General features: G+C 35.1%; 48 protein-coding genes (1 of these 48 only partly in view). 15 read left to right on the forward strand and 33 right to left on the reverse strand.

Annotated features, from left to right (window positions below; genetic code table 11):
- The 3 genes from J2772_RS18720 to J2772_RS18730 form a co-directional block, all read right to left on the reverse strand.
- Positions 1–211: the start of a SulP family inorganic anion transporter gene (locus J2772_RS18720; RefSeq protein WP_209919394.1), read on the reverse strand. Its footprint begins 1,382 nt before the window's first position; the window shows 211 of its 1,593 coding nt (coding positions 1–211); it begins with the start codon at positions 209–211; its stop codon lies off the left edge, out of view.
- A gap of 146 nt (positions 212–357) precedes the next feature.
- Positions 358–657 (reverse strand): hypothetical protein, encoded by a 300-nt coding sequence (locus tag J2772_RS18725; protein WP_045491478.1) that lies wholly within the window; start codon positions 655–657, stop codon positions 358–360.
- Positions 658–679: 22 nt separating this feature from the next.
- Positions 680–1,348 carry a carbonic anhydrase gene (locus J2772_RS18730; protein WP_209919396.1) on the reverse strand — a complete coding sequence of 223 codons (669 nt, stop codon included), beginning with the start codon at positions 1,346–1,348 and terminating at the stop codon, positions 680–682.
- A 387-nt stretch (positions 1,349–1,735) separates the two neighbouring features.
- On the opposite strand from J2772_RS18730, the gene J2772_RS18735 reads away from it, so the two are divergent.
- Together J2772_RS18735 and J2772_RS18740 are read left to right on the forward strand one after the other, a co-directional pair.
- Positions 1,736–2,836: a helix-turn-helix domain-containing protein gene (locus J2772_RS18735; protein WP_209919397.1), complete on the forward strand. Its 1,101-nt coding sequence runs from the start codon at positions 1,736–1,738 to the stop codon at positions 2,834–2,836.
- Between the two features lie 100 nt (positions 2,837–2,936).
- On the forward strand, positions 2,937–3,545 hold the full coding sequence (locus tag J2772_RS18740) for a DUF2306 domain-containing protein (RefSeq protein WP_209919399.1): 609 nt from the start codon (positions 2,937–2,939) through the stop codon (positions 3,543–3,545).
- Here the strand turns inward: J2772_RS18740 and J2772_RS18745 are convergent.
- The 3 genes from J2772_RS18745 to J2772_RS18755 are packed head-to-tail and all read right to left on the reverse strand — an operon-like array spanning position 3,542 to position 5,826.
- A complete protein-coding gene (locus tag J2772_RS18745) occupies positions 3,542–4,099 on the reverse strand; it encodes a serine acetyltransferase (RefSeq protein WP_209919401.1) in 558 nt (185 codons plus the stop codon). The two genes, J2772_RS18740 and J2772_RS18745, sit on opposite strands and share 4 nt — an antisense overlap.
- Positions 4,100–4,110: 11 nt before the next feature.
- Positions 4,111–5,262, reverse strand: coding sequence for a glycosyltransferase (locus J2772_RS18750; RefSeq protein ID WP_209919403.1), 1,152 nt, complete (start codon positions 5,260–5,262; stop codon positions 4,111–4,113).
- Complete coding sequence (locus J2772_RS18755; RefSeq protein ID WP_209919405.1) at positions 5,263–5,826, reverse strand: acyltransferase; 564 nt, start codon at positions 5,824–5,826, stop codon at positions 5,263–5,265. It abuts the gene before it with no gap.
- A 41-nt stretch (positions 5,827–5,867) separates the two neighbouring features.
- Here J2772_RS18755 and J2772_RS18760 point away from each other — a divergent pair, with 41 nt between their 5' ends.
- Positions 5,868–6,842, forward strand: a complete 975-nt coding sequence (locus tag J2772_RS18760; RefSeq protein WP_209919407.1) for a 3-oxoacyl-ACP synthase III family protein — start codon at positions 5,868–5,870, stop codon at positions 6,840–6,842.
- 26 nt (positions 6,843–6,868) lie between these two features.
- Positions 6,869–7,105: a phosphopantetheine-binding protein gene (locus J2772_RS18765; RefSeq protein ID WP_209919408.1), complete on the forward strand. Its 237-nt coding sequence runs from the start codon at positions 6,869–6,871 to the stop codon at positions 7,103–7,105.
- A gap of 17 nt (positions 7,106–7,122) precedes the next feature.
- On the opposite strand, the gene J2772_RS18770 is transcribed toward J2772_RS18765, so the two are convergent.
- A complete protein-coding gene (locus J2772_RS18770) occupies positions 7,123–8,295 on the reverse strand; it encodes a glycosyltransferase (protein ID WP_209919411.1) in 1,173 nt (390 codons plus the stop codon).
- Positions 8,295–9,134 (reverse strand): glycosyltransferase family 2 protein, encoded by an 840-nt coding sequence (locus J2772_RS18775; RefSeq protein ID WP_209919413.1) that lies wholly within the window; start codon positions 9,132–9,134, stop codon positions 8,295–8,297. Before J2772_RS18775 ends, J2772_RS18770 begins: the two co-directional genes overlap by 1 nt.
- 268 nt (positions 9,135–9,402) lie before the next feature.
- Here J2772_RS18775 and J2772_RS18780 point away from each other — a divergent pair, with 268 nt between their 5' ends.
- The 8 genes from J2772_RS18780 (at position 9,403) to J2772_RS18815 (ending at position 18,603) form a co-directional block, all read left to right on the forward strand.
- Positions 9,403–10,173 carry a class I SAM-dependent methyltransferase gene (locus J2772_RS18780; RefSeq protein WP_209919415.1) on the forward strand — a complete coding sequence of 257 codons (771 nt, stop codon included), beginning with the start codon at positions 9,403–9,405 and terminating at the stop codon, positions 10,171–10,173.
- Positions 10,174–10,315: 142 nt separating this feature from the next.
- Positions 10,316–11,344 carry an acyltransferase family protein gene (locus tag J2772_RS18785; RefSeq protein WP_209919417.1) on the forward strand — a complete coding sequence of 343 codons (1,029 nt, stop codon included), beginning with the start codon at positions 10,316–10,318 and terminating at the stop codon, positions 11,342–11,344.
- Positions 11,345–11,515: 171 nt separating this feature from the next.
- Positions 11,516–13,243: an HAD-IIIC family phosphatase gene (locus J2772_RS18790; protein ID WP_209919418.1), complete on the forward strand. Its 1,728-nt coding sequence runs from the start codon at positions 11,516–11,518 to the stop codon at positions 13,241–13,243.
- A 15-nt stretch (positions 13,244–13,258) separates the two neighbouring features.
- Positions 13,259–13,495: an acyl carrier protein gene (locus J2772_RS18795; protein WP_045491434.1), complete on the forward strand. Its 237-nt coding sequence runs from the start codon at positions 13,259–13,261 to the stop codon at positions 13,493–13,495.
- A 10-nt stretch (positions 13,496–13,505) separates the two neighbouring features.
- On the forward strand, positions 13,506–14,942 hold the full coding sequence (locus tag J2772_RS18800; RefSeq protein ID WP_209919420.1) for an MBOAT family O-acyltransferase: 1,437 nt from the start codon (positions 13,506–13,508) through the stop codon (positions 14,940–14,942).
- Between the two features lie 54 nt (positions 14,943–14,996).
- Positions 14,997–15,935, forward strand: a complete 939-nt coding sequence (locus J2772_RS18805; protein ID WP_209919422.1) for a hypothetical protein — start codon at positions 14,997–14,999, stop codon at positions 15,933–15,935.
- Positions 15,936–16,250: 315 nt separating this feature from the next.
- A complete protein-coding gene (locus tag J2772_RS18810) occupies positions 16,251–17,684 on the forward strand; it encodes an MBOAT family O-acyltransferase (protein ID WP_209919424.1) in 1,434 nt (477 codons plus the stop codon).
- Position 17,685: 1 nt separating this feature from the next.
- Positions 17,686–18,603 carry a hypothetical protein gene (locus J2772_RS18815; RefSeq protein WP_245365269.1) on the forward strand — a complete coding sequence of 306 codons (918 nt, stop codon included), beginning with the start codon at positions 17,686–17,688 and terminating at the stop codon, positions 18,601–18,603.
- A 7-nt stretch (positions 18,604–18,610) separates the two neighbouring features.
- On the opposite strand, the gene J2772_RS18820 is transcribed toward J2772_RS18815, so the two are convergent.
- The 25 genes from J2772_RS18820 to J2772_RS18940 all read right to left on the reverse strand — a co-directional run bounded on the left by J2772_RS18820 (position 18,611) and on the right by J2772_RS18940 (position 43,165).
- Positions 18,611–19,552 carry a glycosyltransferase family 2 protein gene (locus J2772_RS18820; RefSeq protein WP_209919427.1) on the reverse strand — a complete coding sequence of 314 codons (942 nt, stop codon included), beginning with the start codon at positions 19,550–19,552 and terminating at the stop codon, positions 18,611–18,613.
- A gap of 238 nt (positions 19,553–19,790) precedes the next feature.
- Positions 19,791–20,735 (reverse strand): glycosyltransferase family 2 protein, encoded by a 945-nt coding sequence (locus tag J2772_RS18825; RefSeq protein ID WP_209919429.1) that lies wholly within the window; start codon positions 20,733–20,735, stop codon positions 19,791–19,793.
- 274 nt (positions 20,736–21,009) lie between these two features.
- Complete coding sequence (locus J2772_RS18830; protein WP_209919430.1) at positions 21,010–21,942, reverse strand: glycosyltransferase family 2 protein; 933 nt, start codon at positions 21,940–21,942, stop codon at positions 21,010–21,012.
- 4 nt (positions 21,943–21,946) lie between these two features.
- The gene (locus J2772_RS18835) at positions 21,947–22,765 is read right to left on the reverse strand and encodes an FkbM family methyltransferase (RefSeq protein WP_209919431.1); all 819 of its coding nucleotides are present in this window, start codon (positions 22,763–22,765) and stop codon (positions 21,947–21,949) included.
- 41 nt (positions 22,766–22,806) lie between these two features.
- Entirely contained in the window at positions 22,807–24,603 is a 1,797-nt protein-coding gene (gene asnB, locus J2772_RS18840; RefSeq protein WP_209919432.1) for an asparagine synthase (glutamine-hydrolyzing), read from the reverse strand.
- Between the two features lie 47 nt (positions 24,604–24,650).
- Complete coding sequence (locus tag J2772_RS18845; protein ID WP_209919433.1) at positions 24,651–25,574, reverse strand: glycosyltransferase family 2 protein; 924 nt, start codon at positions 25,572–25,574, stop codon at positions 24,651–24,653.
- Between the two features lie 46 nt (positions 25,575–25,620).
- On the reverse strand, positions 25,621–26,754 hold the full coding sequence (locus tag J2772_RS18850) for a hypothetical protein (protein ID WP_209919434.1): 1,134 nt from the start codon (positions 26,752–26,754) through the stop codon (positions 25,621–25,623).
- A 34-nt stretch (positions 26,755–26,788) separates the two neighbouring features.
- Positions 26,789–27,913 carry a hypothetical protein gene (locus tag J2772_RS18855; protein ID WP_209919436.1) on the reverse strand — a complete coding sequence of 375 codons (1,125 nt, stop codon included), beginning with the start codon at positions 27,911–27,913 and terminating at the stop codon, positions 26,789–26,791.
- A 53-nt stretch (positions 27,914–27,966) separates the two neighbouring features.
- Complete coding sequence (locus J2772_RS18860) at positions 27,967–28,929, reverse strand: hypothetical protein (RefSeq protein WP_209919437.1); 963 nt, start codon at positions 28,927–28,929, stop codon at positions 27,967–27,969.
- 10 nt (positions 28,930–28,939) lie between these two features.
- Complete coding sequence (locus tag J2772_RS18865) at positions 28,940–29,728, reverse strand: glycosyltransferase family 2 protein (RefSeq protein WP_209919439.1); 789 nt, start codon at positions 29,726–29,728, stop codon at positions 28,940–28,942.
- Between the two features lie 12 nt (positions 29,729–29,740).
- Complete coding sequence (locus tag J2772_RS18870; protein WP_209919442.1) at positions 29,741–30,691, reverse strand: glycosyltransferase family 2 protein; 951 nt, start codon at positions 30,689–30,691, stop codon at positions 29,741–29,743.
- A gap of 1 nt (position 30,692) precedes the next feature.
- Positions 30,693–31,361, reverse strand: coding sequence for a hypothetical protein (locus J2772_RS18875; protein ID WP_209919444.1), 669 nt, complete (start codon positions 31,359–31,361; stop codon positions 30,693–30,695).
- A 67-nt stretch (positions 31,362–31,428) separates the two neighbouring features.
- On the reverse strand, positions 31,429–32,355 hold the full coding sequence (locus J2772_RS18880) for a glycosyltransferase (RefSeq protein WP_209919446.1): 927 nt from the start codon (positions 32,353–32,355) through the stop codon (positions 31,429–31,431).
- Positions 32,356–32,615: 260 nt separating this feature from the next.
- The gene (locus J2772_RS18885) at positions 32,616–33,485 is read right to left on the reverse strand and encodes a glycosyltransferase family 2 protein (RefSeq protein WP_209919449.1); all 870 of its coding nucleotides are present in this window, start codon (positions 33,483–33,485) and stop codon (positions 32,616–32,618) included.
- 2 nt (positions 33,486–33,487) lie between these two features.
- Complete coding sequence (locus J2772_RS18890) at positions 33,488–34,708, reverse strand: glycosyltransferase (RefSeq protein WP_209919450.1); 1,221 nt, start codon at positions 34,706–34,708, stop codon at positions 33,488–33,490.
- Positions 34,709–35,809: a DegT/DnrJ/EryC1/StrS family aminotransferase gene (locus J2772_RS18895; RefSeq protein ID WP_209919452.1), complete on the reverse strand. Its 1,101-nt coding sequence runs from the start codon at positions 35,807–35,809 to the stop codon at positions 34,709–34,711.
- Positions 35,802–36,302: an acyltransferase gene (locus tag J2772_RS18900; RefSeq protein ID WP_209919455.1), complete on the reverse strand. Its 501-nt coding sequence runs from the start codon at positions 36,300–36,302 to the stop codon at positions 35,802–35,804. Before J2772_RS18900 ends, J2772_RS18895 begins: the two co-directional genes overlap by 8 nt.
- Positions 36,292–36,714 carry a sugar 3,4-ketoisomerase gene (locus J2772_RS18905; RefSeq protein WP_209919457.1) on the reverse strand — a complete coding sequence of 141 codons (423 nt, stop codon included), beginning with the start codon at positions 36,712–36,714 and terminating at the stop codon, positions 36,292–36,294. Before J2772_RS18905 ends, J2772_RS18900 begins: the two co-directional genes overlap by 11 nt.
- Positions 36,704–37,105: a sugar 3,4-ketoisomerase gene (locus J2772_RS18910; protein WP_066691531.1), complete on the reverse strand. Its 402-nt coding sequence runs from the start codon at positions 37,103–37,105 to the stop codon at positions 36,704–36,706. Before J2772_RS18910 ends, J2772_RS18905 begins: the two co-directional genes overlap by 11 nt.
- A complete protein-coding gene (locus J2772_RS18915; RefSeq protein ID WP_209919458.1) occupies positions 37,102–38,361 on the reverse strand; it encodes an ABC transporter ATP-binding protein in 1,260 nt (419 codons plus the stop codon). Before J2772_RS18915 ends, J2772_RS18910 begins: the two co-directional genes overlap by 4 nt.
- A 43-nt stretch (positions 38,362–38,404) precedes the next feature.
- Positions 38,405–39,253, reverse strand: coding sequence for an ABC transporter permease (locus J2772_RS18920; RefSeq protein WP_209919460.1), 849 nt, complete (start codon positions 39,251–39,253; stop codon positions 38,405–38,407).
- 172 nt (positions 39,254–39,425) lie between these two features.
- Positions 39,426–40,289 (reverse strand): glucose-1-phosphate thymidylyltransferase RfbA, encoded by an 864-nt coding sequence (gene rfbA / locus J2772_RS18925; RefSeq protein ID WP_209919462.1) that lies wholly within the window; start codon positions 40,287–40,289, stop codon positions 39,426–39,428.
- 9 nt (positions 40,290–40,298) lie between these two features.
- On the reverse strand, positions 40,299–40,748 hold the full coding sequence (locus J2772_RS18930; RefSeq protein WP_209919464.1) for a hypothetical protein: 450 nt from the start codon (positions 40,746–40,748) through the stop codon (positions 40,299–40,301).
- Between the two features lie 4 nt (positions 40,749–40,752).
- The gene (gene rfbB, locus J2772_RS18935; RefSeq protein ID WP_209919466.1) at positions 40,753–41,832 is read right to left on the reverse strand and encodes a dTDP-glucose 4,6-dehydratase; all 1,080 of its coding nucleotides are present in this window, start codon (positions 41,830–41,832) and stop codon (positions 40,753–40,755) included.
- 19 nt (positions 41,833–41,851) lie between these two features.
- Positions 41,852–43,165 (reverse strand): UDP-glucose dehydrogenase family protein, encoded by a 1,314-nt coding sequence (locus J2772_RS18940; protein WP_209919468.1) that lies wholly within the window; start codon positions 43,163–43,165, stop codon positions 41,852–41,854.
- 216 nt (positions 43,166–43,381) lie between these two features.
- Between J2772_RS18940 and rimP the strand changes: the two genes are divergently transcribed.
- The 3 genes from rimP to infB all read left to right on the forward strand — a co-directional run bounded on the left by rimP (position 43,382) and on the right by infB (position 48,138).
- Complete coding sequence (gene rimP / locus J2772_RS18945; protein ID WP_209919470.1) at positions 43,382–43,849, forward strand: ribosome assembly cofactor RimP; 468 nt, start codon at positions 43,382–43,384, stop codon at positions 43,847–43,849.
- Between the two features lie 17 nt (positions 43,850–43,866).
- Positions 43,867–45,102, forward strand: coding sequence for a transcription termination factor NusA (gene nusA / locus J2772_RS18950; RefSeq protein ID WP_209919471.1), 1,236 nt, complete (start codon positions 43,867–43,869; stop codon positions 45,100–45,102).
- Positions 45,103–45,180: 78 nt separating this feature from the next.
- On the forward strand, positions 45,181–48,138 hold the full coding sequence (infB, locus tag J2772_RS18955; protein WP_209919473.1) for a translation initiation factor IF-2: 2,958 nt from the start codon (positions 45,181–45,183) through the stop codon (positions 48,136–48,138).
- Positions 48,139–48,289: the final 151 nt, after the last annotated feature.

Below are 48,289 nucleotides of genomic sequence, written 5' to 3' on the forward strand. Positions count from 1 at the left end.
TAAGACCTGCCGCAGGCCCGGAAACCGATATGTTTGAATTACTAAGAAATCCTACAACAAGACCACCTACAATTCCGGAAATCACCCCGGATAATGGTGGTGCTCCAGATGCTAAAGCGATTCCTAAGCACAATGGAAGTGCTACTAAGAATACAACGAGTCCGGAAGGGAAATTCTCCTTGATTCCTCCTAATAATGATGTTTTTTTCATGATATTTTTGAAAATATTATAACCGATTGATTTATTCTTAAATAATCAATTATAAAAGATTGGAAAATTAATTTTAAAGCATAAACAGCTTATCCACTACCTGAAAGGGCATGAATAACTATAAAAATCTAACTACTACTTTAAAATTAAGCTTCCGGAGGCGGAGAAAATATACTAAGTAAAGGAGATAGATGAAAGGAATCATCTACCAGTACAAAAGACATAGACTGAGGTGCAGGCTCAGAAAACTTCAGATAGTCGAAAACATCTAAAGGTTTTGGAAGCGTCTTTTCGTAAACAATAAAAGAAGAGGGGTGAGAATGTGGTTCTTCTTCATTTACTATTATATTCGTTCTAAGAATGTCCCAGCCCGCTACCGCAGCAATGCTTGGTAGCGCTGTAAAATTCAGAAAAAACGTTAATACAATAATACTCCAGAATTTCATTTTACATTCTTCTTTAGAAAAACTATTTAGTTTTTTTGCTCATTACCCAATCAGAGCTGGTAAGGTTGTAGATCTTTTGGATGTCTTTTAAGGTTTTCTCAAAATCAATCTCAAGATCAATAATTTTACCCGTTCTAAGGTCAAATACCCAGCCGTGTACAACAGGTTGTTCTTCTAAAATATACCTTTCCTGTACGCAGGCCATTTTGATGACGTTGATACATTGTTCCTGAACATTCAGTTCAACCAATCTGTCATAACGTTTATCTTCATCTTCGATAGAATCAAGTTCTGCCTGGTGTAATCTGTAAACATCACGAATATTTCTCAACCAAGGATTCAATAATCCTAAATCCTGAGGAGTCATCGCAGCTTTTACACCACCACAGTTGTAATGTCCACATACGATAATATGTTTTACCTTAAGATGTTCTACAGCATATTGAATAACTGCAGTAGAGCTCATATCTAAAGTATTTACAACATTAGCGATGTTTCTGTGAACAAAAACTTCTCCGGGTTTTGCGCCCATCAGTTCTTCCGCTGTAGCTCTACTGTCTGAACATCCTATATAAAGATAATCAGGGTGTTGAGTTTTTGCCAGCTCTTTGAAGAAGTTTGGATCATCTGAAACCTTAGATTCTACCCATTTCTTATTGTTCTCAAAAATAACTTCGTACGATTGTGACATAATTTTAAATTTTAAAAGGCTTATAATTATTTATTTCGTTTAAATTATTTTCGAAATCAATAGACCGAATCAATAATTATGCAAAAATATACTTTTTGCAGAAAAACTATCCACTTTTAACAAAGTTTAATATTAAAATATGCTTAAAATCATGTCTAATATTCCGATATACTTTGCCTTACCGTGAATAAGGGTTCTTCCATAATCCAAACGTTTAAAAACTAAGATAAAATTACAAAGTATAAATCATAAAATAAAATCTGAAGATTAAAATATTTTAATTTTTTAGATTTTTAAACGAAACTGGATATACCTATTGAAAATAAATAGTCATTTACTGTAGAAAAATGAATAAATTCAAACTTTGATTTTAACCCTATAGTTTTAATGGCAGATTTTGATCTGGAAATATTGTATTGGGCAGGGATTTTTATCGCCTGTTTTTCATCTTTACTCATTTTGGGAAAGAAGAAAAAGAAGACACAGGATTTTCTTTTGGCCATCTGGTTTTTGATAATCGGTGTTCATCTTGTTTTTTTCATATTATTACGTTCAGAAAGTTATTTAAAATACCCCTACCTCCTCGGATACGAACTGCTTTTGCCCTTTATGCATGGGCCTATGCTGTATTTGTATATTTTATCTGTAACGGGCAGGAATCCAGGTAAAAAGGCGTGGCTATTGAATTGGGTTCCTGTTCTGATAATTTATCTGATTTTGCTTCAATTCTTGATGCTGTCTCCTGATGATAGAATGAAGGTTTATCAGAATAAAGGAAAAGGATATGAAGGATTGAGCGATGCTATTAAAGTTTTAATGAATTTTTCTGGAGTAGTTTATGTCAGCTTAAGCCTTCTTGCAGTAAGGAAATATAAGAAACTAATTTCCAATCAATATTCCAATACCGAAAAAATTAACCTGAATTGGTCATACTACCTTATTACGGGAATTGCGCTGATATGGATGGCCGTTATCATAAGAAATGATATTCTTATTTTTTCAATGGTGGTTCTGTTTATTCTGGTAGCGGCTTATTTTGGAATCAGCCGTGTTGGTATTTTGGATTTACCTGCTGCTGAAAGATCCGATGAAAAAGAGTTGGTAAAGTATAAAAAAAACTCTCCTGGAGATACCATTATACAGAATGTTTATGAAAAACTGATAGCGCAAATGGCGCAAGAAAAACTGTATAAAGATCCTGACCTTAACCTTAATTATGTGGCGCAATTGCTGGATGTTCACCCCAATATATTATCCCAGGTAATTAATTCAGTGGAGAACAAAAACTTTTATGACTATATCAACCGTCACCGAATTGAGGAATTTAAAAGAATAGCATGCCTTCCTGAAAATCAAAAATACACGATTTTGTCACTAGCCTTTGAAAGTGGTTTCAACTCAAAGACATCTTTTAACCGAAATTTTAAGAAATACATGAATTGTTCTCCCAGAGAGTTTCTAAAAAGCCAAAATCTCACTCTGGAATAGTAAGTATCACATAATGAGTGATGTAATATAGGTTTCATCTTTCATTTTGGAACAATTGAACCTTTATTTATGTCCAATTTTGCAGAAAAAATCAATGGTCATGAGGAAACTCTTATTTATTATCATCTGTATTTTAGCATTGCTGATTGGTGCCTATCCTTTAATTTATGCTTTTGTTGAACCTAAAAATACTTTTCTGGGATCCAAATCTCTGGAAATTCTCCAAAGCCAAATCTGGAAATTTGCATTTTTTGCCCATATTATTTTTGGAGGAATCTCTCTTTTCATTGGCTGGCGTCAGTTTGGCAGCAAGTTTCGAAATAAGCATCTGCACCTTCACAGGATAATTGGGAAATCCTATGTTGTCTCTGTATTGATAAGTTCTGTTTCTGGGATCTATATGGGAATATATGCCAATGGAGGAATGATATCCTCTGTCGGATTTATTTTTTTGGGATTGGTATGGCTCATGACTACGCTTGCAGGAGTTGTTCAGATCCGAAAAGGCAACGTGATGAAACACAGAGAGTGTATGGTTTACAGCTATGCATGTACCTTTGCCGCAGTAACATTAAGATTTTGGTATCCTTTGCTGCAAAGTATTACCCATGATCCTCATAACTCCTATCTTGCCGTAGCATGGCTATGCTGGCTTCCCAATTTGCTGGTAGCCTATTATATTAATAAAAAGAATCTTGAAGCGAATTAAAATATCTTATTATTGATATATCCTTGGGTGGCATTTTCTGCCGCATAAATCTTGCCGGGATTTCCCATAACCATAGAATTTTCAGGAACATCAAAATTTACGTACGCATTGGGTGCAATCAAAACATTGTTGCCTATGCTCACATTGCCGACAATAACGGCATTTGGACCTATCCAGACTTCGTTACCAATAACAGGATAGCCTTCATTTTTTCCTCTGTTCTGCTGTCCGATCGTGACGCCCTGGGCAATATTACAGTTTTTACCGATTTTCGCTTTAGGGTTGATAACAAGTGCGCCCCAATGCCCTAAATACAAACCCTCTCCGATTTGTGTTTCAGGATAAATCTGGAATCCGTACTTGATCTGGTAATGCCTTAAAACAAATCTCCAGAATAAGCCGGAAACAGATTTTTTCTGATGTTTCTGAGCTTTTCTGAGGATATAGAGGTAATGAAGATTAGGATTAATACACTTTTTCCAAATCCCAAAGGTGGAAAGCCATTTACCACTTTCCCTGTAAAAATCTTTCTGTATGGCTGTATACTCTGGCATAACGAAATATTTTATACATTATCAATGATTTCCTGAAGATGTGCCACTGATTTTTCAAGCACAAACGGAAGATCTGTATGAGCTATTTCCCTTTCATATTGTTTGGAAAGCTCACTGTTAGTTAAGAACTGTTTCATTCCTTCATAAATTCCGTCCTCAGAATTAGGAGTAATGAGACCTAGTTTTCCATCCTGAAGCAGGTCTTTGATTCCCGAAACATCTGTGGAAACTACAGGTTTATTCAGGATAAGAGCCTCTGCAATAATGGTGGGGAATCCTTCATGTCGGGATGACATTACATAAAAATCCGATTTTTTAAGATAGGGATAAGGGTTACTTCTGAAGCCAAGCATTTTTACCGTCTCCTGAAGTCCCAATTGATTAAGTTTTGCCTGGATATTTTCAAAGTCAAATCCATCACCAATAATGATAATCTGGTGTTTCAATCCTTCATCCATTAATTTTTTATGAACATCCAAAAGCCTGTCATATCCTTTTTGAGGGTATACTGTACCTATGGTTACAAAAGTTGGAAGATCATTGGAAAAAGGGTAGTCATTAATTTCCACTTCAGCTTTCTGGAGAGTATCCTGAGAATCAATGGGGTTAAATATCTTAATAACAGCCTGTTTTTCTTTTTCATTATGAGCCAGCTTCTGCATTTCCTCTTTAAGTTTGTTGGAAATGACCAGGATTCTGTCAAATTTAAAAAACTGTCTGATTACGTCAGGTGTATATTCTTTCAGATTAAAGATGTCATTCTGGACCCATACAATCTTTTTGGAATCCTTTTGCGGGCTGGATAATACTTCTTTGTACATCCCATGGATAGCCGCTATTTCTACATCGTATTTTTTATTCTTTAGTATAAATGTATAGAGAAGGGAAGGGAACATCAGGAACATTTTCTGATACAATACCCTGAATGCCTTTACCGGAATTTCATGAGGTCTGTTGGTGGTAATCATTTCCCCTTTCAAGAGATAATGCAATTTTACCCAAGACGGAACTTCCTGGATGTACATTCCTGTATAGAGGTTAATCAAAAGGTCAACTTCATATTTATCTTTGGGAAGGTTTTTAAGAAAGTTGACTAGAACTTTTTCTGCACCACCATGGCGAAGGGAACCGATTCTAATGAGAATTTTCTTTTTTTCAGACATTTATTTTTTTATAGGTTTATAAGTATGAGGAAGGTGGTCACTTACATAAGCTTCAAGTTTAGGTCTGTCTGCTTCGAGCTCTCTTGGATACATGACATTGTTTTTTAATGCTTTGTCTCCATATTCTTCAATAGTGCAAATAAATTTTGCAGGAACTCCTGCATAAACCGTTCCGTTCGGCATAGAGGAAGTTAAAATGGAACCTGCTCCCAATACACAGTTATCACCTATTTCTGATCCTAGCATGATGATGGTATCTGCGCCAATAAAGCACTGTTTTCCAATTTTTATGCGCCCGAAAGCTCTTACATCCTTATATTTTTCGAAAAAATGTAAGGCATTATAACCGCCGTCATGATTAATGAATCTAACATTATTAGAAAGTGTTGTTTCGTCACCTATTTCAATTAAAAAAGGTTCTGTCCCTAATTCGGGAACTTCTACAAAACGAACATTTTTTCCTACCTTTAATCCTTTAGCAATACAAATTTTGAGATAAATTCTCTTGATAAGGTACTGATAAGTGGTATGAATTTTTAATATGATACGATATATAAATATCATTATTCTAAATTTGTTTTTCTCATACAAAGAAAAGAATTTATATGATAAGAATTTCTAAAATAGAATATTATTTGCCTGAATTGGTTCTTACTAATATGGATTTGGAAAAGGAGTTCCCAGAATGGAGTTCCGAAAGAATCCGGGAAAAAGTAGGGATCGTGCAGCGTCATATTTCTGCAGAAAATGAAACGGTGCTGGATCTGGCTATACAATCATCAGAAAAGGTTTTTGAGAACTATGATAGAAGTAAAATAGACTTTATTCTTTTCTGTACCCAAAGTCCAGATTATTTCCTTCCAACCACTGCCTGTATTTTACAGGATAAGCTTGGGCTGAAAAAAAATATTGGAGCAACAGATTTCAATTTGGGGTGTTCCGGGTTTGTGTATGGATTGGCTTTTGCTAAAGGGTTAATTGCCTCAGGAATTGCTAACAGTATTTTGTTAATTACTGCAGAAACCTATACCAAACATATTCATCCAAAAGATAAAGGCAACCGTTGCCTGTTCGGAGATGCCTCCGCTTCGGTAATTATTGAGAAAGATACCCATGTAGGCAATTATCAGTTTTGTTTGGGAACTGATGGCAGTGGAGCTGAAAATCTAATTGTAAAAAAAGGAGGTTTCAGGACAGATTTTATAGTAAACCCAAATCATGAATTCGATCCTGAGAATCTTTATATGAACGGACCTGAGATTTTTAATTTTACCATAGAAAAGATCCCGGGATTGATTAAAGAAACTATGGATAAAAACGGGCTTACCATGGATGATATTGATTATTTCGTTTTTCATCAGGCTAATTCTTTTATGCTGAATTATTTGAGACGAAAAACGAAGATCCCCACCGAAAAATTCTACATTGATATGGAGACAACGGGAAATACTGTTTCTGCAACCATTCCAATTGCTCTGAAAAATATGCTGGATAAAGGCCTGTTGAAAAGAGGAAATAAGATTTTATTGGCTGGTTTTGGAGTAGGGTATTCCTGGGGAGCCACTATAATAGACTTTTAATTTTCAAATCACAAAATTTAAAATATATGAAAACTTCCGTCTTTTTAGAAAAGCTGCAAGAAGAACTAGAAGAAAAACAAATGCTGAACCGGGATACTAAGCTAAAGGAGCTGGAAAACTATGATTCCATAAGTTTACTCTCCGTCATTGCTTTTGTAGATGAAAACTTTAATCAACAGCTTGATCCGGATCAGTTTAAAAATATGGAAACGGTTTCCGATCTGATGAGTATTATTGGGCTGGAAAATTTTGAAGATGAGTGATGATAATTAAATAATCATCATTCACCTTGTTTTTGTTGATAAAGATTCTCAAGGATCTGCTCAACGGCATTGAATATTTTTTGATTATCAAACTGATCTTCGATGGTAAGAAGGTTCTTTCTGATGTTGGAGATTAATTCCGGATCAGAAAGGAACTTTTTCATGGCTTCATACATTTCGTTAATTTCATATTTGATGAGATATCCTGTTTCGCGGTCTTTAATCATGATTCCAACATCGCCGGTATCCGTTGCAATAATCGGTTTTTGAAGAATCAATGCTTCAGCAATTACAAGTGGCCATGCTTCAGATTCGGAAGGAAGAATAAAATAATCTGCCTTTTTAATGTAAGGATATGGATTCATTTTATTGCCACATAAAATAAATGTATTCTGAACGTTATTGGTATTGATTTGTTCTTTCAGATTTTCCATTTCTTCTCCGTTTCCAAGGATTAAAATGCTGTGATGGAAGCCTTCGTCTATCAATCTTTTGTGAGCATCAATAAGTTTGTGATACCCTTTTCTGTGATGAAGTCTGCCTACGGAAACAAAAACGGGTCCCTGAGGGAAGTCTTCTAATTTTTCTTCTGCCTTTTTCTTAATCTCTTCAATAGGGATAGCGTTGATGACTACACTTTCTGCAGGATATTTTAAATCCGGATAATACAGATGCATCATTTCTTTGATCCTTTGTGAGCAATAGATCATATGGTCAAACTTTTGAAAGTTGTCTATGATCTCCGGAACTGCAGGCTGTAAGGCAGGTAAATTGATCTCGGAGTGAAACCAGCCTATTTTTTTTGAATATTTATTGCTGGAATTGTTTACAGAGGAGAATGTAGCATAAGAGGGGGAAATCTCTACATCAAACTTTTTATTTCCTAAGATACGGTCAGCAATTCTTGGATTTTTTAATATTTGCATCAGTTTTAGCCTTCTGCGGACCAGCTGAAGTTTATTGATGAAAGGATTTTTGGAAAAACTCTCTTTGCCTTCAGTAAGGTAGACCTTTTTTACATGGCTCGGGATTTCATTTCGAAGCTCTCCCTGATTCATATTCAGGCATATGGTTAATTCAAATTTATCAGGATTCAGATTGTTGAGCATGCTTAATACCACTTTTTCCACCCCTCCCATTTCCATAGAGCGGTGCCTGAAAAGAACCTGTATTTTCTTGTTTTCTGACATTATCTGAAAAGTTTTTGTAAAGTAATGGCTATATTTTTTTTTATCCTGTACCAAATTCCATGCTGATATTCTAAAAGAGCAAAGATTTCCTGATGATTGGTATATTTTTCCGGGATCTTTTTTCCGTTGATGCTGGTAAGATTTCTTCTTTTCATGGTTGCTAAGACGACCTGAGCAAAATAGTCATAAGACTTACCCTTATTATTATTCTGGGAAATACCTCCTGCATGGGCTCTGTAAAGATAATTGGTGTCATCTATGAAATAAACATCTCCTTTTTCATACATTTTTAAATACAGGTCCTGATCCTCTGCAATTCTTAATTCAGTATTCATTTTTTCTGTCTGTTCATAAACATCCTTTCTGAATGTGACAAAATGATTGATCTGATTGGGATAATTGAAGAAATAAGGATCACCGTTCTTCACCTGCATTGCGGATTTAAAAGGGGCAATAGGGTGTAGATCTTTATCACATCCCATAAAGCGGGAATAGGTGAGTACTACTTTCTTGTTGTCTTTAAAAACCTGAATGGCTTTTTCAATAGCTTTGGGAAGTAGGGCATCATCAGGATCTACAAAACCACAAATTTCCCCGGTAGCCAGGTCTATCAATCTGCTTTTTGTAACGCCTACACCACTGTTCTTTTCATTTTCAAAAAACTTAAATCTTTCATCGCCTGCAATGATGGCTTTTACCAGCTCTTTTTCATCTTCTGAAGAAGCATCATCCACAATAACGGCTTCCCAATCGGGATGGGTTTGCTTCAGTAGAGAATCGTAGCAATCTCTGAATAATGTGGCATTATTGTAATGAGCAATAAGTATGGAAAACTTCATATTGATTTATAAAGAATGTTGACAATTAGCTCCTGTATGGTCATCATGACTAAAGGACCTGGTATTTTTATCAGTTGTTGCTGACGGATATTTCAGGAAATAAACTGAAAGAAAACTGTTCATTGAAAAATGAAATCGTGATGATAAACTGGCATTTTTCATAATTGGGATAGGGTAATGCTTTTTTCACTTGCGTTACACAAATATAATTTGTTTTTATATAAATGAAAAAAAAAACTTTATTTTTGCTTTAATTAAAGAAAACACAGTGGGTGAAATAACAAGAGTTCTCAAAACATTTATCGGATATCTGAAAAGACCCGATCTTTATCCGGAATTGGGCCGGAAAATTATTAAAAATACAGTCAACAGAGGTAATGCCTTTAAGGGAAAAGAAAAGACTAATTCCTGGGCAGCCGAAAGGGCAGTCTCACAGAAAGAAGCAGTTTCAAAGCTTTTTGGGCTTGAAATAGATGCTTTTCGTAAAGATTATCAGGAAATTTTAGCTAATGCAGCTCAGAAAGAAAAGGAATGTCCTGTGAAAATGGGTGGCCCTGGCGCTTTGGAATTGATTTACTATGCATGTGAGTTTGCGAATGCTCAGCATGTTGTGGAAACAGGAGTTGCCTACGGATGGTCTTCATTGGCTTCCCTTTTATCATTGGTAAAAAGAAACGGAACGCTATACAGTTCAGATATGCCTTATCTGGCTCAGGATGGAGATCAGTATGTAGGATATGTGGTTCCTGAAAATCTTAGAGGTAATTGGAAGTTATTCCGCTTTGCAGACAGGGAGTCATTGCCCAAGATCTTTGCTGAAAATGCTGCATTTGATGTTCTTCACTATGATTCTGATAAGAGCTATAATGGAAGGACGTGGGCGTATGGGGAGCTTTACAATCATTTGAAAAAAGGAGGTGTTTTCATCAGTGATGATATTGGTGATAATTCTTCATATCAGGATTTTTGTGAAAAAAATAATATTGAAACTACCATAGTAGAGTACGAAGGAAAATACATTGGTGTTTTTGTCAAATAATTCCAGGCAGGGCTATTTTTATTAAAAGATAGAATCCCCTTTTGTTAAATGATTTGATAAGAAATACTATGAATCCTATAGATAAGATTTCTGGATAAAAATGTGTTTATAAATTTATGATACAGCTGTTTAGACGGTTTTTATGAAGATAAGTCAGATTACATTTACCAGATTTCTTGCGGCTATGGCTATTGTCATTTCCCATTTCAATAAAGATCTGTTTTTATATAAAATCGATTATATTTCAAATATATTCCTGAACGCCAATGTAGGAGTAAGTTACTTTTTCATTCTTTCAGGTTTTATTATGATTGTGGCTTACCACAAAAAAGATAAGATTGAATATTTTGATTATTATAAAAATCGGTTTGCGAGGATTTATCCCTTGTATGTACTGGGGCTTCTGCTGTATTTGGTGACAAGATATTCCAGCTTCAGTATCTATAAAGGATTTTTATATTTGTTTGGGTTCCAGAGCTGGATTCCGGGTGAGGCAATGATTCTGAATTTTCCAGGTTGGTCTATTTCTGTAGAGTTTCTTTTTTACCTGTTGTTTCCTTTGTTGTATAATCATTTTTATTCTAAAGGAAATAAAAGTATTTGGGTAGTAACAGTTATTATTTGGATCATAACACAGGTATTTTGCAACCTTTATTCAGGTTCATCTTATTATAAAGGGCCACATACGGAGAGCCACGAGCTTCTGTATTATTTTCCACTGATGCATATCAATGAATTTCTGATGGGAAATCTTGCAGGATTATATTTCGTGAAAAACTCAGGTCAGAAGAATTATGATGTACCGGTAGTTATTATTTTCGGACTCTTATTATTGTCCTTAATTTTTGTTCCGCTGTTCTACCATAATGGACTGATGGCAATCCTCTTTATCCCTCTTATTATTTTGATATCCAAAAATAATGGGGCACTAACGAGGATATTTTCATTGAAACCTCTGGAATATTTAGGGGAAGCAAGCTATGCTGTTTATATTACCCATATCCCTGTTCTTTATATCCTGAGGGAGGTGTTAAAGTGGGGCAATTATAATTTTTCCATTGATATTGTATTTGGAATTTATATCGTAGTTCTTATTATAACCTGTATTCTGTTTTATCAATTTATTGAAAAGCCATTAAGAGATTATCTGAAAAGGTTGAAGATCAGATAAAAATCTTTATTTTTGTAACAAAGCAACACAATTATGGAAATGAGAAAAGTTCCCGATATCTATATTCCAGATGAAAATCTGGTATTGCAATCCATCTGCAAAAAAAATAATAAAACAGTGCTGCCAGCACCGGAAGAGTATCCATTGATGTTTTAACAAAAAAGAATATTTATGTATAAAACATTTTCGGAGCTTAAAAAAGAACTTCGTAAAGATTCTAAGGGATTAAAGAATGTAAAAGTCGCCTTACTAGGGGATACCGCCACTCAGTTTTTGAATGTTGCTTTAAAAGGAACTGCTATTTCTGAAGGGATTAATCTTGAAATCTTTGAAGCCGATTTCGGACAGATATCCCGCCAGATTCTGGATCCTTCTTCAGAATACTACGAATTTAATGCAGATTATACTATTATTTTTGAATCCTCTCACAAATTGCTGGGTCAGTACTATAAATCGTATAATTCGGAGTCTGTTTTTGCTGAAAATAAGATCAGTTATATTGATGAACTTTATCGTACTATCCAAAGCAGGATAAAAAGCAGAGTAATTTATTGTAATTTTCCGGGAATTAATAACCAGGTTTTTGGAAATTTCTCCAGTAAAGTAGAATCTTCTTTTGTTTTTCAGCAAAATAAATTAAACTATCTTCTTTCAGCAGAATTAGCCATTAAGAATGATGATTTTTTTATTGCTGATCTACTTTCCATTCAAAATAAATGGGGTCGGGATTTTATGTTTTCTCCCAATATCTATATCAATACGGAAATGGTTCTTTCTCTAGATGTGCTTCCTGTTATTGCTCATCATATGGTAAGTATTATCTCTTCTTTGGAAGGAAAATTTAAGAAATGCCTTATTTTGGATCTTGATAATACAACCTGGGGTGGAATTATTGGTGATGATGGTCTTGAAAAAATACAAATCGGAAGCCTGGGAATTGGAAAAGCATTTACAGAGTTTCAATATTGGGTAAAAGCACTTCAAAAAAGAGGGATTATTCTGGCTGTTTGTAGTAAGAATGATGAAGATAAAGCAAAAGAACCCTTTGAAAAACATCCGGATATGGTTCTTAAGTTGGACGATATAGCGGTATTTGTAGCTAATTGGGAGAATAAAGCAGATAATATCAGAAAAATCCAGCAGATTTTAAATATAGGATTTGATTCAATGGTTTTCCTGGATGATAATCCGTTTGAAAGAAACCTTGTGAGAGAAAATCTTCCGGAAGTCTGTGTACCTGAGCTTCCAGAAGATCCAGCCGAATATCTGGAATATTTATACAGTTTAAATCTTTTTGAGACTGCCAGTTTTTCAGAGAATGATACTGAAAGAACAAAACAATATCAGGTAGAAGCACAGCGTACCATTGCTTTGGAAAGTTTCACCAATGTGGAAGATTTTCTTGAAAGCATGAATATGGTCTCTGATGTGCAGCCTTTCAACAATTTTTCAAAACCAAGAGTTTCTCAGCTAACGCAGCGTTCGAATCAATTTAATCTGAGAACAATACGATATACAGAGCAGGATGTAGACCATTTAATAAACTCCGAAAATCACTTTACAATGTCCTTTACATTAGAAGATAAATATGGTGATAATGGGCTTATCTGCGTTATTGTTATGGAAAGAAAAGATACTGAAACACTCTTCATTGATACATGGCTGATGAGCTGCCGTGTCCTGAAAAGAGGAATGGAAGATTTTACCCTGAATACCATTGTAGAAGCCGCCAGAAATAACGGATACAAATATGTGGTAGGAGAATATATTCCTACAGCTAAAAATCAAATGGTTGCAGATCACTATGAAAGGCTTGGGTTTACCATGCAGAATGATAGATGGATATTAGCCGTAGATGATTACAAATATAAAAACGTATATATTAATAACAAATTATAAACATATTGAAACATTATGAATAAAGATGAAATTCTAAGTAAACTGACTGGTATCTTTCGTGAAGAACTGGATAATGATGAAATTGTACTGACTCCTGAAACCACAGCGGAAGATGTTGAAGAATGGGATTCGCTTTCTCATATTCAGTTAATTGTAGCTGTGGAAAAAGCCTTTGGAATACGTTTTACTTCATCGGAAATCAGAAGCTGGAATGATGTAGGAGAAATGATAGACTCTATAACTTCAAAATAAGATAGATTGGATGCTGCTTAATTCATACAGTTTTATATTTTTCTTTATTGCGCTCTATTTTATATATTATCTCTGCGGAAAAACCTCGAAGATTCAAAATATAATTCTGCTCATAGGAAGCTATGTTTTTTACTGCAGCTGGAGTTGGGAATTTTTATCATTGCTGGTTGTTACTACAGGGGTTACTTATTTTATTGGGAATAAAATAAAATCTGCTCAAAAGGAGAAATCTAAGGTGTTGTGGCTAAGATCGGGTGTTTTTATTGTCCTGATTCAGCTTCTGTATTTTAAGTATTTTAATTTCTTCATTGAGAATTTTAATGATTTCCTGCATCTTTTTGGAGTGAAGGATCAATTAGGATTGCTGAAGATTATTTTCCCGATAGGAATCAGTTTCTATTCGTTCAGAATGATAAGCTATTTATTGGATATCAGGAATAATAAATTGAAGGAAATTCCATCTTTGCTGGATTATGCCGTTTTTATTGCCTTTTTTCCATGTATCATTGCCGGACCTATTGACAGAGCCACACCGTTTTTGAAAAACCTGAAAATAAAAAGAGAATTTTCTTCATCTCAATTTACAGACGGATTAAAGCAGATTTTATGGGGTCTTTTCAAAAAATTGGTGGTAGCAGATAATATTGCAGGGATTACTTCTCAGCTATTTGAGTCCTATCATACCTTAAATGGAAGCGCTTTATTTATCGGAGCTGTATTGTATTTTATCCAGTTATATTCAGATTTCTCAGGATATACAGATATGGCTATTGGGATTTCTAAGCTGCTGGGTATTAAAATTCAGCCGAACTTTAATTATCCGCTGTTTGCACAGAATGTTGCCGACTACTGGAGAAGGTGGCATATTTCTTTAACCTCGTGGCTTACTGAGTATGTTTTTACCCCCCTATCTATTCACTTCAGGGATTATGATAAGTATGGATTGATTATGGCCATTATCATTAACTTTTTGGTGGTAGGTTTCTGGCATGGCGCCGAATGGCATTATATTGTTCATGGATTGGTAAGTGGTGTTATGTTTATTCCATTGATTCTGAATGGAAAAATGAATAAAAAGATTAAGGCATCTAACAACTTCATTCCAACAAAGGATGAAGTGAAGAACATTCCTGTAACATTTATTCTTTTCGCTTTATTGATGATCCTTTTCTTTTCAAAAGATATGGAAATGGCTACGAAATATTATCAGGGAATTTTCTCACTATCATTTTTCCAGTTACCCAATTTCCCAATCCAGAAAGAAATTATAATAGTCACCTTATTTATGTTATTGTTAGAATGGGGGAATCGGGATAAAGAATATGCTATTAAGGAAATTCTTGTAGAAAAAAATATCGTTTTGCGATGGGGCTTTTATTATGTTCTGGTGTTTTTGGTCTTTCTGTTTTATATTGCTCCTAAAGGGTTTATATATGCCATGTTTTAATATGCTATCAGAAACTATAGACAAAATTCAGCAAGCTCAAGTATAATTTGAATTATGAAAAGATCACTTTTAAAATTGATACTATTTTCTGTACTGCCTTTATTGGTATTAGGATATGCTGTCTGTTTTTTAGCAAAAAATTCGGATGATTTTTATAGAAGATTTACCTCTCCTCAGCAAAACTCTTTTATATTGGGGAGTTCCAGGGCTGCGGTGATGGATCCTGTTATTCTTGACAGTATTCTACACCAAAAATTTCTAAATACACGTATCTATAATTATTCCTTTACTTGGGCACATTCTCCCTATGGGCCTAAATATCTGGAGTCAATTGAGAAAAAAATAAAACCGGAAACCAAGGATGGTGTTTTTATTGTTACCGTAGAACCAACAGCTTTAATGGTAGATAAAAAGAAACCGGATAGCCCGGAATTTTATATTGAAAATGATAAAAGTGTTGCAAAGACTTCAATGGTTGCTATAAACCCAAATATTGAATATTTGTTTGAAAGCTATGAACCTTCCATTACCCATGAACTTAACAAAAAAATAGTACCCCCTAAAAATATAGTTGGAGTTCCTGTTATTTTGGATAACGGAAGATATTATCTGAAAATTATAAAAAAGACTGCTCCGGAAAAACAGAAGATGTCCAACAAAAAAAATATGAGGTTGCTTCAGGAAAGAATAGATGGTTTGAAAACATCTGAAAACAGGATTCTGTATCTTGAAAAAACAATTGAGTTTCTTAGTAAACACGGGAAGGTGATTATAGTAAGAATGCCTGTGAATAAAGAACCTTACTCAATAGAAAATAAAGCGTTCCCGGATTTTGATAGTCGTATGAAGGCTGTTGCTTCTAAAACAAAGGTTTCCTACATCAATTACAATACATTGGAGAATCAGTATCAATGGCTGGATGAGGTGCATTTGGATGAAAAATCAGTGGAAGCATTTTCAGCAGTAGTAGCCAGAGATATTTTATCACATTGATGGTGAAAATTTTCTGAGATTCCTTTTAATATTGAAAAAACAGAATATGTAGAGTTTTCGTTAAAAGAATTGTAAATTTATTAACTTAAATCCTTTGTTTTTATTTCTTGAAATGTCCATGAAAATTAAAATAAGGAAAAATATGTAATTCAAAGCACTCCCAATGATTGAAATAATAAATAATCCCTCAAAAATGAAGCGTATTTTCTCAGTAAATAACTCAGAATTTACATTGGTTTATAACAGGTATAACATTGAAGCTGAAGTCACAAAGCCGCAGGGAAGTATAATGTCATTAACTTCTAAAAACAGAATATGTTATTCAATTCAATAGGATTTCTTATTTTTTTACCAATAGTATTTTGTCTCTATTGGTTTGTTTTCAACAGGAAATTTCAGGAACAGAACAGGTTGCTGCTATTGGCCAGTTTTTATTTTTATGCCTGTTGGGATTGGAGATTCCTTTTTTTACTTATGTTTTCCATTGGACTGGATTACGTTTCAGGAATTAAAATAGAGAACAGCAAGACAAACAGGGAAGCTAAATTCTGGCTTACTCTGAGTATTGTTATTAATCTTGGTTTTCTAGGTTTCTTCAAATATTATAATTTTTTTGTTGAGAGTTTTGCAGACCTTATTGTTGGTTTCGGTTTCAAAGTAAATGTCTGGTTGCTCAATATTATACTTCCGGTAGGAATTTCGTTTTACACATTTCACGGACTGTCTTATGTGATTGATGTCTATAAAAAAAGAATAAAAGCTGAAAGAAGCTTCACAGACTATGCTGTCTTTGTAAGTTATTTTCCTCTTCTTGTGGCTGGTCCCATAGAAAGAGCCACCCATCTATTGCCTCAGATACAACGGCAGAGAGTGTTTAACTATGAGCAGGCAGTAGATGGGATGCGGCAAATCCTGTGGGGATTTTTCAAAAAGATGGTAATTGCTGATAACTGTGCACCGCTAGTGAATGAAATATTTAACAATTATCAAACAGAAAGTCCCGGAACTCTTGTGATAGGAGCTGTTTTGTTTGCTTTTCAGATCTATGGGGATTTTTCCGGATACTCTGATATTGCATTAGGTGTTTCCAGGTTATTCGGAATAGAATTGCTGAAAAACTTTGCGTTTCCTTATTTCTCCAGAGATATTGCTGAATTCTGGCGAAGATGGCATATTTCACTTTCTTCGTGGTTCAGAGACTATCTGTATATTCCATTAGGGGGAAGTAAAGGTGGACTTTCGATGAAGATCAGAAACACATTTATTATTTTCCTGGTGTCAGGGTTCTGGCATGGGGCAAACTGGACGTTTATGATCTGGGGTGGCCTCAACGCTCTGTACTTTATGCCTTTGCTTATTATGAATAAAAACCGTCAGAATATGGAAGTAGCGGCTCAGGGTAAGTTTCTGCCATCCTTTAGAGAATGTTTTCAAATTCTGATTACCTTTCTGATTACCTGTATTGCATGGATCTTTTTCAGAGCTGAATCTGTAAGTCAGGCGATTCACTATATAGGCAGGATTTTTAACCGTGAATTGCTTTCCATTCCACACCCGTTACCGGTAAAAGTATTGGTCCTGACAGGATTTATGATGATGGTAGAATGGATTAACAGAGAAAAATTCCACGGATTGGAAATTAAAAGATTCAACCCTTGGATAAGACGTATTTTCTATCTTGTTGTTATTTATATTATTCTCCGTTATGCCAACTTCGGGAATAATGAATTTATCTATTTTCAGTTTTAGCATGAAGAAGTTTTTAATTAAAATAGTGCCCTACTTTGTTGCAGTACTTATTGTATTCGCAATTCTTGGATTTTATGCAGATGGTAATACGGATGATAACTATATGCATTTTGCGGTTAAAAAACCACAGAATATTATTCTTGGGGATTCCCGTGGCTCTCAGGGAGTGGTTCCCGAAATTTTAAAAAATAAGCTTTCTGCCAATTTTGATAACTTTTCTTTGAATATTGTGCAGTCTCCCTATGGTCAGGTTTATTTTAAAGCCTTAAAAAGGAAATTAGATCCTGAAACCAAAAATGGTATTTTTATTTTAACAGTTGGCCCGTGGAATCTTTCATTGAATAAGAATATTAAAAGCGAAAAAGATTTTCCTGAAGAGCATTCTCCTCTGAATGATATGCATTTTTACGACAGGTCTCCCAATTATGAATATCTGTTGAAACACTATACGAGAAGCTGGTTTAAAATTTATACTGAAAGAGCTGAGGCGGGAAGATCAAATAGTTTTCTTCATGACGATGGCTGGATGGAAATCAGTATAGATATGAATGCAGATTCTGTTGCTGCAAGAACCCGTGTAAAGGAAATGGATTATAAGATTCTGGCGAATGCGGTAGAACTGTCGCCGGCTCGTTTAAAAGCTTTTAATGAAATTATTAATTATTTAAGAACAAAAGGTTCTGTCTATATTGTTCGTATACCAACATCCAAAACACTCACAGCCATTGAGGATAAAAAATATCCTCATTTCAGTAAATTATTGAAAGATATAGCCCATAAGCAGAATGTTAAGGTGTTTGATTTTTCAAAAAATTATGCGGATTATGATTATACCGATGGAAATCATATGTATAAAGAATCTAGTAAGAAGCTTACTGCGCAGATTGCAGACTCTATTATGGCGAACAGAGGAAAATAGGATAAGATTAGAATAAATTATTCCTGAAGTTAATGTTATAGATCCCAGACCGGATGCTTTTATAGTCTGTTAGAAGGTACTTCAGGATCATTCCCCATTTTTTGGAATTAGAAGAATTAGCAATCTGAAAGCTGCGATACATTCTTTTGATGTGAAGCTTTATATGTTCGGGAAGCGTTGTTTCATTTTCAGCCCATGCATCCACTTCTTTCCATAATAGAACGCGGGTAGTTGCCGGATTTACCTTTTTAGAATCTACCAGTGTAATTCTGTTGTCTTCGTGTACACCTCTTACTGCAATAGCTTTATCTAAAATTCCGGGGTAAAGATTAAGATAATAAGACAGTCTGAATAAAAATTCTGTATCCTGATGCAGTCTTAGACTGGATTTAAATAAAAAATCCATTTTTTTCATTAAAGAATCCCTACGTATTGTTAAAGCATCAATACTAAAGAGTCCAAAGCTTCCAAGCATATAGATTTGCCCTGGGAACACGTCTTTAGGCTCATGTCTTTTATAAACGGTGGTTAATCGGTCTTCAAATAAAGAATAATATTGTTCTTTTGCTTTTTCAGTGTAATAATGTACCCCAAGCGCTCCATAAACGCCTTCTACTTCAGGTCTTTTGAAAAGTTCTTTTTCAGCATCAAATCTGTTAGGAAGAAAATAATCATCCGCATCTAGGAATGAAATAAAATCCCCGCTGGATTTTTCTATTCCCAAATTTCTTGTAGGACCTGCACCATGATTCCCTTTATCCGGATGCTGATAAAGTTTTACCCTGTCATATTTTTCGGCAAGCTGTTTACATACCTCTAATGCGTTATCCGGCGATTTGTCTTCCACCAGAATGATTTCACAAACTTCATCAAACTGCAGAGCAGATTCCACCGCTTGGGAAACATATTTTTCGGCATTGTAAACGGGAATAATTACTGAAATTTTCATTTTTTGTTTACTTAACTTTTTATATCATTTGTGCGTGCAAAAGCGTTGCAAGATAGTTAATTATAAAGACTTATGTCTGAATTTTTTCGTATTAAAAAATAGATGTATTCTTTATTAAAATTCTGATTCAAAAAGTCTGCCGAACAAAGTGTTTTCAGATGACTTTAACAAAGAATCTGCAAAGATTTTTTTTGAATTTGCGTTTTAATTTAAATTTCGAAAGTCTATGGTTATTGTTTTAAGATATCAATGAATGCCGGAAATTGATATTGTATAAGCCGGACCTTATGCTTTTATAATCGGTAAAGAAATATTTAATAATCATTCCCCATTTTTTGGGGAATGGAGCTTTTGCAATTTCAAAACTTCTGTGCATCCTTTTGATGTGAATTTTTACCTCTTCAGAAATCTCGCTTTCAGTCTGAGACCAAAGACCAACCTCTTTCCAAAGCATGGCCCTGGAGACAGAAGGATCTATGACCCGCAGGTCTACTTTTGTAATTCTGTTGTCTTCATGTACACCTCTTATCGCGATAGCTTTGTCCAGAATTCCAGGATAAAGATCGAGATAATAAGAAAGGCGGAACAGAAATTCTGTATCCTCATGAAGTCTTAAATGGGGTTTAAATAGAGGTTTTACTTTGCTCATTAAAGCCTCTCTGCGTATCGTTAAAGTATCAATACTGAAGAGCCCAAAAGGTCCCAGCATATGAAGTTGACCAGGAAAAACATCTTTAGGATCATGTTTTTTATAAACAGTTGTGAGTCTGTCTCCAAATAGCTGATAATATTGTTCTTTTGCTTTTTCGGAATAATAATGTACTCCAAGAGCTCCGTAAACTCCTTCTACTTTTGGGTCTTTAAATAATTCTTTTTCAGCATCGAATCTATTGGGTAGAAAATAGTCGTCTGCATCAAGAAAGGCAACGAAGTCACCGGTGGATTTTTCAATTCCCAAATTCCTACTTGGGCCTGCTCCATGGTTTTTCTTATCTGGGTGCTGATAAAGCTTTATTTTTTCATATTTTTCGGCTAGTTGCTGACATATCTGTAATGCGTTGTCCGGGGATTTGTCTTCAATCAGAATAATCTCGTGCACTTCATCAAACTGAAGAACAGAGTTTACTGCCTGAGAAACATACTTTTCTGCATTATAAACGGGAATAACTACTGAGATCCTCATTTCTTCTCCTTTTTACAATAAATTTAGAATTACAATTGCGTTTTATTAGTACCTTTTGAATTCGAAATTTAAGCTTTTAATTTTATTTTAAGCTATTAAGATCTTCTTTTTTTCTATAAAATGATAGTAAACATCATAGACGTAACCAGAGTGATGATTTTTAATAATAAATTCTTTTTTAGGGTGGAAAAAAATATAAAACTCTCCTTTATGGGAAATTATTATTCCATTTTTTTTACCTGATTTTGGAAGGAAAGGAGCTTGATGTAAGCTATTAATGAAAATAAGTAAATCTATATTTTGTCCTCAGGATATTGGGATTTTTTATAATAGCAGCCAATAATCCCATTGCTTTTGAAACTCCTTTTTTGGAGGCCAGTTCAAATGCTTTGTTTTGAAGATAAATATGGCTGGAAGCATCAGTTTCCAGCGAGGAAACTTGAGACCACTCGTAAAGTGAGTTCCAGTAAATCGCCTGTCTTTGGTTATATTGTGGAGAGTATCTTACAATTTTTGAGATCCTGTTATCATCATGCACGCCTCTTATCGCAACAGGCTTGTCTATGATCCCTGATTTTAAATAGCAGTGATGGGAAAGTTTTATAATAAAGTCAGAATCCTGGTGTAAACGGAGATTTACGTTAAACCTTAATTTCTTTGCTTCAAGGGATGATCTTCTGATAGTAAGGGCATTAAGATGGAAAAAAGAACCGAATCTTTTAGGGGTAAGCCCCAGTAATCCTCTGAACACTTCATTTCCTTCTGCCGGATAACTAACCGTCAGGATCTCATTATCATTAACGTTGGAAAGAAACTGTTCTTTTCCTTTTTCAGTCAGGTATTCGGTGCCAATAGCATTAAATACACCTTCTACCTTCGGATCTTTGAAAAGTTCCTTTTCAGCATCAAATCGATTGGGTAGATAATAATCGTCTGCATCCAAAAATGCAATAAAATCGCCGGTTGCTTTTTCAATTCCCAGATTTCTGCTGGCTCCAGCACCATGATTTCCCTGATCCGGATGTTGAAAAAGTTTTACCCTACTGTTTTTTTGTGTCAGTTCATGACATACCTGAAGGGCATTATCTGGTGATTGGTCTTCTACTAAAACTATTTCATAAACTTCATCAAGCTGTAAAGCCGATTCTACAGCTTTCGAAATATATTTTTCTGCATTGTATACGGGAATAATTACTGAGATCTTCATAAACCTAAAAGGGTGTAATAATTAAGTTATCATTAACGAATAGTTCCTGGCTGATGGCAAAGAATTCTTTTTCATGTATTCTACTGTATACTTTAAAATTATTATCAAAAAAGAACTGAAGCAGGTCCTTAGAGGTATGATCTCCCTGCTCATCAATCGCAGCCGGGCAAAATTCCATAAAGAAAATTGGCCTGTTTTTTAAGAAAATATCTTTGTTTTCCAGAATAACAACGGCTTCATACCCTTCAACATCCATTTTCACAACATCAAACTTTACATCGGATATCATTTTCTTCAAAGGCTCTATTTGCACATTAATCAGTTTTTTTCCAGGATTCTTGGTTTCGATAAACGAACTCATTCCTGCATGCCCGGCAACATAGTTAAATGGCTTTACGGCAGAGGAACCTCCAATAGCTATGTTGAAAAGCTTGATGTTCTGGTAATTATTTTTTTTAATGCTCTCGTTAAACTCATGATATACATCGGGAATAGGTTCAAATGAATAAACCTGTTGGCAGTAAGGTGCTAAAAGCAAGCTGTGTTGCCCAATATTGGCTCCTATATCCAGCAATACCTTGTCTTTGGTAAGAACAGATCTTATGTCATCAATGATATACTTTTCATAAATACCATTCTCAAAAATATAGAAATCAACAAAACCAAACTTTTTATTAAGATAAATCTTGGTCTTTCTATTATTATAATGAATGGTAAAGAGCTTACGATTATCAAGATACGAAATATTCAGCTTTCTTTTGAGGAAGCGGATAGGTGTTTCTTTAAATAATATACTTTGAAGGGACTTTAAGTAATTGGGCATAGGAATTTTTTTGGGCTTTGTGTTTAAAAATAATTATTGCTTTATAAATAGGATTGATTATTATCTGCCCATAATGCAAGCTGTAAAAGGTTCCAGTGCCTTTCATCCTTGTTGAGGAAATTCTGAGCTGCTTTAAAATCAATAAAATTAAATACCTTATGGTTCGGGTTTTTTAGCAGATCATTTGAAAAATTCATCAGGTTTTCTTCTGCAAACCAGCTCTTTACTCCAAGTCCAAATCCTTGTTTATGGCGTTTTCTGATGGTTTCTGTCCAATAAGAACCCATTGCTTCGCGAAGAATGATTTTATCATTATTGTTATTCAGTTTCAGCTGATCCGGTAATTGAATACAAAATTCTGCAAAATCCAGATCGAGGAATGGCGTTCTCACTTCCAGGGAATTTGCCATAGCCATTCTGTCAGATTTCACCATCATATTGGCAGGAACATAGTTTTCCAGATCTACTCTCATAATATCGTTAAGGGAGTCAGGATTAGGATTAAAACTATAAGTCTGCAGATAATCTGCAGAAACCCCAAGGAGATCACGTTCTTTCTTGTTAAATGCATTTCTTACATCATTCAGATGGAAATCCATAATAGATGAAAACTCTCCGTTTTTCCGGCTAAGGAACGAAGTTGGTTTTATTTGCTGGTATAACTTTAATCCAAATTGGGCAATGATATTTTTATAGCTGAAATGCTGCTTTAATTTATTTTCAACGGTATAGAAATGATACCCTCCGAATAATTCATCTCCTACATCTCCGGATAATACAACTGTAAGATTTTTTCTGGCTGCTCTGCATATTTCATAGTGAGGGATAAAGGAAGCGTCAGCAAAAGGCTCATCAAAAAATGGAGATATTTTTAGTAAAGAAGTGACAAGGTCAGATTTCTTCTCATGGACTTCAATATGATTGGTTTTGTACTTATCGGCAATTTCTTTTGCATATTTCAACTCATTGTCTTTGTGATCGTATCCGAAGCTGATAGTGGTCTGATGAGGTAAAAATTCATCTACCAGAGCTACAACAGAGGAAGAGTCTAAACCTCCGCTCAGGAAGCTTCCTACTTCTACATCCGCAATAAGCTGTTTCTTTACTGCATTCTTCAACAGATGCAGAAATTCTTCCTTAGCATCTGAAAGGCTTATTACCCTGTCTTTGGCGGGTAAGCTATAATAACGGGAAACTGTAAATTTTCCGTCTTTCCATATCAGTTGGTGTGCAGGTGGAAGTGTATAAATATTGCTATAAATACTCTGATAAGAACTTACATATCCATATTGAAGATAGTGGGAGAGTGCCTGGGAACTTACTTTAGGCTGGATAAGCCCAGAAGCTAAAATGGCTTTAATTTCTGAGGCAAATATAAATTCATTGTTCTTCCCAATGGCATAGTAAAAAGGTTTTTCACCAAAACGGTCTCTGGCACAGAATAACTGTTGCTTTTGTTCGTCCCAAATAGCAAATGCAAACATTCCCGGAAGATCATGGATGAGCTTTTCCTGTTTTCTCTGATACATGGCAAGAATAACCTCCGTATCAGAACCTCCATGATAGGGATACTCTGCGTATTGTCTTTTGATGTCCTGATAACCGTAGATTTCCCCATTGAGTACAATACATTCATTTTTAGTATTGGAGAACATGGGCTGCTTTCCATTGTCAGACAAGTCTATAATGGAAAGTCGGCGGTGGCCTAGTGCGGCATTTTCATAAAATTCATAGTGCGAAGAATCCGGACCACGATGAACTAATGAATCTGTCATCTTTCGGATTTCCTCCTGGTAATTTCTGGCATTACTGCTTATAATTCCCGCTATTCCACACATAATATATTATTTTTCATCATTAATTTTTCAATTATTGTACAGCTAATTTACGACAGATTCAGAAAACTAGGGCCTGATTGAATCAATTGATTTCGTAAGTTGCTTAATTTTTCGCTGTCTTTAGATATTTTATTATATTTTCTGGACAGCTCTTTATACCTGTTGATATTACCTGTCATCAGGTTTTTGACCATACTTTGTTTGAGATGTTTTTTTTCTTGCTGCAAAGCATTGGGAAGAACCGGATTCATGATATTGGTTTCAATACGGAGGTCCTCATATTTATTTAAATCTATTTTATGAATAGACTGTACGCCATCATGTACCACTTTACTGCCGGGAACAAGGAGTACTTTTTTTTGATGGAAATGAATCCTATTGGTATATTCATCATCTTCTCCATAATGGAAAAAATAAGGATTGAAGCCTCCAATGGTTTCTATGGTTTTTTTCGGTAACAGCCAGTGAGCGGCATTTACAAAATGAATCTCGTAATAAGGTTTTAAAGTCTGAAAATACAGATCAGAGATCATTCTTGTCTTTTCATAATTCTTGGCGATATACTGATCCAGAAAGATGTCAAGATACTTTTCTGAACCATCGATGTGAATAGGGCTTATAATACCAATTTCGTCCTTGTTGGGATGGCTGTTATATACTTCCAGCATCTTTGCCATACTGTCTTCATAGAGCCATGCATCCTGATTCATCAGATAGAAGAAATCAGCACCATCTTTATAAGCTTTTTCAATGCCTATATTATTGGCTTTTCCAAATCCAAGATTAGATTCAGACTGAGTGAGATCTACTTCCGGGAAATGCATTTTTATGTATTCCTGGGTTCCATCTGTAGATCCGTTGTCTATTACAAAGCATTTTACAGGAACAGATGATTTCCTTAAACTGGTAAAGCACCGTTCTGCCCATTTCATGGCGTTATAGGTAACAATAATAATATGAATATCAGGCATTTTTTTTTAATATTTTTTGTTCTGGACTAATGAATAGTCGGTAACCTTACAACAAATTCGTGATTCTAAAATACAAAAAATAGTAGATTTGTTTAAGAAAGGCATCAAACTTAGGGAAAGTTAAGAATCCTTGTGTGAGGAGCATCATTCTCCAGGAAAGATTAAATAAAATTAATACGACCACAATAATTTCTTGTTTTCTGCTTAATATAGCTCTTGGTTCAGTAGCAATAAATATTGTTAAAAGCGAGAAGAAAATATTCACCCATCTTCCCCAGTCTACTGCTAAGTAGAACAATGGAATTAAAAATAGAACCTGTATGATCAGGAACCAGGTATTGATTTTAATTTTATTGAATTTACAGTATATATAAACTGTTAATGCCCCCAACAATATGCTTATTCCATAGGTTTGATAATCATAAAGATGAGATTTGTAAATATCAATGACATTATAATTGGGATCGTAATCAAAAATTCCCATTTCTTCAAGAATAAGTCCGTGATCTTTAAAGAAAGCTATTGTATTTTCTGTTCTTAAGCTGATCCCGTATTTATAAAGAAGGAGCATCATGACAGTTGCAGGGAGAAGCTGATAAAGTACTATTTTTTTGAGTTTATCAAATGGTAAACCCTCATTTTTCATAAAATAGGCTAATCCAACAAATGGCAAATAAAAGAATGCTGCTTCATGTGTTAAAAGAGCAATGATGATAAAAATAGTAATGGTAATATCCTTAATAATAATCTTTGAACGCAGACATAAGATGTAGACAAGGTACAGGAAGAAGAACAACATTTCTTTTCTTGTAGCAATATTAGGATCTTTTATGATCATTCCAAAACCTACCGGAAGCAGAAGTAAGGCTATGACCAGAATATTGTTCTTTTCATTCCAAAAGAGTTTAATTAAAAGATAAAAAATGGCGGTATATAGTAAAAATACAAATGCAAATACAATATATTCAAGTTTAATATGAGTAAGTTCATTAATGCCTATAAATAAGGTTCCAAAAAGACCTCTCCGTTTGAATCCTCCATCCTGATAATTGATAATCCAGTCACCAAAACACCAGCCACCTTTTTTAACTATGATAAGGGTATAAGAGGTTGTAATACAGACATAGTAGTATATGATAAAGATTAAGCCAATCAGGTAATTAATTATTTTTGTTTTCATATTTGTTCTCTAAACAAGGAGTGTGTTTTTTATTTTAAAATAGCTTAAAATAAATAAAGTAATAGAGCTTTTTTATAATGGAATCAATAGCCGGGAAGGTAAGAAAGCCTGCTGTAAAAAGCAGCATTTTCCATAATGAATTAAATGCAATCAATATGGCAGCTGTACTATCTTTTTTAAGGGTAGTTGTTAATTGCTGCTCACCGGCAATGAAGATGGTTAACAATGTAAAGAAAATATTGATCCATCTTCCCCAATCATATGCAATATAAAATAGAGGAATAAGGAAAATTACCTGTACCGCGAGAAACTTTTTGCTGATGCAGATTTTGTTTGACCTGCAATAGATGTAAAATGTAACGGATGCTAAAAATAAACTAATAAAGTATGTCAGATAACCATATGCATGAGCTTTATAGAAGTTCAGAACATTATAATTGGGATCATATCCATAAATACCTTTAAGTACTAACGTTAACCCATGTTCCTGCAGAAACTGAATAGAGTTGGAGGTACTTATACTATATCCAAACTGATAAAGCAGCAGCATGACAATAGTTGCAGGGGCTAAATGATAGAATATTATTTTCTTAATTTTAGTAAAAGAAGAGGTGTTGTTCTTCAGAAAGTAGGTGAAACTTACAAAGGGAATATAAAAAAATGCTGCTTCATGATTCAGTATCGCGATAATAATAAAGAAGGTAACGACAATATCTTTTACTGCTTTTTGAGATTCAAGTCGTAAGAAATAGAACAGATATAATAGGAAAATCAGGATTTCCTTTTTTGCAATAATGGTAGGATCTTTTAATACCATTCCCATTCCTGCCGGAAGAAGTAAAATACTTACAGTGAGCAGTGTATTTTTCTTCTGCATGAACAGTTGGATCAACAGAGTGAAAAAAACAGCATAGACTATCACTACAAATGCAAATACAATAAATTCGAGTTTGATATGGGTAAGCTCATTGAGAAAAATAAACAGACTTCCGAAAAGCCCCCTGCGTTTGAATCCTCCATCCTGATAATTAATAAGCCATTCACCAAGATACCAGCCGTTTTTATGAAATACAAGCTGAAGATAGCTGTTGTAAATACAGATACAATAGTAAATGAGAAATATCAAACCTATGATATAGTTGACTATTTTCGTTTTCATTGGTATTTGTTATCGGATTTTAAAAAAGGAATAAGCTGTCTTTTGTAGCATTTTTAATCAATGAAAACTTTTTTAAAAGTATCCATCACCGGATGAGGGAGAAATTTTTCATAAAGTTCTTTTGCTGATAACGTGAGGTCTGCATCCAGAATAATATCCTGCAGCTCCTTACTGTCGTTATAATAATAAGCCTGGTCTTGTAAATGAGTGATGTGGGCTTTTTCAGGAGGGTTGGCAAAAGCAATCACTGGTTTTCCCATAATAGCAAATTCAGCAACGGTAATTCCGAAGGTCTCTCCTCTTTCCCGTGCATGAAGTAAGCCGTTACAGGTATTGATGAACTTCTGCTTCATGATAATATCTGAGCTTGGCGGAAGAAATATAATGTTAGAAGGGGAAGATTTCCACCATTTCTTTTTGATGAATGGATCTACCCCCATAAAAATGAAATAGATGTCTTTATATTTTGACGCTATTTTTTCAATGGTTTTTTGAGCAAACAGAATATTAAAGCTGATATGACCGCCATAATATCCAAATACTTTTGCCTTTGGAGGAATATTGAGTTCTGCTCTCAGGTCCTCATGGGTTTGGGAATCAAAATTGACCATGTGAGGGACATAAGGATATTTTGAACCGGTCATTTCCTGGCTCAGCCATTCAGAAACATAGGCATATACGTCTCCATGAGGTTCAAAATGTTTAAAAACACTGTGGATTACGGATTTACATTCCCTGGTGTCTATACCATCTATATTTCCATTTTTAATAGCATAAAAAAGGTCTATATTATCCTCACGGATAATTTGATCCACTTCACTGAAGTCTGAATAACCATGTACACGGAATCTTTTTTCAAATTTTTCAATACCTAATGGATGATTGGTCTTTGAATTTTTATTGTATATAATTATAGATTCGTTGCCCAGATATCTCTCATTGAAATCTGCGTAATCATATACAGCTATGGAAGTTCCTCTGTAGTTGAGCTCATCCTCATGGAAAACAATTTTCATCTTTGGTGTGTTATTTAAATATATTTTTCAGTCTTCCTATGACCTTCTGAATAATGGTTTTCTTCGGATACTTGGTAAGGTCATTGTGTTTAAAAAGCCCTTCTCCCTGTGCAATCCCGAAATTTTGTTTTACCCACCAGGCGGCAATATTTCTTTCCAGAGAAGCTGTTTCTCCTGAGAAAGGAATAATGGCCTCCAGCAAAAAACTTTTTCTGACAAGGTAAGGATTATTGGTCCAGTTGGCCCAACGTGAGGTGGTAATAAAGTATTCCCCTTGCTTTTGTATTTTATCAGGGAATTCTACTGCAGGATCAAGCCAGTGCAAGGATTCCAGGAGATGAGGTGAGGTACACTCATGCCAGTCATCATAATAATTCAGTTCATTTCCTTTATGTCTGATGGAAATAAGAGGATAGCCTGGTGTATTTCTGCTTCGGTAGCGGACTACATCAAAACCATTGTCAAGCATTTTCAATCCGCTTTTGAGACGGGAAAATACGGTTTTCTGATCTTCAACAAGCTCAAAGTCATGCTCCAGGAAAAGAATATTTTCGCAAGCAGCATTTTCTGCCAGCATTTTCATCCCTTTTCCGATTCCGATATTCTCTTTTAGCCCTATATATCTGATGTTATACTGATCTGCCAACTTTTTATCCGACTCACTTACTTCCTGAAAAAGAATTACAATATCATCCATCATATTCAGAAGGCCATACTTCCTATACGATTTCAATGTATTTCTCAGTGTTTTACCTGTTTTCCAGGACAGAATGCAGATGCTTATGGGGAGTTTTTCCATATTCATTCTTATTTAAATATTCAGGAACGGATGTTGAGCCGTCATTGCTGTTTTTCTGGCTGTTTCAATTTCATTAAACTTTCCGGAGAAATATTTATATTGCTCCATATAGAATTTATACTCACTCCTATTTCCCTTAGCTCCCATTTTTAAGGCAAAAGAAAAGAGTGCTTTTTTCTCTCTTTTGCTGTCATAATGGTAATTCGGGTCAAGATATTTTGTTTCCCGCTGCATAATCATGGAAAGTCTCTTATTCTTTAGCAGCTCTTCTTTGTCCTTAGGTTCTTGTTTGTAAAAGGACTGTATAGTGTCATGTGTCACTTTACTTTGGGAACATACCACTATTTTAAGTCCGAAATAAGTTATCCGGTTTACATATTCATAATCTTCAGCGCCATGGAAAAAATAGGGATTGAAACCACCTACTTTTTCGATGATACCTCTGGGAATACACCAGTGTGCGGCATTGACAAAACCAATTTCGTAGTAGGCTTTTGTTTCACCAAAATAAATGTCTGAAAGCATTCTGTTATTTCTCAGGTCTTTGGCAAGGTAGTTTTCAAAATGGAGATCAAGTTTTTTCTCGCTTCCGTCAAGGTGCATTGGGCTTAGTATCCCAATCTGCTTCTTGTCCGGATATTGTTGATAAACATCTAAAATCTGTTGAAAGCTATCCGGATAGATCCATGCATCCTGATTCATTAGGTAAAAGAAATCAGCGCCTTGTTTATAGGCTTTTTCAATTCCTAAATTGTTGGCTCTTCCAAATCCAAGATTTTCAGGAGACTGTATAAAATCTACTTCTGGGAAATGGGTGGTTATGTATTCCTGTGTTCCATCAGTAGAACCATTATCTATAGTGATGCATTTCACCGGAACAGAAGAGTGTCTTAAGCTGGTAAAACATCTTTCTGCCCATTTCATGGCATTATAAGTGACAATAATAACATAAATATTAGCCATCTTAAATATACTTTCTTGTTAAGGTTTCTAAATATCCTGCCGGGGTTTTCTCAGAGAAAAAAGTTACAATATCTTCGTCAAAATCTACTTTGTAGAAATCACCTTCATTGGCTTCTTTATAAAGTCCCTTTTTATCGGTTTCTTTTTCAATAGCATTAATGATCTCCTTTAAATCATAATAATAGGGAAAGGAGAAATTGATGGTTTTATTATGAGCTTGAAGGCCTTGAGATTCAATAAACCTGCAAATATCTTCAATGTCTAAAAGAAGCCTTCTGGCCTTAAGGTGCAGGGTAAACTCATTGTTGTTGTTAATCTGTGCTTTAAGAAAATTAAAAAGAGTGTTTGGATTTCCACCTTTTCCTACAATATTACCAATTCTCAGGATGAGGTAATGGTCAATATTATTTTCTATATAATTTTCAATTTCTTTTTTATGAATGACATAGGGACTCTTTTGCTTGGATTGGTCATGTATACTCAGCGTAGAAAAATAGATCAGTTTCTTTTTTCTGTGGTCTTCATGCACTGTTTTTAAAAGAGAAAGTTCTCTTTCAAATTCAGATACTCTTGTCTCCAGGGAGTTTGAAACTCCTGATGCAAAAAAAATAATGTCTTCTCTGTCATAAGATTTTATAGCATTTGCTATAATACCGTTGCCAATAATCATATGTTAGTTGTTTCATTAATTGTGCTATAGAGGGAATAATAATTCATATCTGAAAAATATGAATTATTTATTTTAGGTAATCAAATATATGAAAATAGTATTTCATTTTGAGCTTGGTTATTTTCTGTTCCAAAAAAGGAATGTTTTTGAGATAATTTTTATATTGTTCAAGGCAATATATTGAGTGCTCTTTTTCAAGATCGGTATTTAAGCTGAGATCTTTAATTGTTTTCTTTACAAATGGATGTCTCTGAAATACAGTAAATAAGGTTTCTCGTGAGATTATTTGTTTTTCAGAAGATTTAAAATGGGAAAATGTTTTGTAGCCGATACTTTGCTTTGGGTGTATTCGGTATTCTCCTAAAATTTGCTCTTCCATCCAAACGGCATCTTTATTGGCAGCAAGTAACAAAAGCTCATAATCGTGAATGATAACCGGATTGATTTTTTTCAGGGGAAGATGTTCCTTCAGAAAAATATTGCGGATGGCCATACTCATTCCGGGAAATATATTACCCTGGTATAAAATTCTTTTGATGATATCTTGTGGCTGTGTAAATGCACTTGGGCTGGTAGAATCCAAATCCCAATAGGTAATTGCTTCTGAAGGATTGATGGCTTCACCGAAAAGTTTAATGTTATGACATACAATGTCAATATTGGGATGTTTTTCAAAAATCTCAACAATTGCAGAGGTTTTATTTGTAAACCATCGGTCGTCCTGGTCACAAAGGAAGACAATATCTCCGGTACACAAGCTCATCGCTTTTTCAAAATTGCCTACATAACCCAGGTTTTCCGGATTCTGATATACTTTGATAATGTCCGGAAACTGATTTTCATAATTAGAAATAATCCTTAAAGTATCATCGGTAGAGCCATCATCACAGATGATGATTTCATATACAGGTTGCTTTTGGGTGAGAATACTTTCCAGCTGTTCTGCTATATATTTTTCACCGTTATAGGTACAGAGGGACACGGATATTTTCATCGGTTGAAGGTATTAAAATTTTATCTATCAGAAGAGAAATTTTGCAGGTTAAAACTTTTTTGAAATTTTATACAGTAGAAGTAGGAAGGTTCTTTTTTATTGCAAAGTTTAGTTTTTTTAATAAAATGGATAATTACGATATACATTAAAGTATTCTTCCGGAAGTTCTTTCCCTGCCATGTAAAATTTCTGAGTAGTGTGGTTGATGCTTCCCTAATTCCTTTTTATCAAACATCATCTTAAGCAAAGCTGCTTCAATCTCAATGTCTGCTTTTTTTTTGAAAAAGTTTATAATAATATTTTTTGAAATTCAGATAGCCGGATATAAATCTGCCACCTGTTATTTTATTAAATTCAGATCTCATTTCAATAAATTGAGAGGAACGTACATCAATGATGTGGTAAGCTAACCGATCATGAACATCATCACCATATAATTTTTTTAAAATAGGGAGGATCTTTATTCTTTGATGAAGAATTTTGTATAGATCTGAAGACATACTGTTATTATTGTCTTCTTTACGGTAATGGGCCAGTGGTTCATCTACCAGAAGAATCTTTGGATTATCTTTTGTGACGTAAATCCACATCAGCCAATCTTCACAGCTTTTTAAGGAGGTGTCAAAAAGGAATCCTTTAAGTAATTCTTTAGATATCAGTGAACAGTGAATCGGTATACTGAATTTTAAATCCCATCCGAATACGATCCCTTCAAAAGACAGGTATTCCTTTTCAACACGGTTATAACCGGGATCATGGGTATGGTTTCTGTAAATGGTAAATTGACTTACCATTAATGGGTATTCTGAATGATGATTCAGACTTTTTGAGAATTTTTCGCGATGAATCATGTCATCACTATCTAAAAACTGGATGTAATCTCCCTGTGCTTTTTCAAGTCCTGCATTTCTTGCAGAGGATAGCCCCCCATTTTCTTTATAAACATAACTGAAGCGAGGGTCTTTTGCAGCCCATTTTTTTGCTGTCTCTTCTGTGTTATCTGTAGAGCCATCATTCACAATAATACACTCCCAGTTTTGATGTGTCTGATCAAGGACAGATTGAAGGCATTCATCAAGATATTGGGCCTGATTGTAACAAGGTACGATAACAGATACTTTGGCAGTCATAATTATTGAATTTTTGCTTCTTGGTTTTTCAGTGTGTTTAATAGGTACTGTTCATAATGGCTTATATTCTTCTCAAGATCATGTTGAGATAAGAATTTATCAGTTTCCAACTGTTGTAACTCTTCTAACTTGTTGTTGGATAGAATATAATGAGTATGTTTTGCTAATTCTGAAGGGGTGTAAAAATAAGGCGGAATAGATGTTTCATTATCAATAGGCTTTATCGAATTATTTCCATCAATATTGTCCAGAATAATAGGAATGTTGTTCATGCATAATTCAGTGGCTGCATAGCCTACGTATTCATAGATAGAAACAATCCAGGCAAGGGAAACATTCTTTTCTTTAATGCTTTCCAACATGTTTTCAGCATGGCCTTCAAATGAGATATGATTAATAAGTCCTTTATTTTTGATAATTTCCATTAATTCTTCATGATACTCAGGATCTTGGATGTGACCAAAGATCTTAAGTTTTACCTCAGAATTAAAATTTTTTAAAACCTCAAAAGCTTCCAGGATTTTATCAATAGGTTTAATTCTGTTGATTCTTGTAAAGACCCCAATATTAAGTTCTTTCTTTTCTATAATCTTGTGGTATTCTACAGGAGTTAAATCATGAACATTAATGGATAACGGGAATCCAAAGGTGTTTTTTATTCTTACTTCCTGAGCCTCTATTTCTTTTAATTGATATTCATCAGCGTATACAAAATTATATGCGGTTGAATTTTTGTCATAGGCCTCATAGATTTTGAAATCATGATTAAATTGGGCCTGATGGCACATCAAATGGGTTTCAAAATAAATGTTAGGATTAAGATTATTTTTTATATGATGAAAGAATAAAGCATCCACCAGAATTACAGCGTCAAAGGAACTAAGAAGTTTATTGAGCCTTTTATGATACCGGCTGCTTCTTCTATATCTGTTAATTCTGAACAGGATATAGTTTGAAATTTTTTTGAAAGGAAGACGATTCATGAAATTCGCTTGAATTTCTCCCGGTCTATAAAGGTTGGTATGGATCTTTATCCCTAATTTTTTTAGTTCAAAATAATAAATGTGCGGAAATTTTTTATTTATATGAACATCAGCAGTGGTTAATACCTCCACATCAAACAGCGATTTGTCTATATGCTTTACGATTTCAAAAGTATATTTTTCAGATCCTGCTTTTTGTAATGAATTGGTTACAAATAAAATTTTTTTCCTTTTTATCATTTAAAACTTGTTTATAACTTTAATGATGGTAGATAGGTCTTTCTCCTCCATTACCGAAGAGATAGGGAGACTTAAAACTTCCTGATGTATTTTTTCACTGATAGGGAATGAAAGGTTTTCCCATTCTTTATAGGCTTCCTGTTGGTGAGGCGGAATAGGGTAGTGAATCAGGGTTTGAACTCCATTTTCTGTAAGATATGCCTGAAGTTCATCTCTTCTTGATGATCTGATGACAAATACATGCCATACATGTTCCTTTTCATTTTCAGGATATTCAGGAAGAATGATGTCAGGATGTGTAATTTCATTGATGAAACGTTGGGCAATAATTCTTCTGCTCTCATTTTCACGATCAATATATTTCAATTTTATATCTAAAACCGCAGCCTGAATTTCATCCAATCTTGAATTTAATCCTTTGTAGATATTGACATACTTCTGATTGGAGCCATAGTTAGCTAATGCTCTGATCGTTTTAGCCAAATCATCATCGTTAGTTGTAACAGCACCGGCATCTCCTAGAGCACCTAAGTTTTTACCTGGGTAGAAGCTGAATCCGGCAGCATCTCCAAGGTTTCCGGATTTTATATCATTCCACTCAGCACCAATGGCTTGGGCATTATCTTCAATGATTTTAAGATGATGCTGGTGAGCAAGCTCTTTAAGCTGATCCGAAAAGACAACTCTTCCCTGTAAATGTACAAGCAGGATTCCTTTCGTTTTAGGAGTAATCTTTTCTTGAATTTTGGAAATGTCGATATTGTAAGTATTGATTTCCGGTTCTACCAAAACGGGGATTAATCCATTATCCGAAATGGCAAGAATGGAAGCAATATAGGTATTGGATGGAACAATGATTTCATCACCGGGACTCATCACACCCAACTCAATATAACCTCGAAGAATAAGGCGAAGGGCATCTAATCCATTGGCTACTCCAATGGTATGCTTTGCACCGATATAATTGGCAAGATTAGCTTCAAAACCAAATAGCTCCTTACCCATCAAATACCATCCGGAACGGAAGACATCAATAAGTTTAGCCTCTATTTCCTGCTGGTATTCTAAATTAATTTTCTGAAGATCTAAGAACTTAATCATTAGCGTTTGTATATAGTATTTCTCCGTTATTATTAATGGTTCCTCTTTGTTTTGCAGGATTTCCAAACCAAACTGTATTGGCCGGAACATCTTTTGTTATAACACTTCCTGCGCCAATTAGAGCATTTTCTCCAATGGTATTTCCTGCAATGATCGTTGCATTAGCTCCAATAGAAGCCCCTTTTTTTACGAGCGTTTTGCTAAATTCTATTGGATATTGTTTAGAACGTGGAACCAGGTCATTGGTAAAGGTTACATTAGGACCAATAAAAACATTATCCTCAAGAGTAATTCCATCCCATACCTGAACTCCCGGCTTTATGGTAACATTATCCCCAATTACAACATCATTCTCTATGAAAACATTACAGTTGATATTACAATTGCCGCCAATTTTAGCATTTTTTAAAATGACACAAAACTGCCAGATCATTGTATCTGCGCCAATATTTTCAGTCTGGACATCTGCCAGAGAGTGTTTTTTATAATTCATTTTGTATTTTTAAAAAAGTATCATAGTCTCTCACATAATCCTTTTCATTATAATGATGAGATGCTAAAACCAAACAAATAGCCCCTGAAGAAAAATTCATTTCCGAAGCCCAAATTCCCGGAGGAATGTGTAGACCCAGATCGGGGCGGTTAAGAAATACCTGTCTTTTAAACTTTCCGTCATCCAAAGAGACTTCAAAGCTTCCACTTGCGGCAATCAAAAACTGATGACACTCTTGATGGGAATGTGCTCCACGGCTTTCTCCTCCTGCAATATCATACAGATAAAAGACTCTTTTTACATCAAAAGGGAAGTGGGAATCATTTTCAACAACTGTTAGATTACCCTCATCAAAACCAACTTTACCCAAATCGATTACACTGCAATCAAAAACTGAAACTTTATCTTTCATCTGTAAGTTGTTTAAATATTTCAAAATCCCTTATGTAGTCATTCTCATCATAAGATTTATCAGAAACAATGAGCGCCAGAGAATTGGTGGAAAAATTTTCCAGCCTTCTCCAATACATTTTAGGAATGTATAATCCGTAATAAGAACGGTTGAGTGAATAGACTTTCTCTTCCTTTCCATCATGTATGACAACATCAAGACTTCCCGATAAAGCAATGATAACTTCCTGTTGTTCTTTAAAAGCATGGCTGCCCCTCAGTTCTCCTCCCGGAACATCATAGATCCAATAGGTTCTGGCAATTTCAAAAGGAAGCTGATTAGGGTGTTCTAGAAATGAAAGATTCCCCCGCTTATCATATATTTTTGGAAACTGTATTATCTGAGGTATCATGGCGTTTTTACATTATATTCAAAATTAGGTCTTGTAATCCCAGGGTATATATGCATTTTGCTTCCCACTTTTACATTCTCAACTTCAAAACCAACAGAATTATCAAGAATAAACAAGGCTTCAGTCTGGTCCTTTCCAAAAAATAGTTTGAAGTAGTAATTTCCGGCATTTAATAATCCTGCAGGAATATCGAACTCAATAGAGTATTCTCCAGTCTGAGAATCCTGATTTTTGGTAAGGATTTTTCCCACGTGGAAAACAATAAGTTCTTCATAATTTCTTAATTCAAATGTTGCATCAAGATTGATATTGGGACGGTAATTATGGAAAACCAGTTTAACTCTTATCCCGGAATTAATATCAATAAGTTTACCTTGCTGGGCAGATACTGAAAATTCCTTTATCCTGATGTTCTCATTTCCTATGGCCTCATCAAGATTTCCATTATATTGATAATGAGAGGTAGACGCACTGTTTTTTTGATATTCTATAATGGTACTCAGCATATCTCCTTCATACTCTAGAGATCCCTGAGTGAGAAGGATGCCTTTGTTGCAAAGCTCTTTTACAGCGGTCATATTATGACTTACAAAAAGGATTGTTCTTCCTTCTCCTTTTGCAACATCATTCATTTTTCCTAAACATTTTTTCTGAAAATCTGCGTCTCCTACAGCAAGAACTTCGTCTACAATTAAAATTTCAGATTCCAGATGAGCTGCTACTGCAAATGCAAGACGTACATACATTCCCGAAGAATATCTTTTAACAGGAGTGTCAATATACCTTTCAACTCCTGAAAAATCTACGATTTCATCAAATTTACGTTTGATTTCTTTTCGGGTCATGCCCAGAATAGCACCATTTAGAAATACATTTTCGCGACCGGTCATTTCGGGGTGAAATCCGGTTCCTACCTCTAATAGAGATGCTATTCTACCGTTTGTATAGATCTTGCCTGTGGTAGGTTTGGTTACTTTACTTAAAAGTTTTAGCAAGGTAGATTTTCCAGCACCATTTCTCCCTATTATTCCTATAGCATCTCCTTGCTCAATTTCAAAGTTGATATCACGGAGTGACCATACGTAGTCAGAATTTCCTTTTGAGGTCCTGTCATTGGCTTCGCCAATCTTTAAATAGGGGTCTTCTTTGCCTCTTACTTTATGCCAAAGTCTGTTGAGGTCATGAGAAAGAGTTCCTGTTCCCACTTCTCCCAGGCGATATTGTTTTGATATGTTTTCTGCCTTTAAAGCTAGCATTTTTTTCAGTTTTAAATTTTTATTCTAGTGTTTTTATCTTCAACTATACCGTATCCATGAAGGTTTTCTCTACTTTGTTAAAGGTAATAACTCCTATTACAAGAAGAATCAGAATGATAACAGTACTGGCCACCAGCATTACCGGAGAAAAATCTCCCACTCCTAGCCAACCATATTTGAAACATTCAAAAATACCCGTTAATGGATTGAATTTTGCTAGCTTTTTGAAATACCCCGGAAGCATAGATACCGGATAAATTACCGGAGTAGCATACATATATAAGCTTATACCGAATGTCAAAAGCATACTTAAATCCTTATATTTTGTAGTAAGTGCTGAAAATATCATTCCAACCCCCAGGGCAAAAAGAGCCATAAGGATGAGTAAAAAAGGAGTTGCTAAGACCCACCAGTTCGGAGAAATTTCATTGTTGATAAAATAATATCCCCATACAATCAGGAATAAGATAAACTGAACGCTTAAACGCATCAGGTTTGAAATAACAATTGAAATGGGTGTTACCAATCTTGGGAAATATACTTTACCAAAGATATTGGCGTTTCCTGTAAAGGTTGCTGTAGTGCCCAGCAGTGCTCCGGAAAAATAATTCCATAAAGTGACCCCGGAAAGATAAAATATGATACCGGGAGCTCCATCTGTAGGTAACTTCGCAAATCTTCCAAAAATAATCAGGTAAGTGATCGTTGTAAAGATGGGATTGATAAAAAACCAGATTGGTCCCAAAATGGTTTGCTTGAAGCTTGATATGAAGTCTCTCTTTACAAACATGTAAATAAGATCCTTATATCGCCATACTTCCTTGAGTTTTAAGTCAAATAAAGAATGATTCGCTTCAATGGTTTCTGTCCACTTTTGCTGTGGTTCATTCATCTGTGTAAGTTTTTACAAATTTATAATAATTAATTCTTACCGGATTTCCTAGTTTGTAAATTCTTGTTTACATAAAACTAAAAAATAACAACTAATATATTGATATTTGTTATTATGAACAAAAACTATTGACTATAAAGCCAATAGTTTGTAAGATTTATAAATGATATGGTTATTGACCAACGAGTTGTTTCAAATACTGACCGTAGCCACTTTTTCCATATTTTACTGCTGTTTCCAGTAATTTTTCTTCGTTGATGAATTTATTTCTGAAAGCAATCTCTTCAATACATCCAATCTTGAAGCCTTGTCTTTTTTCAATAACACTTACAAATTCAGAAGCATCGTGAAGAGAGTCAAAAGTTCCTGTGTCCAGCCATGCTGTCCCTCTATCTAGAACACCTACCTCAAGTTTTTCATTTTTCAGATAAACATTATTGATATCGGTGACTTCTAGTTCTCCTCTTTCAGATGGTTTTATATTTTTAGCGATTTCCACTACATTGTTATCGTAAAAATATAATCCTGGGACTGCGTAGTTAGATTTAGGCTTTAAAGGTTTTTCTTCAATAGAAACAGCTTTGAAATTATCATCAAATTCTACAACCCCATACCTTTCAGGGTCTGCAACGTGATAAGCAAAAACAACACCTCCATCCGGATTGGTTTTGTTTTTTAATAAAGTCCCCATTTCAGAACCGTAGAAGATATTGTCTCCTAAAACAAGTGCTGCAGGATCATTACCTATAAATTTGTCACCCAGAATAAAGGCTTGTGCCAGTCCATCCGGGCTTGGCTGTACAACATATTCTATATTACAGCCAATCTGAGAACCATCACCTAATAATTTAATGAATCCAGCCTGGTCGTGTGGAGTCGTAATAATGAGGATATCCTTAATTCCAGCTAAAAGTAACGTGGATAACGGATAATAAATCATAGGTTTATCATAAACAGGCATTAATTGCTTGCTTACGGCAATGGTTAGAGGGTAAAGTCTTGTTCCGGATCCTCCGGCTAATATTATTCCTTTCATCTTTTTTTATTATTTGGTATTCTCTGTTGCATAGTCCATCTGATTTTTGATATTGAGATCAATAGCAGGCGTCATTAAAAGAGCGGAGTTGTTTTTGGACAATCGGCCACCAATACTTTTATGAAACTTTATCAGCTCTTTTAAATGGTCTTCTGATATAAAAGAGAATGAATTATATAACGAAATTTTAAAATCATCAAAATTGAAATTGCTGATGATGGTATGAACCTGTTCTTTAGTGAGTAATTCTTTTGGCGGATCTACACTGTAATCGAACATTTTTAGCTCAAGATATTCTTTAGCATAATTGATCAATGCTTTTTGGTAGTGAGATGCTTCTATAAACTCATCTATCAGCTGTTGCTTTGATGAATTGGACATAGCTGGCGGAGCTGGCAGCTCCTGCGCAGATATCAGATAAGAAAACATTACAAAAAGCAATGATACAATATACTTCATTATTTTAGTTATACTGGTTTTCGTAATATTTTTGATAATCTCCGCTGGTTACGTTTTCCAGCCATTCCTTGTTTTCAAGGTACCAGTCGATCGTTTTACCTAATCCTTCTTCAAATGTTACAGATGGTTTCCAGCCCAAATCTTTGTGTAATTTATTGGCATCAATAGCATAACGCTTATCATGACCAGGTCTGTCTTTTACAAAAGTGATTAGTTTTTCAGAGTGCCCTTCAGGTTTACCTAACTTAGCATCCATTTGCTTAATCAATTCTTTTACCAGATCAATATTTTGCCATTCGTTGAATCCTCCGATATTGTAAGTTTCTCCGGTTTTAGCTTCATTGAATATCTGGTGAATGGCTCTTGCATGATCAATGACAAATAACCAGTCTCTTGTGTATTTTCCATCCCCATAAATTGGTAATGGTCTTTCATTAATAATATTGGAGATACAAAGTGGAATTAATTTTTCAGGGAAATGGTTGGGTCCGTAGTTATTTGAACAGTTTGAAACAATAAACGGCATTCCGTAGGTGTTTCCATAAGCTCTTACCAAATGATCTGAAGCAGCTTTGGATGCAGAGTATGGAGATTGCGGATCATAAGAAGTGGTTTCCAGGAAGAACCCTGTTTCTCCTAAACTTCCGTATACTTCATCTGTTGAAACATGGTAGAACAGGTTTGTTCTTTTTTCATTTGGAAATCTTCCATGGGTGTGGTCCGGGTTTAATGTCCAGAATTCTTTGCAAAGGTTAAGAAGATTGGCTGTTCCGTTTACATTCGTATTGATGAAAGCCATCGGATCTGTAATACTTCTGTCAACGTGACTTTCTGCAGCTAAATGCACAACAGCATCCGGATTATATTTTTCAAAAACTCTTCTTAGTTCTTCAGGTTTTGTAATATCTGCTTTTTCGAAAACGTAATTAGGTTCATTTTCAATATCTTTCAGATTTTCTAAATTTCCAGCATAGGTTAATGCATCAAGATTGATGATCGTACTTTTCGGATTGTTTTTTACAAATTCTCTCACAACATGGGATCCAATGAATCCTGCTCCTCCTGTAATAATGATATTTTTCATTTCTTTTCTTTTCTTTTCTTTATTTTGTAATTGTTTTTCTACCTATACTTTTATAATAGAATCCGTTTTGTTCTGGAATTTCTAAAGGATACATATTCCTTCCGTCAAAAATAACTTTATTTTTCATTTTTTTAGCCATAAGCTCAAAATTAGGATTTTTGAACTCAGGCCATTCTGTAGCAATGAATAAAGCATCTACACCTTCCAGAGCATCATACATTCCTTTAGCATATTGGATTTTGTCTCCCATAAGTTTTTGAACATTAGCTTCGGCAACTGCATCATAAGCTACAATTATTGCGCCTTTTTCTAATAAAAGAGCAATGTTGTCTAAAGAAGATGCTTCCCGGATATCATCTGTGTTGGCTTTGAAGGCAAGTCCCCACATGGCGATCTTTTTTCCTTCAATATTCCCTCCGAAGTATTTTTCAATTTCAGAGACAAGAATTACCTTTTGCGAAGTATTTACATTTTCTGTAGCTTCCAGGATCTGGAAGTTGAAATTTTCCTGTTTTCCAGATTTTATAAGGGCTTTTACATCCTTAGGGAAGCAGCTTCCACCATATCCGATTCCCGGGAACAGGAATCTGTGCCCGATTCTGTCATCACTACCCATTCCTAATCTTACTTTATCTACATCGGCACCCACTTTTTCACAGTAGTTGGCGATTTCATTCATAAAGGTAATCTTTACCGCTAAGAATGAATTGGCAGCATATTTTGTAAGTTCAGATGATTTCTCATCCATGAAAATAATTGGGATTCCTATATTGGTAAATGGCTGGTAAATTTTAGCCATAATATCTTTAGCCCTTTCAGAACTAGCACCTACAACTACTCTTGAAGGGTTCATAGAATCTTCAACAGCAAAACCCTCTCTTAAAAATTCAGGATTAGAAACAACATCAAAAGGAATGTCTGTTTTAGAAGATATAGCTTCTCTTACTCTGTCTGCAGTGCCTACAGGAACGGTGCTTTTGTTCACAACAACCTTGTACTCGGTCATCATTTCTCCAATGTCATTTGCTACCTTTAATACATAAGAAAGGTCTGCTGAACCATCCTCTCCTGGAGGAGTAGGTAATGCCAGATAAATCACTTCACTTTTGTCTAAAGCTTCTTTTAAATTGGTAGTGAAAAATAATCTTTCAGATTGGATATTTCTAAGAAACATCTCTTCAAGGTTCGGCTCATAGATGGGAACGATGCCGTTTTTCATACCTTCTACTTTTTTTTCATCAATATCAACACAGTATACTGAATTGCCAAGTTCTGCAAGCGTAGTTCCTGTAACTAGCCCTACATAACCTGTTCCTACAATCGTTATATTCAAAATGTTTGTTTTTTTAAATTCAAAGACAAAAATAATAAAAATACCTTCAAGTGCCTGTTTAATTTAATGTAAATGAATTTTGTTCTATTTGCTTGATAATAAGATAATTTTGCGTTTTTGGAAAAAAAGCGTATATTTGCAATGGATTTACGGAAAAAATGGGAAGGCTTCGCAAGAAAGCCTTTTTTCGTACTGTAAATCAAGATAAAAGAATGTATGGAGTTTAAGAAAAGAATTGAAGAATTATTAAATGAATTCCTTGAGGTTAGAAAAGATCTTTTCCTTATTGATCTTAAGATTTCTGCAGGGGATGATATTACAGTGATTTTAGATGGAGATAATGGAGTTTCTTTGCAGGACTGTCTTGACGCAAGCCGTGCTATAGAATTCAATATGGATCGTGAAGAGCATGATTTTAGCCTTCAGGTGATGTCTGCAGGATTAAGCGAGCCATTAGTGACGCCAAGACAGTTCAATAAAAATATAGGAAGAGAGATAGAGGTGATGCTGGAGGATTCTTCTAAAATTGAAGGAGAATTGTCAAAAGTAGACGAAGAGAAGATCACTCTTGTTTTACGTTACCGTAAACCGAAAGACATCGGGAAAGGAAAGGTGGATGTGGAAGAGGAAAAAGAAATTCCTTACACTGATATCAAAAAGGCATTAGTAGTAATTAAATTTTAAAAAAGAAAAAAGAATAGATGGATAATATAGCGTTGATTGAATCCTTTGGTGATTTTAAAGACGAAAAGGGGATCAGTAAGATTGATCTTATGGCAATTATTGAAGATTCACTGAAGACACTTTTGAGAAAAAGATTCGATTCAGATGACCACTTTGACGTGATTGTAAACCCGGATAAAGGAGATTTTCAGATATTTTTGAATAAAACAATTGTAGAGGACGAAATGTCTGAAGATGATGATTTGGAAATTGAAATTTCTGAAGCGAAGAAGATTGATCCTACCTTCGAAGTAGGAGAAGACTTTACAATGGAAATTCCTGTTGCACAATTGGGAAGAAGAAATATTCTTACCCTAAAGCAGATCCTGGCTACAAAACTTCAGGAGCATAACAATGCAATGCTGTACGAACAGTTTAGAGATAAAATTGGTGAAATTGTTGTGGGTGAAATCCACCACATCCGTCACAAACATGTAATTTTGTTAGATGACGAAGGAAATGAATTCATTTTACCAAAAGAAAACCAGATCCCATCCGATTTCTTTAAAAAGGGTGAGAATATCAGAGCTATTGTTGAGACAGTAGATTTTAAAGGTTCAAAACCGCAGATTATTATTTCCAGAACTGCACCTAAATTCCTAGAGAAATTATTAGAGCTGGAAATTCCTGAAATCCAAGACGGAACTATCATTCTGAAAAAGGTAGTGAGAATTCCGGGAGAAAAGGCGAAGATCGCAGTAGATGCTTATGATGACAGAATTGATCCTGTAGGAGCTTGTGTGGGTGTGAAAGGATCCAGAATTCATGGAGTAGTAAGAGAGTTGAGAAATGAAAACATCGATGTTATTCAGTGGTCTAAAAACCCTGAGATTTTGGTGAAGAGAGCTTTAGGAAATGTTACCATCAATAAAATTGATATCAACGAAGATGCTAACTATGCGTTAGTATATACTCCTGTTGAAGAGATTTCTAAAGTAATTGGAAAGCAAGGACAAAATATCAGACTGGCTTCTTGGTTGTCAGGATATGAGATTGATGTTTACAGGGAGTCCAGCGAGGATGACGATGTTGAATTGAGAGAATTTAATGACGATATCGAGCAGTGGATTTTGGATGAGTTTAAGAAAGTAGGTCTTACGACTGCAAAATCAGTATTGGATAAAGAAACTGAGAGTCTTTTAAATATGGTTGACCTTGAAGAAGAAACAATTGAAGAGGTTAAACGTATTCTGAGAGAAGAATTTGAAGATTAAGATGTGAAATAAATCTTAATAAGACAGTAAAAAGGAAATACTTTAATTTTAAAAATTAAAAAACAGTAAATAATATAGATGCCAAAAATTAGATTAAATAAAGCGGTTAAGGAATTCAATATTTCGATGTCCAGATTAGTAGAGTTTTTACAGTCAAGGGGTTTCGAAGTTGAAGGCAATCCTAACGCTCAATTGGAAGAATCGGCATATTCTGCATTGGAAGCTGAGTTTGCCAAAGATGGCGAACAAAGAAAGGCTTCCCATGAGGTGGTGATCACTAAAGTTCCGGAAGAAAAGCTGGAAATTGAAGAGAAGAAAACCCCTGAAGTGATAAGAGCTAAAGCAAATAAACCAGAAACTAAAATTTTAGGTAAAATAGATTTAGAACCTATTAAGCCTGAGGTTGAAGAAACACCTGCTGCTCCTGTAGCAATACCGGTTGAAGAAAAGAAAGAAGTAATAGTGAAAGAAGAACCGGAAGTTAAAGCTGCTCCTGAAAAGCAGGAATTTAAAGTTTTGGATAAAATTGATTTGTCTCAGATAGAATCTAGAAATAGACCTGTGAAAAAAGACAAACCAAAAATGGAGGAGAAAAAAGAAGAAGCAAAACCGGTTGAACCTGTAAAAGAAACTCCAAAACCAGTGGTAGAAGAGAAAAAAATAGAAGCTCCAAAAGTGGAGGCTGAACCTGAATCTCAGGAACCTCAAAAAATTGAAACTGTTTATCAGAAACTGGACGGTCCTAAGATCGTAGGTGAAAAAATTGACTTAACTCAGTTTGCACCAAAACCAGGTGCTGGTGCTAAAAAGAAAAGAAAGAGAATTGAAAAGCCAGGTGGTGGAGGTCAGAATAACCAAGGCCAAGGTGGAAACAATCAAAACTCTGGAAATAACCAAGGTGGCCAGGGTGGAAACCGTCCTCACAATAATAATGGTGGTGGACAAGGTGGAAACCGTCAAGGACAAGGTGGACAAGGAAATCGTCCACAAGGTCAAGGTGGTCAAGGCGGAAACCGTTTCGGGAATAACCAAGGTGGAAACCGTCCAGGTGGTCAAGCTGGTGGTGGCTTCAAAAAAGGGGGGCAAAACAACAGACCTGGTCAGAGAGTTATGCCAGTTGAATTAACTGACGAACAAGTTAAAAACCAGATCAAAGAAACCTTAGAAAAACTTACTAATAAAGGAGGTAAATCTAAATCCGCGAAACACAGAAAAGATAAGAGAACTTACCGAAGAGAGCAGGATGAGCGTCAGCAAGAGCTTGAAGCACAAGACAGAACTCTTAAAGTAACAGAATTCATTACAGTAGGTGAATTAGCCAGCTTAATGAATGTTTCTCCAACTGAAGTAATTTCTGCATGTTTCTCACTGGGGGTAATGGTTACCATGAACCAAAGACTGGAAGCAGATACCTTATTATTAGTAGCTGATGAATTCGGTTATAAAATTGAATTCTCTGATGCAGATCTTGAAGATACAGAATCGGAAGATGAAATTGATACAGAAGAAAGCTTAGTATCAAGAGCGCCAGTAGTTACTGTAATGGGGCACGTTGACCACGGTAAAACTTCATTACTGGATTATGTTAGAAAAACTAACGTAATTGCAGGTGAATCCGGAGGTATTACCCAGCACATCGGTGCTTATAATGTGAAATTGGAAAATGGTCAGAGAATTACATTCTTAGATACACCGGGTCACGAAGCGTTTACAGCGATGAGAGCAAGAGGTGCACAGATCACGGATATTGCGATTATTGTAATTGCAGCCGATGATGATGTAATGCCACAGACGAAAGAAGCAATTGCCCACGCACAGGCTGCACAGGTACCAATGATTATTGCTATTAACAAAGTTGATAAGCCAAATGCTAACCCAGATAACATCCGTCAGCAACTTTCAGGTTTAAACCCTCCGGTTTTAGTGGAAGAATGGGGTGGAAATGTTCAGGCGCAGGAAATTTCAGCTAAATTTGGTAATAATGTAGATGTATTATTGGAGAAAGTTTTATTACAAGCCGAAATGCTTGAATTAAAAGCGAATCCAGATCGTACTGCAAATGGTGTTGTTATTGAAGCATCACTAGATAAAGGTAGAGGTTATGTAGCTACAATGCTAGTACAAACCGGAACTTTAAGAGTGGGAGACTATGTGGTAGCAGGTAAAAATCACGGTAAAGTAAAAGCTTTGCTTGATGAAAGAGGGAAGAACCTTGCGGAAGCAGGACCTTCAATTCCTGCAACGATCTTAGGTTTAGACGGAGCGCCAACAGCTGGTGATAAATTCCGTGTATACGCTGACGAAAGTGAAGGTAAGGCTATTGCAAACAAGAGAGAACAACTTCAGAGAGAACTTTCTATCAGAACGAAAAAACATACAACGCTTGAGGAATTAGGTAGACGTATTGCTTTAGGGGAATTCAAAGAATTGAATATTATCCTTAAAGGTGACGTGGATGGTTCTGTGGAAGCACTTTCTGACCAGTTACAAAGATTATCAACAGAAGAAATCAGCGTGAAAATCCTTCACTCAGGTGTTGGACAGATCACAGAATCTGATATCAACTTAGCGGCTGCATCAGATGCAATTATCATTGGATTCAACGTTAGAGCCGGTGCTAATGCGAAAGAACTTGCAGACCGTGAAGAAATTGAGATCAGAACCTATTCTGTAATCTATAAAGCAATCGATGAAGTAAAAGAAGCAATGGAAGGAATGCTTTCTCCGGAAATTCAGGAGCAGGTAATTGGTAATGTTGAAATCCGTGAGGTATTCAAGATTTCTAAAGTTGGTTCAATTGCAGGTTGTATGGTTCTTACCGGAAAAGTAACAAGACAGTCTAAAGTACGTTTGTTAAGAGATGGTATTGTGAAATTTGACGGAGAACTTGAAAGCTTGAAGCGTTTCAAAGATGATGTAAAAGAAGTAACAAAAGGTTACGAATGTGGATTGAACTTAAAAGGTTATAACGATATTGAAATCGGAGATATTCTTGAAGTTTACGAAGAAGTAGCTGTTAAGAAAAAGCTGAAATAATATTCAGATAAATAAATACAATAAGCCGTCTCAATGAGACGGCTTATTTTTGTTTATGTCTCGTCCTGAAAAAAGTTGACTATAAAATCATAAAAACAGTCACTCTTATGGATTCAAAAAAAATAGCATTCCCTGTACAGGAATACAGCGA

The sequence above is a fragment of the Chryseobacterium jejuense genome (assembly GCF_017877355.1).
In the GTDB taxonomy this organism is placed as follows: domain Bacteria; phylum Bacteroidota; class Bacteroidia; order Flavobacteriales; family Weeksellaceae; genus Chryseobacterium; species Chryseobacterium jejuense_A.

Excerpts from the sequence above, each read along its gene's own strand:
- J2772_RS18725 (WP_045491478.1), bottom strand. The coding sequence starts at position 657 with ATGAAATTCTGGAGTATTATTGTATTAACGTTTTTTCTGAATTTTACA.
- J2772_RS18730 (WP_209919396.1), bottom strand. The coding sequence starts at position 1,348 with ATGTCACAATCGTACGAAGTTATTTTTGAGAACAATAAGAAATGGGTA.
- J2772_RS18735 (WP_209919397.1), top strand. The coding sequence starts at position 1,736 with ATGGCAGATTTTGATCTGGAAATATTGTATTGGGCAGGGATTTTTATC.
- J2772_RS18740 (WP_209919399.1), top strand. The coding sequence starts at position 2,937 with ATGAGGAAACTCTTATTTATTATCATCTGTATTTTAGCATTGCTGATT.
- J2772_RS18745 (WP_209919401.1), bottom strand. The coding sequence starts at position 4,099 with ATGCCAGAGTATACAGCCATACAGAAAGATTTTTACAGGGAAAGTGGT.
- J2772_RS18750 (WP_209919403.1), bottom strand. The coding sequence starts at position 5,262 with ATGTCTGAAAAAAAGAAAATTCTCATTAGAATCGGTTCCCTTCGCCAT.
- J2772_RS18755 (WP_209919405.1), bottom strand. The coding sequence starts at position 5,826 with ATGATATTTATATATCGTATCATATTAAAAATTCATACCACTTATCAG.
- J2772_RS18760 (WP_209919407.1), top strand. The coding sequence starts at position 5,868 with ATGATAAGAATTTCTAAAATAGAATATTATTTGCCTGAATTGGTTCTT.
- J2772_RS18765 (WP_209919408.1), top strand. The coding sequence starts at position 6,869 with ATGAAAACTTCCGTCTTTTTAGAAAAGCTGCAAGAAGAACTAGAAGAA.
- J2772_RS18770 (WP_209919411.1), bottom strand. The coding sequence starts at position 8,295 with ATGTCAGAAAACAAGAAAATACAGGTTCTTTTCAGGCACCGCTCTATG.
- J2772_RS18775 (WP_209919413.1), bottom strand. The coding sequence starts at position 9,134 with ATGAAGTTTTCCATACTTATTGCTCATTACAATAATGCCACATTATTC.
- J2772_RS18785 (WP_209919417.1), top strand. The coding sequence starts at position 10,316 with ATGAAGATAAGTCAGATTACATTTACCAGATTTCTTGCGGCTATGGCT.
- J2772_RS18790 (WP_209919418.1), top strand. The coding sequence starts at position 11,516 with ATGTATAAAACATTTTCGGAGCTTAAAAAAGAACTTCGTAAAGATTCT.
- J2772_RS18795 (WP_045491434.1), top strand. The coding sequence starts at position 13,259 with ATGAATAAAGATGAAATTCTAAGTAAACTGACTGGTATCTTTCGTGAA.
- J2772_RS18800 (WP_209919420.1), top strand. The coding sequence starts at position 13,506 with ATGCTGCTTAATTCATACAGTTTTATATTTTTCTTTATTGCGCTCTAT.
- J2772_RS18805 (WP_209919422.1), top strand. The coding sequence starts at position 14,997 with ATGAAAAGATCACTTTTAAAATTGATACTATTTTCTGTACTGCCTTTA.
- J2772_RS18810 (WP_209919424.1), top strand. The coding sequence starts at position 16,251 with ATGTTATTCAATTCAATAGGATTTCTTATTTTTTTACCAATAGTATTT.
- J2772_RS18815 (WP_245365269.1), top strand. The coding sequence starts at position 17,686 with ATGAAGAAGTTTTTAATTAAAATAGTGCCCTACTTTGTTGCAGTACTT.
- J2772_RS18820 (WP_209919427.1), bottom strand. The coding sequence starts at position 19,552 with ATGAAAATTTCAGTAATTATTCCCGTTTACAATGCCGAAAAATATGTT.
- J2772_RS18825 (WP_209919429.1), bottom strand. The coding sequence starts at position 20,735 with ATGAGGATCTCAGTAGTTATTCCCGTTTATAATGCAGAAAAGTATGTT.
- J2772_RS18830 (WP_209919430.1), bottom strand. The coding sequence starts at position 21,942 with ATGAAGATCTCAGTAATTATTCCCGTATACAATGCAGAAAAATATATT.
- J2772_RS18835 (WP_209919431.1), bottom strand. The coding sequence starts at position 22,765 with ATGCCCAATTACTTAAAGTCCCTTCAAAGTATATTATTTAAAGAAACA.
- asnB (WP_209919432.1), bottom strand. The coding sequence starts at position 24,603 with ATGTGTGGAATAGCGGGAATTATAAGCAGTAATGCCAGAAATTACCAG.
- J2772_RS18845 (WP_209919433.1), bottom strand. The coding sequence starts at position 25,574 with ATGCCTGATATTCATATTATTATTGTTACCTATAACGCCATGAAATGG.
- J2772_RS18850 (WP_209919434.1), bottom strand. The coding sequence starts at position 26,754 with ATGAAAACAAAAATAATTAATTACCTGATTGGCTTAATCTTTATCATA.
- J2772_RS18855 (WP_209919436.1), bottom strand. The coding sequence starts at position 27,913 with ATGAAAACGAAAATAGTCAACTATATCATAGGTTTGATATTTCTCATT.
- J2772_RS18860 (WP_209919437.1), bottom strand. The coding sequence starts at position 28,929 with ATGAAAATTGTTTTCCATGAGGATGAGCTCAACTACAGAGGAACTTCC.
- J2772_RS18865 (WP_209919439.1), bottom strand. The coding sequence starts at position 29,728 with ATGGAAAAACTCCCCATAAGCATCTGCATTCTGTCCTGGAAAACAGGT.
- J2772_RS18870 (WP_209919442.1), bottom strand. The coding sequence starts at position 30,691 with ATGGCTAATATTTATGTTATTATTGTCACTTATAATGCCATGAAATGG.
- J2772_RS18875 (WP_209919444.1), bottom strand. The coding sequence starts at position 31,361 with ATGATTATTGGCAACGGTATTATAGCAAATGCTATAAAATCTTATGAC.
- J2772_RS18880 (WP_209919446.1), bottom strand. The coding sequence starts at position 32,355 with ATGAAAATATCCGTGTCCCTCTGTACCTATAACGGTGAAAAATATATA.
- J2772_RS18885 (WP_209919449.1), bottom strand. The coding sequence starts at position 33,485 with ATGACTGCCAAAGTATCTGTTATCGTACCTTGTTACAATCAGGCCCAA.
- J2772_RS18890 (WP_209919450.1), bottom strand. The coding sequence starts at position 34,708 with ATGATAAAAAGGAAAAAAATTTTATTTGTAACCAATTCATTACAAAAA.
- J2772_RS18895 (WP_209919452.1), bottom strand. The coding sequence starts at position 35,809 with ATGATTAAGTTCTTAGATCTTCAGAAAATTAATTTAGAATACCAGCAG.
- J2772_RS18900 (WP_209919455.1), bottom strand. The coding sequence starts at position 36,302 with ATGAATTATAAAAAACACTCTCTGGCAGATGTCCAGACTGAAAATATT.
- J2772_RS18905 (WP_209919457.1), bottom strand. The coding sequence starts at position 36,714 with ATGAAAGATAAAGTTTCAGTTTTTGATTGCAGTGTAATCGATTTGGGT.
- J2772_RS18910 (WP_066691531.1), bottom strand. The coding sequence starts at position 37,105 with ATGATACCTCAGATAATACAGTTTCCAAAAATATATGATAAGCGGGGG.
- J2772_RS18915 (WP_209919458.1), bottom strand. The coding sequence starts at position 38,361 with ATGCTAGCTTTAAAGGCAGAAAACATATCAAAACAATATCGCCTGGGA.
- J2772_RS18920 (WP_209919460.1), bottom strand. The coding sequence starts at position 39,253 with ATGAATGAACCACAGCAAAAGTGGACAGAAACCATTGAAGCGAATCAT.
- rfbA (WP_209919462.1), bottom strand. The coding sequence starts at position 40,289 with ATGAAAGGAATAATATTAGCCGGAGGATCCGGAACAAGACTTTACCCT.
- J2772_RS18930 (WP_209919464.1), bottom strand. The coding sequence starts at position 40,748 with ATGAAGTATATTGTATCATTGCTTTTTGTAATGTTTTCTTATCTGATA.
- rfbB (WP_209919466.1), bottom strand. The coding sequence starts at position 41,832 with ATGAAAAATATCATTATTACAGGAGGAGCAGGATTCATTGGATCCCAT.
- rimP (WP_209919470.1), top strand. The coding sequence starts at position 43,382 with ATGGAGTTTAAGAAAAGAATTGAAGAATTATTAAATGAATTCCTTGAG.
- nusA (WP_209919471.1), top strand. The coding sequence starts at position 43,867 with ATGGATAATATAGCGTTGATTGAATCCTTTGGTGATTTTAAAGACGAA.
- infB (WP_209919473.1), top strand. The coding sequence starts at position 45,181 with ATGCCAAAAATTAGATTAAATAAAGCGGTTAAGGAATTCAATATTTCG.